The following is a 57,671-nucleotide window of genomic DNA, read 5'->3' as shown; positions in this document are numbered from 1 at the left end:
TTGACACCATGACGCTGATTAATAAATTTACCAGCGACTACAAAGTAATATTTGTCGGTGATGCCACTATGGGCCCATATGAAATAGCCTACCCTGGCGGCTCGGTAGAACACTACAACGAAGAGCCCGGCAGTGCATGGTTATCACGTGTCACAAACCACTTTGATAAAGTCGCCTGGCTCAACCCACAACCCGTTGAACACTGGCCATACTATCAATCGATTGGCTTTATAAAAGAGCTAATGAACAACCGCATGTATGCGTTGAGTTTAGATGGGATAAGTAGAGCGATAAAAGAGCTGAGTTAAAGTGAATAATAGAAATATATTAAAATTAATTTTGTTTGCATCACTTATTATAAATTTGGTTTTTATTACTATCTTTATAAGTGACTCTAAAAAGAATAAAAGCATTTATTTATTAGCAAGCAATGTTGAAGCTAAATGCTTGAATGATTGGAAATCACAAGACTCTAGGGTGCCTTTTATTACCTCTCATCAAATTTTAGGACCAGATCCTTTTACTGAGTATAACCTTTTAGAGCTGGGAGGTTATGATCAGTCAACATCTTTCACATACGAATTCTCAGCATGTTTTAAAGATAAATTTTCTACAGTAAGAACAATTGCAGAGATGAAATATGCTATTGATTTCATGGGTAAGCAATCAAAAAATGTTGGATTTTATAAATTACCAAATTCTGACGAAATTGTTGTTTACTCAAATGAGTAACAATTAGGCTAGATTGGCTAAACTCACAACTCGTCGAGCATTGGCTGCACTACCAATCAATTGGCTTTATAAAAAAGCTAATGAACAACCGCATGTATGCGCTTAGTTTAGATGGGATAAGTAGAGCGATAAAAGGGCTGAGTTAAAGTTTGACTCAGCTATATTTGTATTAGAGTAGTTTGAATCATCAATTTAAAAAGTAATAGTAGCTTTAGTTATTTACATCAAAAAGAAATACCAACATTACAATTATCTGCAACACATCCAGATAACTCTGAAGAACCTCCATCAGGAAAAGTTACTTTTAAATAATCACCATTAGCTTCAAAATAGAAGCCTGCAAAAACCATATCCAGACGCGAAACCAAAATATCACACTGCTCAGTGATAGTTAGTACAAGATGTATTTTTCGATGCCTTTCTCTAATAGTTATACAAGGGCCTTTAACTTCTACATCCCAGAGAGAAGAATTAGCTTTCCACTCATTATCTTTAATTTCTAGTGAGACTTCTCCATTAGAGTCTGTAAATAGACCAGATAGCAAAAATGGTTGACCTAAGTACTCTGGTTTTTTTAATTGAAATAATGGGTAATTTGCAACTTGAATAGGGATTTTACAGTTGCTTAACTTGACACCACCAAAAATTAAAGAAGGATTACGCTCTGGGAAATCAAAAAACTCATTAGAGTAACCTTGTTGTAAACACTTTGGCATCCGCATTGCTAATTTTACACGTGACTTTGACCACATTTTTGTAGTTACCTTTGAATGGCATTGAGGACATAGGAGGGTCATATTAGCCGGGTCATGTTTATTTGCATCTTTAAACTCAGGATCTACATGTTCATATTGAATTATTCCTAATCCACAAATAACACACCCGAACCCACATTGCTGACGAATCTCTCGCTTTATTTCTGCTGGAATTACTCTACTCAAACCAAACTTATTAACTTCCATATTATTCTGATCCAGTTAAATTATTATATTAAAGACATTTTATTTTTTCTGTAGAATTTTATTTACTTAATAAACTTACACATTCCTAATCCTAAAACATCTCCATCACGCTTTACATAACCATATTGTGTATAAAAACTTTCTTTACCGCGAGCACTTAATAAAGCTATTGTAGCGCCATTAGAGCAGGTGTTGCTTAGGTAGTCTTCAATGTGGGTCATAACTAAATGACCTATGCCTTGTTTTTGATAGCTTGGCGCAACAATTACATCTTGAATATAAAAATACATTGCGCCATCACCGATTATTCTACCAGTACCTATCAACTTATCGATGTGGTACACGGCAACCCAAAACAATGAATTTTCGATGCTTGCTTTTAATGTTTTATCGTCAGGGTTTTGCCACTTTGCTTGTGCGCGTAAATTAGTAAATTCATCCAGTGCTGGAGCTGAATATTCAACCTTATATTCCATAACATCCCCTACTCACTTTTGAAGCCCTTTACTCATAAACAAGCTGTACGAATCTAACTCATAATCAGCAAACGGTTCGCACTCTTTAAAACCAAATTGAGTGTAAAGCTTTTGTGCGGGCAAAAATGCCTTTGCCGTGCCGGTCTCTAAGCTTAACTTTTTGTAACCTCGCAAAGTTGCTTGCTCAATAATATGCGTGAGCAATTTAGCAGCGATGCCTTGGCGTAAATAGTTGCTTGAGGTGCGCATTGATTTAATTTCGCCATGAGTGGCATCGAGCGCTTTTAATGCGCCAACACCCGCTAAATTATTATCAATCCATAAGCTATAAAAGATTATATCGGGCTGAGTGAGTTTGCTCACATCAAGTGCATGTACGCTCTCAACAGGTGAGTGCTTTAGCATATCGTTATGATGCGCATGTAGTAGTTTTATAACGTGTGGGTTTGAAAGCTCACCTATTCTAATATCCATTTATACCTCGTTTAACCCTAGAATTTAATGCTTTAGGGCTTTAATGAAAACCCTAAAGTAAGTGGCTCTATTTAGGCTGCTAGTTTCCATACTACAAACGCAACAGCAAAGCCTACTAAATACACTAAACCTAACCACGTTAAACTACGTAATAGCACGCTGTGCTTTATAGCAGGCTCTGAGCGCACAAGGCTAAAGTTAAGCCATGCAAAAACGGGGGTGGTAACAAACGAAAGTGTCATTGCAAACGTAAGCATTGGACCAAGGGCTGATTTAAAAAATAAAATAACGGCCATGCCAGCTAGTGCTTGCAGTACAAGCCAAATATTTAGGCTGTGTTTTGATTGCCCAAAGCCAAGTAGTTTATGAGATTCGTTAAGCGTGCGGGCGTAGCCATCTAGCACGGTAAGTGTAGTGCCAAACATACATAAAAAGGCGATTGCTGATACAAGCGGCCTTGCCCACTCGCCTATTGTTAATGCGTACATATCAATAAGCTGCTTGGCAAACGCGACACCGCCGAGTTCTATACTACTGGTTTGCCCGTACTGCACTAATACACCTAAGCTAAAAAATACCAAGGCTAAGCCAGCTGTAAGCCAGTAACCTACGTTAAAATCGAACAAGCCTTGGCTTTTAGAAACTGTTTGCTGCGCTTGTTTTTCTTTTAGCCATAAAGAACTTAATGCAGATATTTCGATAGGGGCTGGCATCCAACCCATTAAAGCCACCATAAAGCTCAGCATAGTCAGCTCGTAAGGTGATGGGCCAACATAGTCAGCAGGCGCCATTGGGCCATTACTAAACGCGATAACTAACGCAATAACGGTAGCCAGCGTTAATAACCCCATTATGCCTTTGGCCACACTGTCGAGCGCTTTAAAGTGCCCTAACAATAATATGGCTAAGCACACTCCTAATAATATCCAACATAGCAGTGTTACTTCTATCACTACGGGCAACGCGTAATGCAGTAAGCTTGCAGTAAGTAGTAATACGCCAGCGGTATTAACTACGGCGGCTACAATGTTTAAACCGATAAAACTGTAAAAATAAAACGGGCCTTTACTTTTATAGCCCTCCACTAGGCTATTTTTAGTCGCGAGTGTGTATTCCATACCAAAGCGAAAAAACGGGTACTTTAAAACATTAACAACCAGTATTAGCCAAAATAGTTGCCAGCCAAATATTGCCCCAGCTTGCGTAGAGGCAACTAGGTGAGATCCGCCAATAGCGGCTGTTGCCATGAGTATTCCAGGTCCAAGCGCACCTAGTCGAGACTTCCATACTGCTTTTGTTGTGTGCATTAATTTCTCAAAATATGTGTGTTATACGCTGCTTTTATTAATTTCTTTGATTAATAAACTGCAAGAACGCATAACTTACCTAAATTACAGGCAATAAAAAAGAGCCATACGGCTCTTTTTTACAATACTTTGTGACTAAATTTTATTTAAGATCCATCTCTTGGATGATCTCGTGTGCGATTTCAGGTGTAGTGCTAACAGGCTTTTCGTGTAAGTTTGCTTTTATCTGCCCTTTTCGATGTTTTAGTGCCGCATCGAGTTTTTTAGCTGCGCTTGCAATGGCAGGGTACATAACTTCGTTTTCCCCTTTTACCGATATGCGCGTGCCTTCGTAATTAGTGCTAATTTCAGCTTGGATTTTATGATGCTCTTTAGACAAAATAATATCGAGTGCAATAAGCGATGGAAAGTGGCTCTCGATTTTTGAAAATTTTTCGTTGATGTGCTCTCTAATAGAGTCAGTAACTTCAACATGGTGACCAGAAAGATTAATTTTCATAGGGTATCCTTTTATTTGTTACCTCATAAATAGTATTGGGGGCTATTTAGATTAACACAAGGAAAAAAGAGAGATATTTGAGGTTTATTTGCGGTTTTTGGTGATTTAAATCATGCGTTGTACAAAGTTTATGCAAAGCCCATAGTGCATGGGCTTTCAGACGTCTAGCTGTATTGATTAATCTGTGTACGAACAACAGTAGTCAGCAAAATCAGATACTTTTACTTTAAAGCTTACATTTGCATCAACATTAAACGATTCACCTGCGTTAAATGTTTTCCACTCACTTGCCCCTGGTAATAAAATATCCCATTGGCCAGCTAAAAGCTCCATGCATTCTTTTTGGTTTGTATCAAAAACAAACTCACCAGGTTGCATAAAGCCTAAAGTTTTCGCTTCGCCATCACCTAAAATAACGGTACGGCTCGACACTTTTCCGTCAAAATATACATTGGCTTTTTTTACTACACTTACGTTATCGAACTTTGGCATTTTTAGCTCCTGCTATTAATTTAAGATTTTTATTTATAAATTTTATCGCACTACCTTGCCTGATAGCTTACTTTCTTGCAAGGAAAGCAGCATTGTTCAAGGTGAAGTTGCTTCATGTTAGGGCATAAAAAAACCCGCAACATGTGCGGGTTTTTCAATTACTTACTTTATTTAATCAAAGCGATTAAAAAAGCTCGTTTGCTTTGCTTACAATGTTTGCCACTGTAAAACCAAAGTGCTCAAACAGCTCACCAGCAGGTGCCGACTCACCAAAGGTAGTCATACCTACTACTGCGCCATTTAGACCTACGTACTTGTACCAGTAGTCGGCAATACCTGCTTCTACTGCTACGCGGCGTGTAACAGATGCCGGTAATACGCTTTCTTTGTACTCTGCGCTTTGATCTTCAAAGGCATCAGTACATGGCATAGATACAACACGTACCTTTTTACCTTGGCTGCGTAGCTCAGTTGCTGAATCTTGTGCTAGTTGCACTTCAGAGCCCGTCGCAATGAAAATAATTTCAGGATTGCCGTCACAGCTAAGGATGTAACCACCCTTTTTAACGTCTGCTAATTGCTGTACGTCACGCGCTTGTTGCTCAAGACCTTGGCGAGTAAAGATTAACGATGTAGGACCGTCTTTACGCTCAATAGCTTGTTGCCATGCAATTGCCGACTCAACTTGGTCACATGGGCGCCAGTTGTATAAGTTAGGCGTTAAACGCATGCTTGCAATTTGCTCTACTGGTTGGTGAGTTGGACCATCTTCACCTAAACCGATTGAATCGTGCGTGTATACAAAAATGCTTGGTTGCTTCATTAATGCAGCCATACGTACGGCATTTTTTGCATATTCAACAAACATTAAGAACGTAGCACCGTAAGGAATAAAGCCTTTATGAAGGGCAATACCATTCATAATTGCCGACATACCAAACTCACGTACACCGTAGTAAATGTAGTTACCGCTTGCATCGTCGTGTGTTAAACCTTTAGAGCCATCCCAAATTGTTAAGTTTGAGCCTGCTAAATCGGCTGAGCCACCCATAAATTCTGGTAATAACGGACCAAATGCGTTTAATGCATTTTGCGATGCTTTACGAGACGCTGGGTTTGCAGGGTTTGCTTGTAATTGCTCAATGTACGCTTGAGATTTTTCAGCCCAATCGCCAGGTAGTTCGTTATTAATACGACGCTTATATTCAGCTGCAAGCTCTGGGTATGCTTTTGCGTATGCTGCAAATTTTTCGTCCCAGCTTGATTCAAGCTGCTGACCTTTTTCTTTGCTATCCCATTGTGCGTAAATATCATCAGGAATTTCGAACGCATCGCCAGTCCAACCTAAGAATTCGCGAGACGCTTTAATTTCGTCATCACCTAGTGGTGCACCGTGACAATCGTGGCTACCAGATTTATTAGGTGAGCCGTAACCAATAATTGTTTTACAACAAATTAGTGATGGTTTATCGGTAACACTTTTAGCTTCTGCAATTGCAGCACTTATAGCATCGCTGTCGTGGCCATCAACACCACTAATTACATGCCAACCGTATGCTTTAAAGCGAGCTGGCGTGTCATCTGTAAACCAACCTTCTACTTCACCATCGATTGAAATGCCGTTGTCATCCCAAAATGCAACAAGTTTACCCAGACCTAATGTGCCTGCAAGTGAACCAGCTTCATGAGAAATACCTTCCATAAGGCAGCCATCGCCCATAAATGTATAGGTAAAGTGATCAACAATATCGTGACCTTCGCGGTTAAACTGTGCAGCTAGCGCTTTTTCAGCAATTGCCATACCTACGGCATTTGTGATCCCTTGACCTAATGGACCCGTAGTAGTTTCGATTCCTGGTGCATAGCCATATTCAGGGTGACCTGGTGTTTTAGAATGCATTTGACGGAAGTTTTTAATTTCGTCCAGTGGTAAGTCGTAACCACTTAGATGCAATAGAGAATAGATAAGCATTGAACCGTGGCCGTTTGAAAGAATAAATCTGTCACGGTCAGCCCACTCTGGATTTGTTGGGTTGTGTTTTAGATAATCGCGCCATAATACTTCTGCGATATCAGCCATGCCCATAGGGGCTCCAGGGTGACCAGATTTGGCCTTTTGTACTGCGTCCATTGACAAGACGCGAATAGCATTTGCAAGTTCTTTGCGAGATGGCATGAATTCTCCTACCTTTATGTGTATTTGCGCGGGTATTTATGTGTTTGTTTATGCACCCAAGTAACTTGGGTTTGTTTATATCGACCATTCTTACTTATTGTGGGGGCTGTGTGCAATTAAAAACCCTATAAAAGTGAGGCATTATGAATATTTTTTAAGACCAAAAAGTTATTAGTAATTTTATTTAGACGTCTAGGCGTAAAAACACTATGCAAGGTGTTTTGTTTTCGATAAAATACGCCCCTTAATTTTTTAGCGCTAATACCGACGTTTGTGAAGCGCAATATTTGTGAGCAGAAATACAATGGCAAAACATTTATTTACTTCTGAATCAGTTTCTGAAGGTCATCCGGATAAAATCGCCGATCAAATCTCTGATGCGGTACTTGATGCTATCCTAGAGCAAGACTCTCATGCCCGTGTTGCGTGCGAAACTTACGTAAAAACAGGTATGGTTATGGTTGGTGGTGAAATCACTACTAGCGCATGGGTTGATATTGAAGAAATTACACGTAAAACAGTACGTGAAATTGGCTACACGCATTCAGACATGGGTTTCGATGCAGATTCATGTGCAATTTTAAACACTATTGGTAAACAGTCTCCTGACATTAACCAAGGTGTTGACCGTACTAGCCCAGAAGAACAAGGTGCTGGCGACCAAGGTCTTATGTTTGGTTACGCATGTAACGAAACAGAAGTACTAATGCCTGCGCCAATTACTTACTCACACCGTTTAGTACAGCGCCAAGCGCAAGTACGTAAAAGCGGCGAGCTTAACTGGTTACGTCCAGATGCAAAATCTCAAGTTACTTTTGCATACGAAAATGGTAAGCCAGTAGGTATTGATGCAGTAGTACTATCTACTCAGCACAGCGAAGACATTTCGCAAAAAGATTTAGTAGAAGCGGTGATGGAGACTATCATCAAGCCGGTCCTTCCTGCAGAGCTTATTACAAGCGCGACTAAATTTTTCATTAACCCAACGGGTCGCTTTGTAATTGGCGGACCAATGGGCGATTGTGGTTTAACAGGTCGTAAAATCATCGTTGATACATACGGTGGTATGGCTCGTCACGGTGGTGGTGCTTTCTCTGGTAAAGATCCATCAAAAGTTGACCGCTCAGCTGCATACGCTGCACGTTACGTTGCTAAAAACGTAGTTGCGGCTGGCCTTGCTGATAAATGTGAATTACAAGTTTCTTACGCAATCGGTGTTGCAGAGCCTACATCTATCAGCGTTGAAACGTTTGGTACAAGCAAGTTAGAAGAAAGCCGTTTAATCGAGCTTATTCGTGAACACTTTGACCTGCGCCCTTACGGCTTAATTCAAATGCTTGATTTAGAGCGCCCTATCTACCTTCCTACAGCGGCTTACGGCCACTTTGGTCGTGACGAATTCCCTTGGGAACGTACAGATAAAGCTGATGCACTTCGTGCAGCTGCTGGCCTTTAAGCTAAAAGTGTTGAAGTAAATTAAAAACGGCCCTTAATAGGGCCGTTTTTGTATCTAAAACTTATCAGTTACATTGTTTGTAGTACGTCTACAAAATAACTATAAAATCAACCTCGAATTCTTTTGTACTTTAGGTATATACTCATTTCATTATAAAAGCTTTAGGGATAGTTAAATGGCCGATAACTTTCGCGTTATATTTGCAGGACTTGCCGATAACGTTGACATAAAAACAGCGTGCGCAAACTTAGCTGCAAAATTAAAAACGTCAGATGAAAAAGTAGCTCTTTTTTTTAAAGGTAAGCCGCTGTTTGCGCCAAGCGATAAAGACAAAGCGTTAAAACAGACTAAGTTATTAGCAAGCCTAGGTATTAAAAGTAAGCTGCAAGCTGTTTCAAATGCGATTCAAAATAGCTCCCCCGCAGCTGCAAATAACAACCAACGTGATGAACGTATTTTTGATGCACTTGATTACATCACTAGCAGCTTAATACGCCTTGAAGAAAAGCTAGATGAGCTAGAGCAACGCCTTCCTGAAGCTCAATTAAATACACCAGACGAAAGTGTAGACGAATGGCAAGATGACGACCTAATGCTAGATGAGGATTTAGCGACTCCTAAAAAACGCAGTAACTTACTTTTATATTCATTGATTGCAACTGCCACCATTTTGCTAGTCGTACTGGCTGTTTTTTTAATTTTTCCCGATTTATTCTCTTTTTAAAAATGGCTAATTAGTTTAATGAGCAATAAACGCGCACAAATAAGAGCTGAAATTCGTAACACCCGTAAAAACTTGTCAAATAATCAGCAAATAATTGCTGCGCAATCGCTAAAAATGAATTTTATTCAACACTTAAAAAGCGAAAATACAACGAATTCAAAGCATATTGCCATTTATTTAAGTAACGACGGAGAACTAGACACCTCATTGTTAATTAAAGAATTATGGAACTTAAACCATGCTGTTTATCTACCTATAATACACCCATTCAATGGCGCTAATTTACTATTTCAGCGCTATGAGAAAAACTCACCCATGAGGGCAAATCGCTATGGTATCTTGGAGCCTAAGCTGAACTGCTCTCAAATATGCCCATTACCAGCGCTTGATTACCTCCTTATGCCATTAGTGGCATTTGATAAACAAGGTAATCGCCTAGGAATGGGAGGTGGGTTTTACGACCGGACATTGGCACGTTTACATGAACAAAATTGGCAAAAACCGCAACTAATTGGCCTTGCACATGAATGCCAAAAAGTTGATGCTCTACCAATCGAGTCATGGGACGTACCACTTGAAACCATTATCACCCCAGATAAAACATACAGTTGGTAACATTTAATTTTGGTTACTAGCCGCATATTTCTGACATACATGAGCACAAAGCAATGACACAAGACGAATTAAAAAAAGCAGCTGCCTGGGCAGCACTCGAGTTTGTAAAAGAAAACACCATTGTAGGTGTCGGTACAGGCTCTACTGTTAATCACTTTATTGATGCCCTTGGCTCAGTAAAGGACACTATTGTAGGCGCTGTATCAAGCTCAGAAGCGTCAACTGCACGTTTGGAAGCGTTAGGTATTGAAGTGTTTGAACTTAATAACGTTGATGCTTTAGATGTATACGTTGACGGCGCTGACGAAATAAACGCTCAAAACGAAATGATTAAAGGCGGCGGCGCAGCGCTAACACGTGAAAAAATAGTAGCAGCAGTTGCAAAACAGTTTGTGTGTATTGTTGATGACACAAAGCTGGTAGATACATTGGGTGACTTCCCGCTTCCGGTAGAAGTTATTCCAATGGCGCGCAGCTACGTTGCACGAGAATTATTAAAACTTGGTGGTGACCCTGTTTATCGCCAAGGCGTAGTTACCGATAATGGTAACGTTATATTAGATGTATTTAACTTAAAAATTACCAATGCCAAACAACTTGAAACACAAATCAATTCAATTGTTGGCGTAGTTACCAACGGCCTATTTGCGATGCGAGGTGCTGATAAAGTGATTATCGGTACCAAAAATGGGCCACAAATTAAATAGGATGAGGTTATGAGTAAGGTATCGTTAGCAAAAGACAAAATTAAAATTCTCTTGCTTGAAGGTGTTCACCAAAGCGCTGTTGAAACGCTAAAACGTAACGGTTACAGCAATATCGACTACGTTAAAACATCCTTACCTGAGGACGAGCTTAAAGAGCGCATTAAAGATGTTCACTTTGTAGGACTTCGTTCTCGTACTCATATTAACCAAGCTGTATTAGACTCAGCTGAAAAGCTAGTTGCTATTGGTTGTTTTTGTATTGGTACAAACCAAGTTGATTTAGATGCAGCACGCGAACGTGGTATTGCTGTATTTAACGCTCCATTTTCTAATACTCGTTCAGTTGCTGAACTTGTACTTGGCGAAATTCTACTTTTATTACGTGGTATTCCAGAGCGTAATGCAGCGGCTCATCGTGGTGGCTGGTTAAAAACAGCAAATGGTTCGTTTGAAGCACGTGGTAAAACATTAGGTATTATTGGCTACGGTCACATTGGTACTCAGCTAGGTATTATGGCTGAAAATATCGGTATGAACGTGAAGTTTTACGATATCGAAGATAAGTTATCACTGGGTAATGCAACACAAGTTCATAACCTTACTCAGCTGTTACAACGCTCTGATATTATTAGCTTACATGTACCAGAAACACCGCAAACTAAAAACCTTATTGGTACAGCAGAACTTGCAGTTATGAAGCAGGGGTCTATTTTGATCAATGCATCACGCGGAACTGTTGTTGATATTGATGCTCTTGCAGAAGCGCTTACAGAGAAAAAACTAAGTGGTGCAGCAATCGATGTGTTCCCTACTGAGCCAAAATCTAACGATGAAGAATTTGTATCGCCACTGCGCCAATTCGACAATGTTATTTTAACGCCGCACATTGGTGGTTCTACACAAGAAGCGCAAGAAAACATTGGTATTGAAGTAGCGGGTAAATTGGCTAAATATTCAGATAATGGCTCAACTATTACTGCGGTTAACTTCCCTGAAGTATCGCTACCTGAGCTTGCTAATCGTAGCCGTTTATTACACGTACACCACAACCGCCCAGGTGTACTAACGCAAATTAACCAAGCGTTTGCACAGCACGGTATTAATATTGCTGCGCAATACCTACAAACAGACGCATCTATTGGTTATGTAGTTATTGATGTTGATACAGATCAATCTGAAGTAGCACTTAAAGAACTGAGCGCTGTTGAGGGTACAATTAGAGCACGTATTTTACATTAACCATTCTTTGATATTAAAAAAGGGTCCTTATGGACCCTTTTTTGTATTTAGATTACATATACTTTCTCAAGTATTTTTTGAATACCGGATCTGTTGCAGCCAACTCTTTTTGCTCAGCTAATATCTCTTTTAAAATAGCGCCTGAGGTAAGCGGGTTAGCAAGAACCACTCTAAATACAACCGTTGGTTGATTGTCGTATTTAGAAGGCGTTAAGCGTGTACGTGATACAAATGAGCGACCTGACTCGCGTTGACGCTTTTGCATACTGGCAGTAAAACGGTTCAGTGAAGCAAAAATATCTAACCGAGTTGCAGCATCTGCATCGGCTATTGCTTGTTTAATTTGCTTAGGTACATAACGATACGTTAATAAGCACAACTCAGGCTCCGAAATAAGCTCAAAGTCTTCATCAGCCTTAATTAAATCAGCAAAGTAATGTGCTTTTTTGATGCTTCGATCAATCAGCATTTCGTAACCTTTACGACCAATAACACGTAAGCAAGCATGTACTAACATTGCCATACCAGGTCGGCTGCCTTCAAGCGTGTGGCTACCTAAGTCTTTTGAACCTTTACGTAATATGTACTCAGCGTGATGTTCTATTGCATCAGTTGCAGCGGGGTCTTTAAATAAAACCAAACCCGCTCCCATTGGTACATACATTTGTTTATGTGCATCGATGGTAATTGAATCTGCTCGCTCAATCCCTTTTAGTAAAGGACGGTGCGTACTCGATAAAAGGGTCGCTCCCCCCCATGCTGCATCTACATGAAAATGGCAGTTAATGTCTTGTGCTAAGTCGGCCATTTCATCAAGTGGGTCAATATTACCGGTCTCGGTTGTTCCCGCGACCCCAATAATCGCCATTACTTTAATGCCTTGCGCTTCAAGCTCACGTGCTTTTTCACGCATAGCTGTTACATCGACTTTATTATTTTCACAGGTTTTAATACCAATTAAGTTATCGCGACCAATGCCGAGTAAATCAACCGATTTACCTAATGAGTAATGTCCGCGTTCTGATATTAATACTGCTAAACCTTTATAACCGTAATGCAGCATACCAGCAATTAAGCCTTGTGCGCCAATACCTCTAAAATCGCCATCAGGTTTTAATAAGCGGTTTCGCGCAATCCAAAGCGCAGTAATATTAGCAACCGTACCACCAGAGCAAAATGCACCTAATGAGGTTTTAGCACTGTGCATCCATTTAGAATAAAATGAGTCTTCTTGCCCATAAGCTAAATGATGCATCATCCCAAGCACTTGACGCTCAAGAGGCGTAAACGCTTTAGATGTTTCTATTTTTACTAGATTTTGATTTAGCCCTACCATCAATTTTGACAGCGGTAATAAAAAGTGCGGCAAGGCAGAGGTCATGTGACCAATAAAACTAGGCGCAGCTGTATGCACAGAATGTGCAACAAGCTGCTCCATTATGTCTTGGGCATAAGCAGAGACAAACGTTGGATCTTCTGGGATCACTGCCGATTGAAAATCTTTTTCTATTTCATGTAATGGTTTTTCAATTGCCGCTATATTTTCGTTTAAAAAACCTGCTAAATTACTCGAAATTTCAAGCTCGATTTTGCTTAAAGTTGAGTCTGGCGCTTCAGGTACAGTAAATATACGCTTAAGGCTTTCTTTAGAGGCGACGGCACAACGCTTTTGATCCATCTTAATACCTAGTGTGTGTGTAGCTAAAACACGCGCTTACCCATCAAAAACGCCTACTTATTAGGACATTTGGAGCAATCGTGTTTCTTTAAAAATTGCGCTAACTTTACTGCAATATAACTAAAATGTCTCGTTTAAACCTATAAAAGCAATCAAAGCGATGACAAAAAAATGATAATTTAGGGTCTATTTATCTTTCAAGGTTAAATTTGCAGCAGCCTTTTGGTATTTAGGCAAGGCAGCGCCTATGTAGTGTGGTTATTCCCCATAAATAGGCGATAACGTAGCATTAATGCCAAACAGGCGCTGCCCAAAGGGTTCTGCCTAGGGTCTATTTACTCTTTGTTGCTCGGTTTTTACTTAGACCACTAGGTTACAAATCTCGCGCCGCGATTAAATCGCCCCTAGTTTGAACAAATTATAATCCGCAAAGATAAACAGACCCTAATTAAAACTCTACCAAACCTAATTATTTATTGGGCATTTACTTATTTTGGGTATAATAAATTTGATAACAAAAAAGGGACACATATGCCAGAAGGAAGAGTCAAAGTTAGTTGGATAGTGGCAGGCTTTAGCTTGTTTTTAATAAGCTTGCTAACCTACGTTTACTACACTTACCAAACCACGCGTGCTGAAATAATGCAGTCGGTTGATAATCGCTTACTTAATGCCGCCACCAGCGTTAAACATATTTTAGGTGACGATTATTTAAGTGCGGTTAATCAAGGCGATAATATAAGTTTTTCTTACTATCAAGATAAAAGTAAACAACTCTCTGAGTTTGCTCAAGCACTTGATATTGCTTATGTCTATTCAATGATTTTAAAAGACGGTAAGGTGCTTTTTAGCTCATCAAGCTACACGCAAGACGATCAGAATAATGGCAAGGTAACTCAATTTTTAGATCTCTACCCTGAAGCTACCGATGCAAATATAAGTGCTTTTTATTCAACAGAGCCAGTATTTGAAATATCGAGCGATCAGTGGGGCCACTTTAAAACAATTTTTATTCCTTACGTTGACCCAATCAACGGCAATACCTATTTAACGGGTGCCGATATCACTATTTATGACTTAAACGAGAAACTTAAAGAAAGCGTATCAAAAGCTGCTGCAATGGCTAGCTTCTTCTTTTTTATCGCGATACTCGTTGCCGCCATATATATTTATTTACTAAAACGGTCTTTAGCAACTGACTCAAGTACTGGTTTTTCAAATCATATTGCACTTGAGTACTTTATTAAAAAAAGTAATGCACATCACATGCAATTAGCCGTTATTTGGGTTAATGAAATAGAAGATATAAACAGTTTTTATGGCACTGAAGTGGGTGACAAGGTAATGAAAAACTTACTTATTCACTTTAAACTTAGAAGCTCTACGCATTGCCATATATACAGACTAGCAACAAATAAAATAGTATTACTCGCGCCTAAGGAAATGAGTAATGACGAATTTACCGACCTCGTAAAAACATATAACTTTAATACACCGGTATTAACTGACCCTTTTATCTACATAACCCTATGTGCAGGTATTGCCAGTGGTAATAAATCGCTACTACTTGAAAACGCTCATATAGCAGCGCTGCAAGCTAAACAAGGCAGGCATAGTGTAGTTAACTACTCAAAAGCGCTACACGATGTAAAAACGCAATATCAATACAATGTAGAAATGGCTAAAGAAGTGCGAGAAGCGTTTGATAACAATCGTATAGTGCCTTACTTTCAACCCATTATTGACACAAATACCAATAAGGTCGTTCAATACGAATGTTTAGCTCGAATGGTAACAGCGCAAGGGGAAGTATTAAAACCTGATGCATTTTTAAATGTTGTTACCCGCTCAAGAATGGACGGAATACTTACCCGTACTATATTTTCACAATGTGTTAGTCGCTTTAGAAAAACCGATATTTGCTGGAGTTTAAATATAACAGCACAAGATATGCTCGACCCTAATTTAAGTGAGTTTATTGCGGACGAACTTAAGCGCTACCCGCATCCTGGTAATATCACATTAGAGCTTTTAGAAACCCAAGCTATTGCCAACTTCTCTGAAGTAAAAGCATTTATTGGCATGGTTAAAACGAAAGGCGTTAAGGTTATTATTGATGACTTTGGTAGTGGTTATTCAAATATATCAAACGTACTTAAGCTTGAAGTAGATGGTATTAAATTAGATGGCGCACTAATAAAGCAAATAGTGAATGACAAAGATATCTACTTGTTTATTGAGCATATAGCCAGCTTTGCTAATCAACTTGGTTTACAATTAATGGCAGAATCGGTAGAAAATACAACCATAGTAACCGCACTTAAAAAGGCGAATGTGACACTAATGCAAGGCAATTATTTTGCCCACCCAGTGCCACATGTTAATACGGTTACAGAAGAATTAGCACTTTAACTTACTTTAACCAGGGCGTGTTGATCTTTGTGGATTGAAATTTGTTCAATCTAGGGGCGATTAAATCGCGGCGAGAGGTTTGTAACCTAGTGGGCTAAGTAAAAACTGAGCAACAAAGAGTTAATCGTCCCTAGAAAGAACCCAAAGGGCAGCACATGTTTGGTCTTTATGCTGCGTTATCGCCTATTTATGGGGAATAACCACACTACATAGGCTCCGCCTTGCCTAAAAACCAAACATGCTGCTGCAAAATCAATCACGAAAGGTCAACACGCCCTAGGTAAGTTTATAACGAGTCGGTGGCTTTGCTGACCACTGGCCCAGTATTTACGCTCAAAAGGCGTAATTGCATCGTCTGACTCATAAAGTGTTACATCGCAAGGGTTGCCTGTTAATTCAAGCGCCCGAGCAAACTCCTTAACGTAAATATCCCAATTGCTGCGCACTTCTAATTTTCCACCTAACTTAACGATAAATGGAAAAATAGCTGCGCCATGCCAGCGCCTACGAATATGCTTAGATTTAGGCCACGGGTTTGGATACAACAAATAATGGTGCGTAGGTTGCCAATTGGCGGCTACCGCTAAACGCCAAAAGTCATTTAAATCTGCTTGCACTAAGATGTACTGACCACTGTCGGTTTGCTTATATTCAACATCATGCTTATCTAATCGGTGCGAAGATTTATCAATTCCAACTATAAGTGCATCAGGGTGGCGCTTAGCTAAGTTAGCTGAGCTTTCACCCACGCCACAACACGAGTCCAAAATAAGCGGGCCACTAAAGGCTTGTACTTTAGCATTAACCTCGTCAAATGCAGTTTGCGTATGCGCTGCTATTGGCTTTTTAAATTCAGCATCTAAGTGCTTATTTACTATTTCATCAAGCTTTTCGTGAATACCCGCTTGATTAGATACAATACTACGTGAATTTGCATCACTCATTAGTGTCTTAGCCCCACACCTTTTTTAATTAAAGTTAGCGCTAAAGTAAATAACACCGTAATAAACACCAAAATAACACCTAGCGCTACACTTAAATCAACATCCGACACACCTAAAAAGCCATAGCGAAATGCATTTACCATGTAAATAATAGGATTTATTTGCGATACGTTTTGCCAAAATTCTGGCAATAACGTTATTGAATAAAATACACCGCCTAAGTAAGTTAATGGCGTTAGTATAAAGGTGGGAATAATGCTTATATCGTCAAAGCTATTTGCGTAAATTGCATTAATTAAACCACCTAAAGCAAACACAGCTGAGGTTAAAATAACGGTCGCCATAATTACAAAAATATTATGAATTTGAATATCAACAAATAACAACGATACACAAGTAACTATAAAGCCCACCATAATACCGCGCGTCATACCGCCGCCCATATAACCCAGTACAATGATGTAATTAGGCACAGGTGCAACTAAAAGCTCTTCAATGCTTTTTTGAAATTTTGTTGAATAAAAACTAGAGGCTACGTTGGAATAGGAATTAGTAATAACCGACATCATTATAAGGCCAGGTACAATAAACTCCATATAACTAAAGCCGCCCATATCACCAATACGTGAACCAATTAAGTTACCAAAAATAACAAAATATAAGCTCATCGTAATTGCTGGCGGCACTAAGGTTTGTACCCAGATACGTAAAAAACGAATACACTCTTTAATCCATAAACTCTTTAAGGCTACGCCATATTTAAACATTTATTCGCCCCGCCCTTGCTCTAGTAATCCTACAAATAACTCTTCTAGTCTGTTTGCTTTATTTCGCATACTCAATACTGTATTTCCTTGGGTTGTTAATGCGCTAAATACCGCATTTAAGCCCTGTGATTTAGCGACTTCTACTTCAACAGTATGATCGTCCGTCATCGTGAACTTATAACCTTCAAGCGTGACAGGGTTTGCTGGCATTTTTAAATCTAAAATAAAGGTTTCTTTATCAAGTTTTGCAAGCAGTGCTTTAATGGTGGTGTTTTCAACAATTCGACCAGAATCAATAATCGCTATGTTTTTACACAGTAACTCAGCTTCTTCAAGGTAGTGTGTGGTCAAAATAATAGTAACGCCTTGCTCATTTATTTGGCGTAAAAAATCCCACATTGAACGACGAAGCTCTATGTCTACACCCGCTGTTGGCTCATCAAGTATAAGTAATTTTGGCTCGTGCATAAGGGCGCGTGCAATCATTAATCGACGTTTCATTCCGCCTGAAAGCGTACGAGCTTGCTTGTCTTTTTTCTCTAACAAACCCAGCTGCGCTAAATATTTATCAGCACGTTTATGGGCTTCACCACGTGGCACACCATAATAACCGGCTTGGTTAACCAGTATTTGGCTAAGCGTTTCAAACTGACTAAAGTTAAATTCTTGCGGCACTAGGCCTAAATGCGCTTTTGCAGCTTCTAAATCAGTATCAATATCACAGCCAAATACTTCTACTTTGCCTTTTGTTTTATTAACAAGTGACGAAATAACACCAATAGTGGTTGATTTACCGGCTCCATTTGGACCAAGCAAAGCGAAAAAATCGCCCTCTTCAACTTGTAAATCAACGCCTTTAATTGCCTCAACACCATTTTTATAAACCTTGGTAAGGCCTTCTATATTTAAAGCAATATTTTGCTTATTCATTACTTACCCTCACCATAACCCCAACGTTTTGTTAGGTTATGCTCAATGTTTAAATGATCTAAAATTCTCGCCACCATAAAATCAACTAAGTCTTCGATACTTTGTGGCTTATGATAAAAACCAGGTGCGGCTGGCATAATTGTTACCCCTAGACGAGATAACTTAAGCATGTTTTCTAAATGAATTTCGTTAAATGGTGTTTCGCGAGGCACTAAAATGAGCTGTCCGCGTTCTTTAATTACCACATCAGCGGCGCGCTCTAATAAATTATCAGACGCCCCCACTGCAATTGCAGAAACCGATCCGGCACTACATGGGCATACTACCATTTTTTTAGGAGCAGCAGAGCCCGAAGCCACAGGGCTAAACCAGTTATCTTTACCGTATACTTTTAGCTGTTCAGGCTTGGCATTAAACAGCGTACTTAACTGCTCTGTGGCTTTATCTTCATTACCAGAGAGCTTAATATTTGATTCTGTATCAAGCACCACGCGTGCTGCACTTGAAATGAGAACGTAGACCTGAAATTGCTGCTCTAGTAATACTTCAAGTAACCTAAGCCCATAAGGCGCACCCGATGCACCACTAAAAGCGAGCGTAATTCTATCTTTAAATTGCACACTATTCTCCGCTGTATTTATCAGCTAAGCCATCAACAAGGTGTTGATGAAGGCCATTAAAGCCGCCATTGCTCATAATTAAAATATGCTGATTAGGCTCAATATTTTCAAGCACCGTATCAATAATTGTTTGCGTGCTGCTAAAGCACTGCATGCCTGCTTTATCTGCTTGCTCTTTTAGCGACCAATTTAAATTCTCTGGTTCAAAAAGGAGTACCTCGTCAGCATCACGCAGTGAATCTAATAATGTATATTGGTGCACGCCCATTTTCATGGTGTTTGAGCGCGGCTCTAAAATAGCGATAATTTTTTCATCGCCTACTTTTGCGCGCAATCCTGCAAGCGTAGTTTTAATTGCTGTTGGGTGATGCGCAAAGTCGTCATACACTTTAATATTATTTATATCCGCCTTTAGCTCCATACGCCTTTTAGGGCTAATAAATTCTCCTAACGCATCAATACTATGATCAATGGCTATACCCACATGGCGCGCTGCTGCGATAGTCATAATCGCATTTTTAACGTTATGCTCGCCTATTGCTTGCCAACAGACAGTGCCCTGCTTTTCGCCATTAAGTAATACATTAAACTCACTTCCATCGGCTTTTATTAATTCATAGCTCCAATCATCGCCTAGCGTTTCGCTTTCGCTCCAAAGCCCTTGTGCTATTACATCATTAAGCGCTACGTCTTGCTTTGGCCAAATTACCTTACCGCTTTGAGGTAATGTACGCATTAAGTGATGAAATTGTTTTTTTATTGCGTTTAAATCTTCAAAAATATCAGCGTGATCGAATTCAAGATTATTTAAGATAAGTGTACGCGGGAGGTAATGTACAAACTTACTGCGCTTATCAAAAAAAGCAGTGTCGTATTCATCTGCTTCAATAACAAAAAATGGCGTTTCACCCACTTTTGCCGATACACCAAAATTTTGCACTATGCCGCCAATTAAAAACCCTGGTTTTAAACCTGCGTACTCTAACACCCACGCAAGCATACTTGCTGTGGTTGTTTTACCATGCGTACCAGCAACCGCAAGCACCCAAGAATCTTGCAGTAAGTTATGCTTAAGCCACTCAGGGCCTGAAGTATAAGGCAGGCCTTTATCAAGCACATATTCAACACATGGGTTACCCCGGCTCATTGCATTACCAATAACGACCATATCTGGCTTTGGCTCTAATTGAGATACGTCGTAGCCTTGAGTCAGTTCAATGCCAAGCTCTTCAAGTTGCGTACTCATTGGTGGGTAAACGTTTTGATCGGAACCCGTTACTTTATGACCCAACGATTTAGCAATGGCTGCAATACCGCCCATAAACGTGCCACAAATACCCAAAATATGTATATGCATATACTTTCCTTAAATCGTATGCTCACTTTACAGCTATGCAAAGTTTAATGGCGGTATAATGCCAAAATTCGTGCTTAGTTACTATGTACGTCTGCACAATTCACTCGTGCCAAAAACACGTTAATTAGTTTTTTAAACGCTAAAAATCAAAAAATAGGCACGTTCACCTACCCTGCATTGCTTTTAATCAATTATTATCAATGTTATAAACCAGCTTGCTGTATAACTTTAAAACTTAAAAAGGACTTAATATGAAAAAACTATTCTTTATAGCCTGTATTTTACTTAGTCAAAAAAGCTTTGCTTTGGAATTTGCTAAGTACCCAATAGAACTAAGTTCAGGCGAAGGCGTTAATGTTGTTATTGCCCCAACAACAGATAAAAAACAAGCTTTAGTAAAAGTAACAGGCATAAATCATGATATTGATGGCATTGTATTTTTATCCGATTTAAAGCCCCACGGTAGTAATAAAGCGTACAAATATACTTACGATGGGTCACAAAGAAGTTTAGTAAGTGTTGAGGAAGGCTATCGCTGTTGCTCTTACACCCTTTATATTCCAGACACTCGTGATGGAACTTACTTATCAAAAAAAGAAGAATCAAACCCTGCCATTGTTGAAGATTTAAAAGCGCAATACGATCAACAGTTGAATAAAGGTACTCAAGCTAAACTAGCGAAGTTTAATCGTGAAAAGCATTTAGGGTATCAACAAAAAAATATAGCTGCCGCTAATAACGAAATAGATAAGCAATGTGGATTAAAAATAAATACCAATGTAAATTGGGAAGGCATTGATGATGAAAACTTAAAAAAATATGCCGTGGGTTCATTTTGTGCACAAGTTGCAAACGAAATGGCTTACATGTGCGAAAAAGATCAAAGCTTTAAAAATGACATTGCACAATTTAACGCTATTGAATGTAAATTTACTAATGAGCTAAAGTTACGTAAAAATGGTAATACTCTGATATTTAAAACAGCGCCAAAAGCCGCTAACCAACGTCAGTTTATAGAATCTTATTTGTTAAATTTGTAAGCTGAATTTAAAAATCAAAAAAAGCACCTCAAGGTGCTTTTTTGGCTTTGTGTATAGCAGTTACATTTAATTAGTGGTTAACGACTACTTACATCATTAAAAATACTATTAAACCTACACCGAGCAATAAACGATATATCACAAATGGCAACATGCCCATTCGCTCTATTACTTTTAAAAACATAAATATACATGCATAGGCCGATAAGAACGATAGCACTACACCTAGTAATAATGTATTCCAATCAACCACATGGTCACCCAAAGCAAGCTCTGCAGTATAATAAAGCCCCATCATAGAAATAATTGGAATTGCCAGTAAGAACGAAAAACGCGCTGCGCTTTGCTTATTCATTCCAAGCATTAAACCAGCAGTCATCGTGATACCTGAGCGAGAAGTTCCCGGGATCATTGCAACAGCTTGTGCAAAACCAATAATAAGTGCTGTTTTCCAATTAAGCTGATAAATAGTTTTAATTTGCTTACCTTTTGCATCCGCGTACCAAAGCAATAAACCAAACACAATTGTGGTAGTAGCAATTACCCAAGCGCTTCGTAGGTACAACTCTATAAAGTCTTTTAAAAGTAAGCCTAAAATAGCGGCAGGCACAGTGCCTAAAATTATCCACCAACCTAGCTTACTATCATCAGTAGTACCCTGTGCTCCAAAGGATTTAAACCACGCACTGAGTATGTCGACGACCTCTTTGTGAAAATAAATAACAACAGCAATTAAAGTACCAACATGGACTGCCACGTCAAACGCAAGCCCTTGATCTTCCCAGCCTAAAATTTGCGATGGGAGAATTAAGTGCGCAGAACTAGAAATTGGTAAAAACTCAGTAAATCCCTGTATGAGGGCTAAAATAATTATTTCGATGATACTCATGGGTTAGAAAACTCCACCTTCCATAGCTTTTGTTGAGGGTTATTATATTCATTCCATAACTGCGCAATCGTTTGTTTAGCTACAGGATGATAGAAATCTGGGGCAACCTCGCTAAGAGGTTGTAATACAAATGCGTTTTTAGTTATTTCATCTCGTGGTAATTGTGCTGGGGAGTCGCAAATTACATCATCATAAAATAGTAAATCTAAATCGAGCGTTCGTGGACTAAACTTTTTATCGTTCGCTGTGCGTCCATTATCACGCTCTATTTGTTTTAATAAAACGCATACATCAACAAGCGACATATCAGTTGTAGCGCCAACGACTGAATTATAAAAATTATTGCCAGCAAACCCTACTGCTTCACTTTCAAAAACAGACGAGTGTACAATATGTTCAAAGTGCTGCTTAAGTGCAATTAATGCACATTGTATATAATGCGCTTTATTTATATTTGACCCTAGGCTGATATAAATTTGAGCCATTTAGTCAGTTGCCTTAACACGTGTAATTTCAACACCTACAGTTTGCGCTTGTGCTACTGCTGCTGGTTTACTTACTCTTATAGTAACTTGTGGAGTATTAAACTCGCTTAAAATAATATGCGCTAATTGTTCAACTAAAGTTTCTAGCAACTCTACAGGCTTTAAAGTGCAGTGCTCAATAACTCGCTCACTTACTTTTGAGTAATCCAGTGCTAAATTAATATCGTCATTTTCAGCTGCAGGCTTAATATCGCTTAGCATTTCAATATCAAAATAAAGGCTCTGTTTACTTTCTTTTTCAAAGTCGTACACTCCAATAATAGTGTCGACGTGCAATTGAGATATAAAAACCTTATCCATTGATACTCCAAATAACAACAAACTACTAAGCAACTATACTAAGCATCAATAAAATTAATACTGTATATGGTTTAGCCAGTGTTTAAATATGTAAAAATAACTTCTACAATAGCAAAATAACTAAATTAGCTATTAAATAGCCTGTTAATAATTTTTACGATAAATTTTGCTGCCAATAATAGCCTAAAAGCACTATCAATTGGTATAGCAATTAAAAAATAAGGAAGCGCGTGTTAGCCACTATAATGTTTGTTTTAGCTTATTTACTTGGGTCGATTTCGTCGGCTATTTTAGTGTCGCGGTTGTTCAAACTTCCAGACCCTCGTAATAGTGGTTCTAACAACCCAGGAGCTACAAATGTTTATAGATTAGGCGGAGCATTTCCGGCTTGCTTGGTTCTGGTGTTTGATATTTTAAAAGGCACTATTCCGGTATGGGGGGCTTATTTTTTAGAAGTTGAACCTTTAGAGCTTGGTTTAGTCGCAGTAGCTGCTTGTTTAGGCCATATGTACCCACTGTTTTTTAGCTTCAAAGGCGGTAAAGCCGTAGCAACGGCATTTGGCTCATTATTACCTATTGGCTTATCATTGGCAGGTTTACTTGTGTGTACTTGGTTAGTTATAGTGGCAATAACACGCTATTCATCACTGGCGGCGCTTGTAGCTGTATCTTTAGCGCCCTTGTATACATGGCTAATAAAGCCACTTTATACTCTTCCCGTTACTTTTATCACGCTGTTAATTATATTTCGTCACCGTACTAATATTATTCGATTATTTAGTGGGGAAGAACCAAAAGTGGGTGCTAAAAAAGCACCCACCGATGAAAACAAAAATATCTAAAATATGAGTCATTAAATCGACTCAAGGCTATCTATAGGCCAACGAGGTTTTGTTTTCATATCAAGCGTGGCAAATTGCCCTGCTTTTAAGCGTTGCATTCCGGCATAAGCAATCATTGCACCATTGTCGGTACAAAATTCAGTACGCGGATAAAACACTTCGCCTTTCATACCTTTCATTACGCGTTCAAGCTGCAGTCGAAGCTGTGTATTTGCACTCACACCACCGGCGATGACCAAACGCTTAATACCTGTTTGTTTAAGCGCACGCTTGCACTTAATAACGAGGGTATCAATAACCGCAGTTTGAAATGCATGCGCTATATCAGCTTTGGTTTGATCATCGTCGTCATTTTCACGAATCGTGATTGATGCCGCTGTTTTTAAACCACTAAAACTAAAATCAAGACCTGGCTTGTCGGTCATAGGGCGAGGAAATACAAAGCGCTTTGCTACGCCTTGTTCGGCCATTTTAGCTAAGCGTGGGCCACCGGGGTAATCAAGACCAAGTAACTTAGCCGTTTTATCAAAGGCCTCGCCTGCGGCATCATCAACTGACTCACCTAGTACTTCGTATTGTCCAATACCCGCTACTTTGACCATCATGGTATGACCGCCCGATACAAGCAATGCAATAAACGGAAACTCAGGGGTATTTTCCTCAAGCATCGGAGCAAGTAAATGCCCTTCCATGTGATGTACTGCTACCGCAGGTATATCCCAACCGTATGCTAATGAACGACCAATAGACGTACCTACCAATAATGCACCAACTAGACCTGGGCCTGCAGTATAAGCAATACCGTCTAAATCTTCAGGGCCACAACCTGCTTGTACAAAAGCTGCATCTATAAGTGGTAATGTTTTACGAACATGATCGCGCGATGCAAGTTCCGGCACTACACCGCCGTAATCAGCGTGTACTTTTACTTGGCTGTATAATTGATGAGCTAACAAGCCTTTTTCGTCATCATATATTGCAATACCCGTTTCATCACATGACGATTCAATGCCTAAAATTCGCACTGTACTTCTCCTGCCTTTTAAATTCTACTTTGCTTCTTTTATAACGTAAGACCAATATTTGTTTGGCCATCTTCAAGGGCAAACTTTTTTAGTGCCTTTACGCTATCAGAGGTAATACGCCCCATATTTTCTACAAAATCAATTAGCTCACCTAATACTTCAATTTCGTACTGCATTAATGGGTGCTCTCTCACTGCTGTGTTATCAGCAATCTCACCTTCAACCGTCATTTGGTATTCAATAAAGCGAGCCACTGTTGCTTGAGATATTTTGCTCACACTAATGAACTCTTGCTCATCTTGCGCCACTAAACCGTGCATTAAGCTAAGTAAAGACGTTGCAGCATCAATAGCAGGATAAGTACCAAACATATCAAAATCAGTAAGTTCAGGAACATTTGGCTCTATTTTTTCAACTTGTTTTTCGAGATCTATTTTACTTTTAGGCAGTAAGATTTTTTCCCAACAAACATTAAGCGAATTACGTAATAAGGTTTCATCACCAAACCCCGTTGCTTCGCTAAATAAACCGTAATTTGGCAGCATTCGCTCTATTAAAGCACTTGCTAAGACGGCCTTTTGTAAATAGTTAAGCTCTCTAATACGCTGAAAATTATTTGCTTTAGTCATTCTTTAACGTCTCACACGACCAACAAAAATCAAATGTTGATCCATTATGCTCATTACAATTAGGGCATACCCAATCTGGAGCGGATTGTTTTACTTGTTGATAGTTTACCAATATTTGCCGCGCATGGCGCTCTTTTATCGCATAAACCTGCACACTAACTTGCGCCTGATCATATGGAATTTCTCCAAGCGCCCCTTGGAGCATCTCGCCTTTAATTTTACACTCTATTCCAGCAGTTTGTATTAAGCCTTTTACGATATTCGCTTCCAAGGTATTTTCAGCTTTATAAATTGTAACCCATTGAAAAGAGCTATCTGTTGAATTGTTATTATTTTGCAATATTCACCTCATTTATTTTGTGTTAACAATATCCTGCGCTAAATTATTAGCATGCTGTACTTTTAAGGAATAAACATGACACTAACAACCCCTGGCTTACTTTTTCCGGCCATATCGCTGCTATTACTCGCCTATACAAACCGATTTTTAGTTTTAGCGCAATTAATTAGGGAGCTAAATGCGCGTGAAGGTGAATCTATTCGGCCTGTTGTAGTGGCTCAAATCACTAACTTACGTAAACGTATTAAGCTAATTAGAACGATGCAAGTGTACGGGGTAGCCTCTTTTCTACTGTGTACACTATCAATGTTTGCATTATTTATTGAGTTTAATGCCACAGGAATTATTTTATTTGGCATTAGCTTAGCTTGCTTAAGTTTATCGTTATTAACGTCTTTATTTGAAATACATATTTCCTGTGATGCAATCGAGATAGAACTACAAAGCATTGAAAATAAACCACTAAGTAGCCGAATAAATAGAAATTTTGTAAAATAGTTTATTATAAATAAAACACTCTATTATTTGTCACAATCATGTTGTATGAACGCCCCTTTTTGGGGCGTACTTTTTTATTAATTAGAACAATTTAATCCAAATATACTAACTAACTTACTGACTACAAATAAGTTTACTTAGCTAGCCCATTGCAAAAACATAGATAAAATACAATAAACAACTAGTTATGAATTTAAAAAGTAATACTATTTGGTCGCTTTTCTCTTTAATTAATACTAAAAGGGGGGTATCCTGCTGGAAACACGTATGAACTTGCAACCGTATTTCAATATAGAATTTTACTAAACTTTAGAATAAAAATTAATATATTTGATGTCCGTGGTATCTGCGACTTACTTATAAAAAGGGACTATAAAGTGAGATTTGAACAATTAGAGCAATTTGTAGCACTTGGTATATTACGTCATTTTAGACAAGCTGCTGAACAAACCCAAATTAGTACTTCAGCGCTAACGCGCAGCATTCAAACACTTGAAGATGAAATGGGATATGAGTTAGTAAAACGCTCAACACGCTCTGTTAAATTAACGCCAGAAGGCGAGCTTTTTCTAGAATATGCTAAAACGACCCTATCGGAACTTGAGCTAACGAAAAAGCGGATTTTTCAATCAGTAAACGGTAATGCCAATGAAAAGCTCGTTATTGGGTATACCAATAAGGCAAGCAGCATAGTCCCTATTTCTTGTGGACAGTTTTTAGCTCAATACCCTCATATAAAAATTGAGATGCAGCTACAAGATCAGCAAGAGCTAACACGCAAACTCCAACAAGGTGAAATAGACATTAGCGTATACTCTCAAGCTATTAATAGTATTGGCAGTGACATTCACTTACCTGATCAGCTTGTGTTATTTGTTTCAAAAAACCACCCTCTTGCCCATAAAAACGATATAAGTAAACAAAACCTTGATAGCTACCCGATGTTTGGCTGTTTCTCTGAGTCTAAACAAGTACAAAATATGCTTAATGAAGCAATTGATTCTTTAAATAAATCATCAAGTATTAAAGTGGGCAGTATTGAGCAAGTAATGGCAGGTGTAGTTAAATCAGATCATTTTGCTATTGCAAGCATTGAACATGCTAATGCAATCGCAGAGAATTCTGAATTAGTACAACTTAAAACAAATAAAGGTTTAAACCACGAACAACTCGTTGTACAAACAAGCCAACAGACGTCGATTACTGAACATGTAGAGCATTTACTATCGCTTATAAAAAAAGCGGGTGCTGCATTTAGCTAATCTGATGTTTCAAAAAGTGCGGCACAATAAACAGTAGCTTTTAACAGCTTTTCGGCTACACTGTCGCACCTTTTTTAAACAGCTGATGTGAATGAACACACTTTTTGGTCCTGATGTCTATTTAGATGATATAGAACGCCAAGGATATACCGTAATTCATAACGCGCTTATTGCCGATTTAGTTAACGATTTAGTTGCAGACTGCCACCGTATAAACCCTCACTTTAGCCTTGCTGGTATTGGTCGATTAAATGACTTACAAATAGATAAAGCCGTACGTACTGATAAAACCTATTGGTTTGACGGCAGCTCTCAAGCACAGCTTACCTATCAAGCAATAATGCAAAGTATAAAGACCACGTTAAATCGCAGTTTTTTTATGGGGTTATTTGATTACGAATGCCATTATGCAAAATATACACAGGGTGATTTTTACAAAAAGCATTTAGATGCATTTAAAGGTCGCTCTAATCGAGTATTTACAACGGTACTTTATTTAAATACGCCTAAGCAAGGTGGCGAACTTGTTATTTATAAACCTAAAAGTAAAGAGATAGAAATAACAATTAAACCAACTGCTGGCACATTAGTAATGTTTGAAAGCGAACGCTTTGCCCACGAAGTACTTCCCGCCGTTGACGATCGCTATTCTATTGCAGGCTGGTTTAGGAAAAACGCCTCTATTAGCGGCATTATTGATCCGCCCCGATAACTCCTAATAGAGCATTTTAACAGCCTTTATTGAGGCTTTTAAAATGCTATTGGGTATGAAAGTAATAACCCTATAAAGATAGCCAAACCCACGTAATGATTATTTAAAAACGCTTTAAAACAGGCATCTCTTTCACGTTTATGAATAAGCGCTTGTTGGTATGCCAATAGGCCCGCAGCAATACTTAAACCAACGCCAAATGCGACACTTAAATGATTGCTTATACCAATAAAAGCAACCAACGCTATAAATACAGCATTAAGTAAAAAGATAGTATGGCGGTCGTATTTACCAAATAAAATAGCGGTTGATTTTACCCCTATTTTTAAATCGTCGTCCCTATCAACCATCGCATACATGGTGTCGTAAGCCACTGTCCAGCAAATATTGGCTATAAATAATAACCATGCCTGCTGTGGTAGTGCATTAATTGAAGCCATATACGCCATAGGAATAGCCCAACCAAATGCAGCCCCTAAAACAACTTGAGGTAACTGTGTATAGCGCTTCATAAAGGGGTAACAAAAGGCTAAAGCCAAAGCACCAAAAGAAAGCAAAATAGTATTGACGCTAAGCATTAATACTAAAATGAACGCAATAACTATGAGTAGTAAAAATAGACTAAGTGCTTCACCACTACTCACCTGTCCTGAAGCTAGCGGCCGTTGAGCTGTGCGTTTTACCGAGCCGTCTATTTTTCTATCTGCAAAATCATTAATTACACACCCTGCGCTACGCATAACAACAACGCCCAGCGTAAATACAATAAAGTTGAGTAAGCTCGGCATCCCACTATTAGCAAGCCATAAAGCCCAGTATGTTGGCCAAAGTAATAACAAGGTACCAATGGGCTTATCTATACGCATTAACTGTATATAATAAGGAATATGTTTTGGCTTTAAAGCGGCTAATTTCATGAGTATAAATATGCTCCAGGTAAAAACACTTCACACACTAAAAACTTATATTCTTTGAGTGAGAATACACTTCGACGCCCTAGTAAGTTTTTCTCGTGTAAGTTCAATTTTGTAACTAATTGCTGAATAGGGTGCGTGTCATCAAAATAAGCAATTTCTATATCCGTTCTTTTTAATGCTGGGTCTTGAAAAATCACATCACCTAAAGGACGCTCGCCCATATTGTGCAAAGGATTAATAGAATCATTTTTAGGAAGCCAGCTTTGTGCGTACACCACAGGTTTGTTATCGCACAATAAGAGTACTTCTCTATTAATAGCTGTTTTAGCTGTGCTGTTTAGTAGTAAGTTTTGCTCTGGGCTTAAAGTAAATAACTGCTCACTTAATACCTTTACATTAAAAGTTTTTGAGTTACTTTTTAATTTAGCCGTTAATGAATTCTGTTCAAAAAGCCACTCTTGCTCTAGAGGAGATAAGTCACTTATATAAGAAGTGGACTGCCAATTAGCAGATATAGACAGAGGATAAGTAATCACAATAGCTCAACAAAATAAAAAACAACGAGATGATACCATTGCCAAAGCTTTTGAAAAAGTGATGTTTTATAACCATAAATAATTGCTTGGCGCTGTTTATTACCTACTATTAAGTATAAACTATTTGTAACAAGTTTTAAGAAACGCTTTAAATATGAAAAAAATAGTATACGCAGGTCTTTTTACGTTCTTTGTAAGCGTTATAAGCTTTACAGCTCGTGCTGAATCCACAGTTGGTTATTTTGGTTTTGAGCCTGATATAATCACCAACTACATTGGCGCATCAAGTAAAAAAATGGGCTATGTGCGTGTAACTATTGATTTAATGCTTACTGATACTTCTGATATTGCAGTGGTTGAACACCACACGCCATTACTTCGTGATGCCCTAGTAGAGATTTTATCTAAAGAACCAGAAGAAAAAATAAAATCACTCACTGGCCGTGAAGAAATACGTGCAAAGTGCGCCGAAAAACTAAAAAGCCTGCTAAAAGAAGAAACAGGACAAGAGATCATCCGTGAAGTCTTGTTCACTAAATATTTATATCATTAGTATTTAACGTTTTGCGTTAAATATTTTGGCGGTATAGGCAAAAGCCATACCGCTAACTAACCCACCTAAGTGCGCCCAATTAGCCATACCTACAAACAATACATCAGCAAACCCAAGCACTAACCAAATCAACATAAAACCAATAATAGCCGTACTAACTAGGGCAGGCTTGTTAGGATTTAAAAAGCTATGAATCCAACAAAAACCAAGTAATCCATATACTACGCCACTCAAACCGCCAAAGTTAGGACCAACCATTAGGTATTGCGCCCAATTACTAATAAGTGCAGTCACTAAAAACAAGCCTATTAAGCTTAGTTTTCCGCATTGTTTTTCGATATTGTCACCAAGCGACATCCACCAAATTAAATTAAACACTATATGCATCGCGCTAAAATGTACGAGGGCGGGCGTTAACCAACTTAAAGGCTGCGTAGGTTTAAACTGCATCATGGTGTAAATGGTCTCAAAACCACCTAGTAAAAAAGCAAAATAAATTATAACGCTTACAATACTTACGGTTTGATTAAGCCAGCTGAGCGCTTTAAAACGGGCTATTAGATTAAGTGATTGCCCTTGATATTTAAGCGGTGATTGCGTGCTGCCTACATCCCAAGATGCTTGTAGGTATTTTTCATGATTAGGGTTTTGTGTAAATTCAGCCCATAACGGCTGAACTTGATGAAAGTCCTCCTCAGTCACGCTAATAATGACATTACTGCCATCTGCCGAGTGTATCTTTGCATCTAGGCCTTGGCTTTTTAAATAATCTATAAAGCCCTGTGCGGCGCGCGGGTTATTTAAACTGCCAAGCTCTATCATCGCTCTACTTTCTCGCTGTAAGCAGCTTCCCAAGCTGTAAAGCCGCCATCCATACTGTAAACGTCTTCAAAACCTTGCTCAACTAAGTAGCTAGCTGCGCCTTGTGAGCTCATACCGTGGTAGCAGACAATAATAATTGGCTGATCGAATTCTTTTTCCATCATAAATTGTGCGATATTACCGTTAGAAAGTGCTTCTGAGCCTGGAATGCGACCGGCTTGATACGAATTAGGATCGCGAATATCTGCAATTACCACGTCTTCTTTATCTAAAAGCTCTAACGTTTGCGCTATAGAAATATGTTTAAATGCCATTGAAATCTCTTTAATTAATAGTATAAAAAAGGCGGCTAAAGCCGCCCTTCTTGTAATTTAGTTAGGAACTAGTCCCAGTTTAAAATCACTTTACCTGACTGACCTGAAATCATCATATCAAAGCCAGCTTGGAAGTCATCCACAGAATATTGATGTGTAATGATTGGGTTTAAATCTAGGCCAGATTGAATCAAACTTGCCATTTTGTACCACGTTTCGAACATTTCGCGACCGTAAATACCTTTAATCACTAAACCTTTAAAAATAACTTGGTTCCAGTCAACTGCCATATCAGATGGTGGAATACCTAGCATGGCAATTTTACCGCCGTGGTTCATATTATTAAGCATTGAATTAAACGCGCTTGGCACACCTGACATTTCAAGGCCAATATCAAAACCCTCTGTCATACCTAGCTCTTTCATTACATCTTCAAGCTTTTCATTGGCAACGTTTACAGCGCGTGAAGCTCCCATTTTACGTGCTAAATCTAGGCGGTATTCGTTTACGTCGGTAATTACAACGTGGCGAGCACCAACATGTTTTGCAACAGCTGCTGCCATAATACCAATTGGGCCTGCACCAGTGATAAGTACATCTTCGCCAACTAAGTCAAACGATAGTGCGGTATGAACTGCGTTACCAAATGGGTCGAAAATAGAAGCGAGTTCGTCAGAAATATTATCTGGAATTTTAAATGCATTAAATGCAGGAATAACTAAATATTCGGCAAATGCACCTTCACGGTTTACACCTACACCCGTTGTATTACGGCATAAATGTACACGCCCTGCACGACAATTTCGACAATGCCCACACGTAATATGCCCTTCGCCAGATACGCGGTCGCCAACCTGAAAGCCACGAACTTCTTGACCCATATCAACGACTTCACCAACATATTCATGGCCAACAACCATAGGCGTTGGAATGGTTTTACTTGCCCATTCGTCCCACTTGTAAATATGTACGTCGGTACCACAAATAGCTGTTTTGCGAATTTTAATCAGTAAGTCGTTATGACCTACTTCTGGCTTTGGTGCATCTGTCATCCAAATGCCCGGTTCTGCTTTTAATTTTGATAATGCTTTCATAATCCACACTCAATTAAAAAACCGAAGCGAGGCTTCGGTTTAAAATAAAATTAAATAACGCCCATTTCTTTACCAATACGGGTAAATGCATCGATAGCTGTATCGAGTTGCTCAATACTATGTGCCGCTGAAATTTGTGTACGAATACGCGCTTGCCCTTTTGGTACTACAGGGAATGAAAAACCGGTTACGTAAATGCCTTCAGCAAGTAATTTATCAGCCATTAACGAGGCTACTTTGGCATCTCCTAGCATTACGGGGATAATTGCATGATCTTTACCTGCACACGTAAAACCAGCAGCTTCCATTTGCTCACGGAAATATTTAGCATTTGACCAAAGTTTAGCGCGAAGCTCGCCGCCATTTTCAAGCATTTCAAGTACTTTAATTGATGCAGTAACAATTGAAGGCGCTAATGAGTTTGAGAACAAGTATGGGCGTGAACGCTGACGTAACCATTCAACAATTTCTTTTTTACCTGATGTATAACCACCTGAAGCACCGCCCAGCGCCTTACCTAATGTACCGGTGATAATATCTACACGGTCTAATACATTACAGTACTCAGGTGTACCCTTACCGTTTTCGCCAACAAAGCCAACTGCGTGAGAGTCATCTACCATTACAAGCGCATCATATTTATCGGCTAAGTCGCACACAGCTTCTAAATTACAAATAACGCCGTCCATAGAAAACACGCCATCGGTAGCAATTAGTTTAGTTTTAGCACCGGCTTCGTCTGCTGCAATAAGTTGCTTCTCAAGATCAGCCATGTCGTTATTTGCATAACGAAAACGTTTAGCTTTACATAAACGTACACCGTCAATAATTGATGCATGATTTAATGAATCAGAAATAATAGCGTCTTCTGCGCCTAAAATAGTTTCGAACAAACCTGTATTTGCGTCAAAACATGAAGAATATAAAATAGTATCTTCTGCTTCTAAGAACGCACTGATTTTTTGCTCTAGTGTTTTATGGATGTCTTGAGTGCCACAAATAAAACGCACTGAAGCCACACCAAAACCATGATTATTTAAACCATTCTGCGCCGCTTCAATTAACTCTGGGCTATTAGCTAAACCTAAATAGTTATTAGCACAAAAGTTGATTACTTTACCTGATGCAACTTCGATTTGAGCTTGCTGCTGGGACTTAATAATACGTTCGTTTTTATACAAACCTTCGGTTTTTACGTCTTCAATTTGCTGTTGTAACTGGCTAAAAAAAGCAGATGCTCTCATCTAGGTTCTCCATATATTTGAACGGGTAAACAACCGCACTTTCGCGGCTGTTTATTATGCGGGGTATTGTAAAAGTTTAATGGGTAAAATGCACGGTTTGCAGTTCGTCGCAAACGCCCTCAGTTGGAAGGAATTCCTGCCAGTTTACAGGCTGTTTATTTATGTTTTTAAAAGTGCAGGTAAACTACTTATAGAATCGATAATTAAATCAGCTTCTTGCTTAGCGCTTTGGTCAAAGCTTTGCCCTGAACGCACTAAAACGCGTGTAGTGATGCCCGCTTTTTTCGCAGCCTGCATATCACTGAGTTTATCGCCCACCATAATACTGCAAGCAGGGTCGATATTATGCTCTTGTATGCCTTGTAATAACATTCCTGGCGCAGGCTTTCTGCAACTGCACTCTTTCAAATATTCAGGGCGCGCTTTTTTAGGGTGATGCGGGCAAAAATACACATCGGTAACTTCAATGCTGTGGGCACTAAACTGGTCTTTCATCCACTCGGTCAGTGCTAAAAAATCAGCTTCGGTGTAATAACCTCGACCAATTCCAGATTGATTAGTGACGATTATGATTTTATAGCCTGCATCATAAAATGCTTTACAAGTGCTAAAAACACCGTCAATAAATTCAAATTTATCGCTTTGATACACATAACCATGATCAACATTTACCACGCCATCTCGATCTAAAAAAAGCGCTTTATTTTTTTGTTGTGCATTCATTACAAAGACTCTTTTTGTACAACATGGTCAAACATCGCTTTTACATCATCAACTGTAATTTGGCTCATTAAATCATCGCCTTTTACGCGTGTACCCCACGGTACTTGCTCAGCCGTTTTACCTGTTTGCTTAAACAAGTTTTGATGATAAACCTCTACCACGTAGTCTTGATATAAATAAGGACCTGTGCGTGCTGGATTTGAATGTGCATATAAACCAATAACCGGCGTACCAACTGTTACTGCCATATGCGCAGGACCCGTATCGGGCGCGAGCACTAAGCTGCCACGCTTTAACACGCACAACAACTCTTTGAGTTTTGTTTTACCGACTAAATTTAAAATAGGCGTGTTGCTGTGCTCAATAATGCTATTTGCTAGGTTAATCTCAAGCTCTGTTGGGCCACCCGTCAATACCACCTTAAAGCCTTGCTCGCTTGCATAATCAGCCAATGTGGCATAACGATCAGCGAGCCAATTACGCTGCGCTTTACTAGCTGCGGGCGATATTACTAATAGTTTATTAGTTAGGTATTCTGATGTTAATAACTCATCTGCAACCGCTTGGTCTTGCTCGGTATATGGCATGTCCCAACTCGGTTTATAATCAGCTACACCAATGGCTTTTGCAAAACCTTTAAAGCCTTCAAGCACATGCGCCTGGGCTTGTGGGTCTATTCGTTTATTAATAAATAAGCTGTGCAATTCTTTTGAACGAGCCCAATCGAACCCTATTTTTACTTTTGCAGGAATACAGCGCGCTACAAGCCCAGCCCTTAATGCAACTTGCATATTAAGAAGCACATCAAATTTTTGGTTGTTGAAGCGTTGCTTCAAGCTTTTAAGCGCTGCTTTGCCTTGCTTTTTATCAAATACCACCAGCTCAACACCCGGTAAGTCAGCAAGTAACATGGCTTCTATTTTGCCAATTACCCAGGTGATTTTTGCATTCGGGTGTGCCTTTTGAATGGCTTGTACAGCACTCACACCATGACATACGTCACCAATGGCAGAGAGTCTTAATATACAAATAGATGAATAATTAGGAGCTTGAGTCACACATTCCCTTAGGTATTAAATACAAAAGCCGATCTTAAATTATAATCACGCTATTGCAAGCACTTATCCTGCGCTTTAAAACGCGCTAATATAGACACATTATTTAGCAATTACACAGAGCTATGTTTAAACAACACGTGCAAGGCAACCACACTGTATTAAGCCACCCTAAATACACAAGCCAAATTACCCTCGATTGGTTTGATGCAAATTATTGGCAACAACAAAATAAAATTGTGGGCGCTAAAAAAGGTCGAGCAACTGCGTGGTTTTTTAAGCAAGACGAATTAACAGCCGTACTTAGGCATTATTGGCGCGGTGGTTTAGTGGGTAAATTGCTAAGCGATCAATATTTATACCCAGGGCTTGAACAAACCCGTGTGTATAAAGAGTTTAGTTTAATGAGTAAACTTATAGAGTTTGGTTTAAACGTACCAACCCCTGTTGCAGCTAAAGTAACCCACAGCGGGTTAATTTATCGTGGTGATATTATTACCGAGGCTGTTAAAGGCGCTAAAAGTGTACTCGATATATTAATTGAACGCTCATTGACTGAAGATGAGTTAGAGCGCATTGCTAAAACAATCGCGCTATTTCATTCAAAAGGTGTGTATCACGCCGATTTAAACATTAATAACATATTGTTTGATGATACTGGTGATGTGTATATTATCGACTTTGACAGAGGTGAAATAAGAACGCCTAACCCACAGTGGCAACAAAGTAATATAACACGCCTTGAGCGCTCATTTTTAAAAGAGCAAGGTCGAAATGATGTATTTAATTGGCAAGTGAATGACTGGCAAACTCTGCACAGCAACTACCTCAAAACACTTGCTAATATAAGTTAACCTAATATAAGTTAATTAGCCAATGCTAAATACTGCAGAGCAACCTGCTCTGCCTGTACTTGTTTTAGAATATCTGCGTTTTCTACATTTGGCTTATCTGCTAACACCTGCTTAACGGCATTGGCTAATGCCTCACTTTGTTGAACGGGTACTAAATATTTACTCAGCTCGCCTGTTAATATCTCGCTTGGTCCAAATGTACAATTAGTGCTAACTACCGGAGTACCCACCGCTAAAGCCTCAATTAATACCGTTGGCAGCCCTTCAAAATCAGAGCTCAAAACTAAAGCTTTGGCATGCTGAACCCAGTTGTACGGGTTTTGTTGAAATCCAGGCACTACTAACTGTTTATCTATGCCATATTGCTGTGCAAGCTTTAACGCTTTTGCAGGTTTATTACATAAAAGGACTAACTTGTATTTTTTATCAAGCTTTGCAAATGCTGCAAATAATATATCGTGGCGTTTTTGTTTGGCGAGCCTTCCTACATGAATTAAGTAAGGCTCATTTGGGATGTCGTTATTTTTCTCATTTGCTTGTTGGTTTATTTTTTCAAAATCGAACGGGTTATAAATAGTCGCGATTGCACTTGGGTTAATTAAATCCCCTTGTGTTATTTCTTTTTCAACACCCTTTGATACGCAAATAAGTGATTTACCATTTAAGTTTTGCTTACTTTTTTTAAGGTATAAATATGAAAATGGACCTAACTTTTTTTGACGGGCAAGTTCTGCATTGACGGAGTTATGAATAACAAAGTGAACATTTTTGATATTACTAAGCGCGAGCAAGTTATTACTTCTATCAAGGTTAGAAAGCACTAGGTCAATATTGCCAATCTCGCTTTGTTTTTTTTCAAACCACGCTTCTAATCGCAAAATACTATTTTTTCGCTGCCAGAATCTATCTACTTTAGATGCTCTATCAGGAAAAAGGCTATCAACTTTAACTATATCAGGAATGTCATACTCAGCGTTGCTCGCAAGAGATAATATAGTGACATTGTGCTGTAGTTTCGCCATTTTTTCAGCCAAAGTAAGCATTACTTTTTCAGCACCACCACCTACTAGTGAATCAATTACAATCACTATATTCATAAGCGATCTCCTACAAGCATATTTTTTATGCCAGTAGTGATCACGTCGAAGCTATGTGTGCTATCGAGTTGCTTATATTTACCAATAAATTCACTATAAAAAGGCTCGGTAATAACTTGAGCTATTTTCGTTGTAATTTCATCAATATCAAGATTTGCTTTTATTACAACACCTGCATTAACGCAATGATCCAAACGTGTATTTTGATCTTTTGAGATAGCACATGCCACAACAGGGGTTTGAACTGCAATTGCTTGCAATAAAGTATCTCCACCACTAAGTAATGCGACTTTAGCTTGGCTCATTAATGCCAAAAATTCGGTTCCTTGCAGGCTTGATAAACAAGTAACCTCATCACTTTCAGGAATGGCTTTCTTATAATTTGCACCAAACACAACAACTGCTTTTAACCCAGTATGCTTAGTAATTTTAAGCGCGGCTTTAAAGTAAACCTCAGCACAATTAAGATTATTTAATATATGCCCGCCAGAACCCGCATTAACAATAAAATAGCCATCAGATACTAAGTTATAGCGATTTAAAACATCACGTTTTTGCTCACAAGAAGCAAATGCAACAAAAGGGCCTACATTACGAGGGGGTGCCAAGGGAAATATGTCTAACTTCGCACTTTCAGCCCATGTAAGTGGCTCAATACAATAATCAGGCTGTACAACCCAATGTGTATCAATTAAATTAATCCTGTTTAGCTTCAATCCCTTAGCGCGTTTTTTTGCATGCTGAGAAATAAATATAACTTTAGCGCCTACTTTTTTAGCCGCTTTCATATGCCCTGCACGTCCTGCACAATCAAAAACAACGACGTCAGGTTTAAATTGCTCTATAAAGTCGCAAACAGAATCCAGCTCTTTCGTAGCTGAGTGTTCAAGTAATGTGGCTTCAAAAGGACAATCTTTTGCGTAACTTGTATGCTTATTTAATATGAAGTGAATATCGAGAGAATCAGTAAGTTCTGCCTTTAAACTTTGAGCCAACAACAACGAGCGCATATATTCACCAATGCCTTCTGGTGATGATACGGGAATAAATAAAAGTCGTTTGTTGCTCATTACATTCTCAATTTCCTATTTGAACTCAAGTATACCAATCAGATACTTATTTCGATAGCTAGGTTACGTTTAAATATATTAAATTAGCTCTATAAATTTGATTATTTACTGCAATAACATGCTTAGGTTGATAAACTTAGCCGCAATCTAAATCACAAGGATCTGAACTTTGCGAAACAGAATTTTTCTACTTTCTACTCTTTTTTGCGCTATGAGCGCGTCAGTTAATGCTGAGCCTTGGGTAAAACCCGATGATTACGGTCTTAGAGCTGATATTCAACAATTAGCTGATGCCGGTGTTATTTTAGCTCCTGTAACTACCTATCCGCTTATGTGGAAAAGTTTTATAAGTGATGTGCAAAGCATGCCGCTAGAGCAATTATCTCCAAGCTTGCAAGATGCTTTACTTCGCGTTAAACATCGATATAAATCAGAAAATAGCAGCTCGCATAGTCTTCAATTATCAGCTTTTGCAGCCACAGATCCGATCATAGCAACAAGCTTTGGTGCAACAAATACACAAGAAACAGAGCTTTCAGCAGCTTACGCTTATTTAGGCGATAACTTTGCAGCTAAAGTAGCTATAAATTATAGAAAAGACGGTAAAAAATGTTTAATTGATGGAAAAACGACTGACGATATAGTTACCAACGAGCAAGCTTTAACCGATTGTAACGATACCTCACTTGATGATAGTTACTTAGCTTACCGTTTAGGTAACTGGATTTTTAGAGCCGGTGCTATTGAACAATTTTGGGGACCTGGTGTTGATAACAGCTTAATTATGTCAGGTAATGCGAAACCTTTACCTGCACTAAGTGTTACCAGAGAAAAAAGTACTGCTTTCGATACACCATGGCTGAGCTGGATTGGTCAATGGAGCTTTACTGCACAAATGGCTAAACTTGAGTCTACGCGTGTTATACCTGATGCTTTACTGTGGAGTACTCGTGTTAATTTTCGCCCTATTCAACAGTTAGAAATTGCACTTAGCTGGTCTGCACAATGGGCCGGTGACGGACAACCTGGCTCAGCAGGTGACTTTATTGATGTAGTTACTGGACAAACAAGCTGTATTGATGGAAGCGAGAGTTGTGATAGCCAATTAGAGTCAAAAATAGGTAATCAATTAGCTGGTATTGACGTTCGTTGGTCAGATACACTTTTTAACCAACCTTACGCTGTATATGCCAGTACGATTGGCGAAGATGCCAGTTCACAGTTTAAGCCTGCCGATAGAGCTTACTTATTTGGTTTACAAACAACCCAGCGACTGTATGATCAAAATATATTAGTGAATATTGAATATATTGATACAGGAGTGTCTTGCGATGCAGAATCAACTTCAGAAAACTGTTATTACGAACACGGTACCTACAAATCTGGCTACCGTTACTATGGCCGTACTATAGGCTCAACTTACGATAATGATGCACAATCAGTTGTTTTCACATTGTTAGGACAACTATCAAATGGTAATGATTGGCAGGTAAAGTTACGCAGTGTTGATTACAACAATGATAATCGCGATCTATATCCAAATAATCCTGACTTAGGTAATACTATAACTAAAACAGCCTACAACAGTAAGCAATTAGAACTTCGTTACAGAATGCTTTCTATGGGAGGACGCGTCACTTTAGGTACTTTTGCGTCTAACAACGACGGCGCTGAAAACGATACTTCTGCATTTGCTAAGTACGAATATAACTTTTAATACGTTACTTTTAATAAAGTAACGTATTAAAAGTAAAAAAGGGATGAAAACAGTGTTTTCATCCCTTTTTTGTATTTTTTAGCAAACTAAATCAGTAATTACTGTTTAATTTTACTTATTACTTTTGATGTTGAGCACCCATCTAAAAATTCAAGCACTTCAACTTTTCCGCCATGGCGAAGTACATGCTCAGCACCCGCTATTTGCTCTACGGTGTAGTCGCCACCCTTAACTAAAATATCAGGGCTTATTTGCTCAATTAATTTAGCGGGAGTGTCGTTTTCATCTAGACTGCCAAACGGAATAACCCAGTCAACAGATGAAAGTGCGCTAAGTACCATCGCACGCTCATCTAGTGGGTTAATAGGGCGTTCTGCCCCTTTTAAGCGCGTAATAGATTCATCGTTATTTAATCCAACAACGAGTCTATCGCCTCGTGCTTTAGCTTGCGCTAAATAACGTACATGCCCCGCATGTAAAATATCAAAACAGCCATTAGTGAATACAATGGTTTCGCCGTTTTGTTTTGCAAATTCAATATGCTGAAGTACATCATCAAATGGTGTTTGGTAATGCTCACCCGTAGTATGTAAATACTGACCAAGCTTGCGGCTTAGCTCCTCTGGCGAGACAGTTGCAGCCCCAAACTTACTCACAACGATACCTGCGGCTAAATTAGCAATTTCGACAGCATCTTTAGGTTCCATGCCAGCACCAAGCATAACCGCGAGTGTAGCTATAACCGTATCACCAGCCCCGGTTACATCGCTTACTTCAAGCTCTTGCGCTGCAAAATCAAACTTTTCATCTGCACTAATAAGCGACATACCTTGCTCAGAACGCGTAAGTAACATGGCTTTAATGCCATTTTTGCTTATTAAATCACGCGCACTTGCTGCTAAAGCCTCTTCTGAATCGGTTTGACCACCCGCTAACTTAAACTCATGTAAGTTAGGTGTAATGTAATCAGCACCTTCATATAAATGTAAATCTGGCGATTTAGGGTCGATTAAAACCGTTTTTCCGGCGCCCTTAGCAAGGCTTATCATCTCTTTAATTAAGCTTAAAGATCCTTTGCTGTAATCAGAGAACACTATAAAGTCGTATTCATCAAGTACAAGCTCTAAGCGGTTTAATAAAAGCTGGCTGTGTTGCTCAGTAAACATTTCTTCTAAATCAAGTCGAACCAATTGTTGGTGGCGGCTAATAACACGCATTTTTGAAATAGTCGGTAAATCACATACACTGACTAATTGTGAGCTTATTTTTTCACCTTTTAGGATGGTCTCTAAAATCTGCCCGCTTTCGTCCTCACCAATTAAACCCAATAAGCCAACTTTTGCATCTAACCGCGCTATATTTTTTGCAACGTTAGCTGCACCGCCCGCTTTGTCTTCAAATTTACTTACTTTAACAACCGGTACTGGCGCTTCTGGCGAAATGCGACCTGTATCACCATACCAATAGCGGTCTAGCATTACATCGCCAACAACTAATATTCGTGCCGCTGATAAGTTTTTTAATAACGATAAATCCATTACTGCTGCTCCGCAACAACCATATCCATGGCTTCACATAACCAGTGACCTATAAACATGTGAGCTTCTTGAATACGTGCTGTTTCGTCATTTTTTATAATAATAGGTAACTTAGCAATATCTTTTACTTTGCCGCCATCACGTCCAGTTAATGCCACAGTAAAAGCGCCTAGTTTATTTGCAGCTTCCAATGCTAAATTAATATTGTTACTAGTACCTGATGTGGTTAAACCAATAACTAAATCTTCTGGCTTACATAACGCTTGAACTTGGCGCTCAAACACCGTATCAAAGTGATAATCGTTGCTGTGCGCTGTTAAAATTGAGGTATCAGTGGTCAATGCCATTGAGGCAAGCGGACCACGTTCTAATTTATAACGCACTACAAATTCTGCAGCTAAATGCTGTGCATCGGCTGCACTACCACCGTTACCAAACCAAACAATCTTGCCACCAGCTTGTAATGCACTATGGCATGCTTCTAACAATTGCATAGATTCTTGATGATAAGCCTCCATCGTTTCAAATAATGCCTGATGACGGTTTAATGTTTCAACGTAGCTAGTTGCCACTGAATCGATAATTGACATGAAAAAATTCCTCTTGGAACTGAAATGGCAGGAAAAATTAAATTCATTATTCCATAATTTTATTTAATTGTGTGTATTTTATCGGGTTATAACTGAACCCAGACCATATTTTATAACGAGTATGTTTAGAAAACGGCTATTTCACGGTAAACTAACGCCACTTCCCTTTAAGAAAGATCAGTATGGCACGCATTTTTTACTCATTCGCATTAATTATTATTAGCCCACTGATTGTATTTTATCTCTATATTTTACGAGGTAAAAAAAACCAAGGCTATCGTGCACTCTTTAAAGAGCGCTTTGGGTTTGTCGGTAAGTCTTTATTTACGGTTAAAACTAAACCTTTAGTTTTTCATTGTGCTTCTGTTGGTGAGGTACTTGCCGCAACGCCACTCATTAAAGCTTTGCAAAAAGTGCATCCAAATTTAAATATACTTATAACCTGTAATACTCCAACAGGCAGAGAGCAAATACTTAACCAGTTCAAAAACTCTGTGGCGTGTAGCTACTTACCAATCGATTTTCCGTTTGCGACAGCCCGATTTTTAAAGCGTATAAAGCCACAAGCATTATGTATCTTAGAAACCGAGCTATGGCCTAATTTAATGGCGATAAGCCACAAAAAAAACATACCAGTACTTGTTATCAATGCAAGACTCTCAGAGAAGTCGCAGCAGGGCTATCAAAAGGTCGCTAAATTAACGCATATTATTATGCGCTCAATTACGGTACTTGCGAGTCACAATAAAACAGATGCTAAACGTTTTATAGAGCTTGGTCTTGAGACTTCGAAAAGCCATGTAACAGGTTCAATAAAATTTGATATAACACCAAGTGAAGAGCAATTAGCTAAAGTACTCAACCTTAAACAGCTTTATAACAGTAATGAAGACAATAACGATGAACGCTTTGTATGGGTGGCAGGCTCAACACATCCTGTTGAGCATGAGCTGGTACTTTTAGCCCATCAAGAGTTACTAAAAAAGCAACCTAATGCATTACTTATAATTGCCCCGCGCCATCCAGAGCAATTTGACAAAGTGGCAGAGCTTTTAACGCAAAGCCCACTTAGCTTTAGCCGTCGTAGCCAAAATAACTACAACAATGAACAAGTACTTCTTGCTGATACGCTTGGTGAATTACAGTGTTTATATGGCGCTGCAAACGTGAGCTTTATTGGTGGCAGCTTAATTCGTAGAGGTGGGCATAACCCACTGGAATCAGCAGCGTTTTCAGTAGGTGTAATAACAGGTCCACACACATACAATTTTGACCATGTTTATCCAGAGCTAATAAAGCTCAAAGGTGCTGTAGTGGTTGATAGTAACGACGAACTCGCAAAGCAGCTTATAACGTTTAGCCAAAACACAAAAGCGTGCCAAACCTTAGGTATTAAAGCTGCGCAATGCGTAGCTAAAAACCAAGGTGCTATACAAAAAACACTTAACATTATTAATCAATATTTAGAGCCAAAACCGTGACCAACATAGCTATAAGCCAAACCCGTGAATGGGTGTCATCTGTTATTGTTAAATATAACTTTTGCCCATTTGCACGTAAAGAAGTAGAAAATAACTGTATTCATTACATAGTAAGCTCTGCAACGAGCATGGATGATGCTGTAATGGATATGCTTGAGCAATGTGTTGAGCTTGACCGTGAACCAGAGCGCGAAACAACCCTTATCATGTTTGACAATGGCTTTAGTGACTTTGAAGACTTTTTAGACTTGGTCGATTTAGCTAATGCACTTTTAGTCGCGCAAGGCTTTGAAGGTAAGTATCAAATCGCTAATTTTCATCCTGATTACGTATTTGCTGACAGTGATGAAACCGATGCCGCAAACTACACAAATAGAGCGCCCTTTCCTACATTGCATTTAATCCGCGAAGCAAGTATGAGCGAAGCACTTGATAGTTATAACGAGCCTGAATCTATTCCTGAGCATAATATAAATCTAGCAAGGCGTAAGGGGATTGATTTTTGGCAGCAGTTACTTGAAGGCTGTAAAAAACCGAGCGCTTAAATGCTCGGTTTTATTTTGGTTTGTGCAGAACAAGACAATAACAAACGCTTATTTTTTAACCCAGTTACCATTTACTTCAACGTAATGACCACTTTGGGTTTTTTCAATTGTTTTAGCAGCAGCAAGTGCTTCTACTTGTGAAAGCGACAAGTTATTCTTTTTAGCGAGCTTTAAGTACTGCGCTTTACGCTTTGCATTTATGTCATCAACAACGGCTTTTGCCTCTGCGTTTTGTACAACAAGTCCTAAATAACCAGAGCTATCTTCACCTACTAGACCTTGGTTTTTAGCGTCATCAAGGCTAATAGCCCAAGCAGAGAAAGACATACATACTGCACTAACTAACGTAATAATATTTAATTTTTTCTTCGTATTCATGTTCTAGCTCCTCAAAATAACTCACTGTCGTCACTAAATAAATTGTCGAGTTCTTTATCTACTTTTACGCGAATTTCGTGATCGACCTTCACATTTAAATTAATAGTAATGGGCTCTTTAGCAGACACCTCAACACGATGCGTGCAAGCACTGAGTGCACTAATAGCACTCAGCGCGAGCAGTACTTTTATCAATAACGACTGTCTCATTATTAGTTTCCTTTTTGTGAGTATTGTTGCTCAACTTTTTGTGTAATTTCGTCACTTAAACGCAGTGCGCGTAAAAGTGTAAATACGTTTTCTTCGTGGTTATAATTAAAGTTAACCTGCTGCTGCTCTGCTTTATTATAGCCTTGCAAATTAACCCCTAGTTTTAACCAACCATCATTTTTTAGTGCCACACTGCTATTAAGTTTTTGAATATCTAAATTAGTTAATAGCCCTAACACAGGTTGTAACTCTTGCTGTTGCTGCATTACTGAATCAAAAGCGGCATTATTGGTAATTTTTAAATTACCTGTTCCTTGGCTAAATAAGCTACCGTCAATTATTTCAATTTTTCCACTATCAAAGTGAACCGGTAAAGACCCCGCCAAGCGTCCCGTTAATACAATGCCCGACTTATCGTCGAGTGTAACAAGTTTGCTTGCATCAATATTTTCAAACTTAACATTAGCAACTTGATTTGGCTTCCCTACTGTGTAGCTATCTAATGAAAACTCACCACCAAACACACTTCCTTTTACATCATTTATAAGCGCGGTATTGTTATTAACTTGCCATTGACCTTTAATAGTTTTAACTACGGCACCGGCTCTAAATTCATTTAAATTAAAGGTAGTTGGTTTTACATTAAGCTTACCTGAATTATATTCCCCGCTAAATGTACTGCTTAAATCACTCGCAAGGTAATCGTTATACAATGCACTTGTATGACTAATCCCTATATTGAACAGTGCATTTTGTAAGTTTATATCGCCACTAATATAGCCATTAAATTCGCCCTCTGTTAACTGTGCAAGTGGCTCAAATTGACTAATAAACGCATTTAACGACAGCGCACTTTGTTCAGGAATAACCACTTCAAATGGATGAGCTTGCGACGACATATGATGATTTATCACTAACTCAACATTATTTATAAATGCGTGATGCGTAGCTTTTAGTGCACGGCTTTGCAAGCCCGTAGACTCTACTTTTATATTATTAAGTTTTATGTCGGGGCTATTAACAGCCTTTATATTCGTTTTTGCTGTTAGATCAGCAAATAACTCACCTACGCCTAAATTAGCATTTGCTGTTAATGTGTTACTTATATCTGTGACTTTAAATTCTTTATATGCTGCGCTTTTTAATTGCTGCGTTAACGTTACTTCTGTGTTTAACTGTTTATCCATTTTTGCTATTAAATCACCTTGGTATTGCACTGCACTTATATCAAACGCATCTACACTATTAAGCGTTAATTTAGCATTTATAAGCCCAATGGGTTTTAAGTCTATAAACTCACTTATATTAAAGTGACCACTAAGGCGAAGCCCATTCGCTGTTGCAGGTGCAAACTCAGGTAAATTTTCAAGCACAACGGCGTAATCGCCTATAATTGCAGCGCCAGATAACTGAGCATTAACGTTAATATTATTTATATCGGGTGTATTTATTTGAGCTGACAAAGTTGACTGTAAGTCTTCAAATGGAGATGTAATATTTAGTGTTGTATCTGTTATTAAAATATCAAATTGCTTATCGCCCACGCTTACCAAATTAATCGCAGGTACCCTCAACCCACTAGCCTCTAAGCTAATTGATTGAGGGAGTTTAAGTTGCCAATTTAAAGGAACTTGTTTGCTAATAAAGCCTGCATATTCACTTGGTGGAATTAACTCAGTACAGCTTGGTGTTAAATTAATTTTGTTATTAAGCAAATCGGTATTAAACATTAACGCTTGGCTATTTAAATTAAAACGCGTCGCCAATTTACCAGTGGTTAATACGTTAACTTTGCACTGCTCATACGTGTGAGCAAACTGGGAGCTAATATCGCCATTTAACTCAAGTTCTATACCATCAAAGCTAAATGCTTGCTGAGTATTAAAGTTAAAATCTGCTATTAATGTATTTTTAGTGTTTATAACGTGCTTTAAAAAAGTGTCATTAATTTCAAACTGACCCCTTACTTTATTAGCAGTCAAAATTGCACTTGCGTTTATATCACCTGAGACATTAAATTTATTTAATTCGGGTTCTAATATGCTTATTTTAAGTGGCTTATTGAGCTCATCACTTTTTACTACAAGCTGTTTAATATTGATTAATGGGCGATTTAAGGGAAGTGCTAAATCGAGATTTTTAGCAAGCTGATTAGCATTATCACTTTTAGGGAGTGGATTAACTGTTAGCACTGCATTTTCAATATCTACACGCTTTGTATTTGCAGTAATATCCGTCAGTTGTAATTGTTGATTTTGATAATTTAAACACACTTTATCAGCATGAATATTTAAGCTAGACGTGATTGAAAAATCAAGGCAGTTTAATGTGACACCCGCTTTTTCGAGCTCAGGCGCTATAGCCCACTGTAATAAAGGCAAGCGAAATACATAACCAAGCAGTAAGGTACTTAGTAATACAGCTCCAACAATTAAACCAATTCGCTTAAACATACTATCCTTAAATGCTTTGTGCTTTTAGCTATACTAATACCAACCTGCATAAATCTTTGAACAATTTAACGAATTTAATTGCACTATAACGTCGTTAAAAGTTTTTTATTTAGAACAACTAGATATAAAAACTTTTGCCTAGTTCTAGCGTAATTTTTTTAACGTTAAATAGACCCCATATATAAGCAGATTGGTATAATCAAAAAAGGCTGCACAATGCAGCCTTTTTTATTTTACAGTAAGATTATGAATCTAACTTGTATAAACGTAAATATAATTAACCTACGTTTTTACGTGCATTACGGAACATACGCATCCACGGGCTATCCTCGAGCCACTCATCTGGGTGCCAAGAGTTGGCAACGCTTCTGAATACACGTTCTGGATGCGGCATCATTACAGTGGCACGACCATCAGTTGACGTAATACCGGTAATACCTTCTGGAGAACCATTAGGATTCGCTGGGTACTGCGTTGTAGGGTTACCGTAGTTATCTACAAATTTAACCGCTACAGTGCCGCTATCAAGCGCCGCTTTAGTGGCTGCATCGTTTGCAAACTCAGCATGACCTTCACCATGAGAAACCGCTATAGGCATACGCGAGCCAGCCATTCCGTTAAAGAACACAGACGGATTCTCTTGTATTTCTACTAAACTAAAGCGTGCTTCAAAACGCTCTGATTTATTAGTTACAAAGCGCGGCCAATGTTCAGTACCAGGGATCAACTCTTTTAACGTTGATAACATTTGGCAACCGTTACATACACCTAAGCTGAAAGTATCTTCACGGTGGAAAAAGTTTTGGAACTGATCGCGTGCCATGTCGTTAAACAAAATAGACTTAGCCCAACCTTCACCTGCACCAAGTACGTCACCGTATGAGAAACCACCACAGGCCACTAAACCTTTAAATTGCTCTAGTGTTAAACGACCTTCTAAAATGTCGCTCATGTGTACATCAACGGCTGAAAAACCTGCGCGATTAAACGCTGCCGCCATTTCTAAATGAGAGTTAACACCCTGCTCACGTAAAATAGCCATTTGCGGTTTAGCACCGGTTGCAATGTATGGTGCAGCTATATCTTCGTTTAAATCAAAGTTAAGTTTTACGTTTAAGCCTGGATCTTTTGCATCAAATTTAGCATCAAACTCTTGCTTAGCACACTCAGGGTTATCACGGCGTGCTTGCATTTGATACGTTGTTTCAGCCCAAATAGTACGAAGCTCAGTACGCGTATGATTAAGTACCGTATTTTCGCCACGGTGAAACATAATCGTATCGTCACTGTTAAGCGTGCCAATATTGTGACTAATGGCTGCTATACCATGTTGTTCAAACACCGCATTTACTGCATCTAAATCAGCATTCGCAACTTGAATTACGGCACCTAGCTCTTCGTTATAAAGCGCTTCAATGTCAGAACCTGTTAAAGCTGCTAAATCAACCGTTACACCGGTATGACCCGTAAACGCCATTTCAGCTACTGTGGTAAATAAGCCACCGTCTGAGCGGTCATGATAAGCAAGTAACTTACTATCAGCCACAAGTGCTTGCATTGCGTTATAGAAGCCTTTTAATAACTCAGGGCTATCAACATCAGGGGTTACATCACCTAATTGCTTATAAACTTGTGCAAGGCTTGATGCGCCCATGCGGTTTTTACCCGCACCTAAATCAACTAATATAAGCGATGTATCGCCTTTATCTGTGCGCAGTTGTGGAGTTACTGTTTTACGTACGTCGTCAACACGACCAAATGCAGTTATAACCAATGAAAGCGGCGACGTTACTGATTTCTCTTGTGAGTCACCTTCATCTTTCCATGTCGTTTTCATCGACATAGAATCTTTACCTACAGGAATAGTTAAACCAAGCGCAGGACAAAGCTCTTCGCCTACGGCTTTAACAGCTTCATATAAACCAGCATCTTCACCTGGGTGACCCGCTGCTGCCATCCAGTTTGCCGATAACTTAATGTTTTCAAGGCTACCAATATTTGCACAAGCAATATTAGTTAACGACTCTGCCACAGCTAAACGAGCAGATGCACCGTAATTAAGTAATGCAGCCGGAGTACGCTCACCGAGTGACATAGCTTCACCGTGGTAAGTATCATACGTTGCCGCAGTTACAGCACAGTTAGCAACAGGTACTTGCCAAGGACCAACCATTTGGTCGCGCGCTACTAAACCCGTAACTGAGCGATCGCCGATTGTTATTAAGAATGTTTTTTCTGCAATGGTTGGTAAACGCATTAATCGCTGCGCTGCATCTGCTGCATTTATTGATGTGATATCAAGCGCTTTGCCAACAACTTGCTTTGACGTTACATCGCGGTGCATTTTAGGTGCTTTACCTAATAATACGTCCAGCGGCAAATCAACAGGGTTATTTTCAAAGTGGCTGTCTGACACAGTTAAGTGAGGTTCAGCTGTTGCTTCACCAATAACAGCGTACTGGGCACGTTCGCGCTTACAAATTGCTTCAAAGCGGTCAAAGTCCTCTACGCCAACAGCGAGTACATAACGCTCTTGTGATTCATTACACCAAATTTCGTGTGGTGCCATGCCTGGCTCATCGTTAGGGATGCTACGTAATTGGAACTTACCACCACGTCCGCCATCATTAACAAGCTCAGGAAACGCGTTAGATAAACCGCCGGCACCTACATCATGAATAAACGCGATTGGGTTTTCATCGCCTAGCTGCCAACATTTATCGATAACTTCTTGGCAACGACGTTCCATTTCTGGGTTTTCGCGCTGTACTGAAGCAAAGTCTAAATCTTCGTTTGACTGACCTGAGGCCATACTTGATGCAGCACCACCGCCTAAACCAATGTTCATTGCAGGCCCGCCTAGCGCAATTAATTTAGCGCCTACAGGAATATCACCTTTTTGAACATGATCAGAGCGAATATTACCTAAACCACCGGCAAGCATAATTGGTTTATGGTAACCACGTACTTCTTCACCATTATGGCTTGTTACTTTTTCTTCGTAAGTACGGAAGTAGCCTAATAAGTTAGGACGACCAAACTCATTATTAAATGCAGCGCCACCTAGTGGACCTTCTGTCATTATATCAAGTGCGTTTACAATACGACCCGGCTTACCAAAATCGCTTTCCCACGGTTGCTCATAACCTGGAATACGTAAATTTGATACAGTAAAGCCAACTAACCCTGCTTTTGGCTTAGAGCCACGACCAGTTGCGCCTTCATCGCGAATCTCACCACCAGAACCTGTAGCAGCACCTGAGAATGGCGCAATAGCTGTTGGGTGGTTATGAGTTTCAACTTTCATTAGTATTTCAATGTCTTCTTGATGATACGCATATTCACCTTGCGCATTTGGGAAGAAGCGACCCGCTTTTGAGCCTTTCATTACTGCCGCGTTATCTTTATACGCCGACAATACATTTTCAGGATTTAGCTCAAACGTATTTTTAATCATTTTAAACAGCGATTTTGGCTGCTCTTTACCATCGATTGTCCAGTCAGCATTAAATATTTTATGGCGACAATGCTCTGAGTTCGCTTGTGCAAACATAAACAATTCGATGTCGTTAGGGTTACGTCCTAACTTTGTAAAATTTTCTACTAAGTAGTCTATTTCGTCATCAGCAAGCGCAAAGCCTTGCTCAACATTGGCTGTTGCTAGTGCTTCGCGTCCACCACCTAAAATATCGACAGACGACATTTGGCGTGGGGCATCACTGCGAAACAGCTGAGCCGCATCTTCAAGTTCATTGTGTGTGGCTTCAGTCATGCGGTCGTGCAATAACGCAGTTACTTGTGCAAGTTGTTCTGCGTTTAAATCACCTTCAACATAATAAGCAATACCGCGTTCAACACGGTGAACCTGCTTTAAACCACAGTTGTGGGCGATGTCGGTAGCTTTAGATGCCCAAGGTGAAATGGTACCTGGGCGAGGTGTAACAAGTACAAGTTTGCCAGCTGGGGTATGCTCAGCAATAGTTGGACCGTAAGTTAATAGTTTTTCAAGCTTGGTTTGCTCAGAGCTACTCAACGGCGATGTTAAATCGGCAAAGTGAGCATACTCGGCGTATACGTTAGTGACTGGAAGTTGCGATTGTTGGCAACGCGCTAAAATTTTATTAACTCTGAACTCTGAAAGTGCTGGTGCACCACGAAGGATCAACATAGGTAATTTCATCCGGGGTTAGGGATTGAACGATATTTTAGGCACGCATTATAGTCCAATTAGCATTCAGATTTAACTCAAAATTACGCTTTTCATAAAATTAACTTTTTAGCTTTATTTATAGCCTCTTTTGGTTAATAAAATAAAAGGTAAAGTGACGCGATGGCTTAGTTTTGCTATAACGGTGGCTGGCGAGCTTAAGGGGCACTCAATGTTCAAAGAAAAACTAATAATAATCATTACTTTAGTTATGCTGTTATGTGCATGTGATATGCAAGAGCAGCCAACTCAACTCGCCCAAATAAAAGAACAAAACAAAATACGTGTGGGTACACTTGCAAGTGCTAGTAATTATTATCAAGCCGTTCAAGGTGAACAAGGCTTTGAATATGAGCTATCTCAAGCATTTGCTGAATATCTAGGTGTAGAGCTTGAAATAGTGCCATTTTTTAACTTATCCGATATGTTTGAACGCCTTGAAAGCGGTGATTTAGATTTAATTGCCTCAGGACTTACCTATAATAAAATCCGTGCAGAGCAATACCGTTATGGACCAACTTACAGAACAATCAGCCAAAAGTTAGTTTATAAGCAAGGACGTGTTCGTCCTCGAGAGTTTGCCGACTTAGATGGCAACTTTACTGTTATCGCTAAAAGTAGTCATTCGCTTACTCTGCAAAAAATGAAAAAAAACAATCCAGATCTTACTTGGATAGAAAGCGAAGAGTTTGATGAAGAAGAACTACTTCAAGCAGTTATTGATGGCGAGATTGATTACACACTCGCTGATACACATACGCTATCGTTATTTCGCCGTTATCATCCAAATTTAAGTATCGGTTTTTCTGTTAGTCATAACGACCCGATTGCATGGATACTTAATAAATCAAAAGATGATTCTTTATATTCCTTATTAGTGCCATTTTTTGGCGATATAAAACAGAGTAATCAGCTCTACGTACTTGAAGAAAAATACTTTGGCCACGTGCGCCAATTTAACTATGTAAATACCCTTGCTTATATCGAAGCTATCAAAGAAACCTTACCAACATACCAACCATGGTTTGAACAATATGCTGGTAGCCTTGATTGGCGTTTATTAGCGGCACTTAGCTATCAAGAATCTATGTGGAATCCTCGTGCTAAATCGCCAACAGGCGTTCGCGGTATTATGATGCTAACCCGCAGTACAGCAAAACAAGTAGGTGTTACCAACCGCTTAGAGCCAGAGCAAAATATTCGCGGTGGTGGTAAGTATTTAAGTAAACTGATTAAGCGTATACCTGATAGAATTCCTCAACCTGATAGAACATGGCTTGCACTAGCGGCTTACAATGTAGGTTGGGGGCACGTTAACGACGCGCGTATAATTACCGAGCAGCAAGGCGCAAGCCCTGATAAATGGGCTGATGTAAAAAAACGCTTACCGCTGTTAATTAAAAAGCGCTATTACCGTAAAACTCGCTATGGTTATGCGCGTGGCGATGTAGCGGTTAAATATGTTGATAATATTCGTCGCTATTACGATGCACTTGTTTGGCTAGATGAGAATAATGCTATTGCTGTAGAGTCTGAGCCAGAACCAATCACAGAGCAGAGCACTGATACCGAGCCAAACTTAAATGAAGAAAGTGACGATAAAAGTAACAAAGATGAAGCGCAAACAGAAAAACAACAGCCTATAATTGAGCCCGAACTACCAAGTGAAAACAATAACTAAGATTTATATAGGTATCAGTTTTTTGAGCAAACCAGTAAGCAAAATTTAAGTAAATTAAATATCTGTTTACTTGTCATCAAATGATCACTAATGTGTATTACTTGTATATTATTATTTTATAAGATATACCCTGCGCCTTTCTCACTCTTGCATTAGGAGAAAACATGCTAAAACGTAGACGCACACAAAAATTAAAACGCAATGTGATTTATTCAACAGCCACACGTCGTCGTGTTATGCTAAGAAAACTGCACAAAAAAATCATCTGGCGCCGCCGAATGTTTGCTATGCAGCAAATGGCTGAAACAGAAATAGAGCCAATCGCTAGTTAACTCTAGCTAGGTTTATTTATTTGTTCATCACGAGCAGCTTTCTTAGCTGCTTTAATTTGCGCTCTTCTACGCTTAAAAAAATTCGAAATAGTATCACCGCATTGCTGTGCCAAAACACCACCGCACACCTCAACTTGATGATTTAACCTCGGCTCTTGTAATAAATTCATAATTGAACCTGCAGACCCTGTTTTAGCATCGAGGGCACCAAATACTAAACGCTTTATTCTGCTATGCACCAACAGTCCTGCACACATAGAGCAAGGCTCTAACGTTACATATAGTGTGCAATCAATTAAGCGATAATTATTAAGTACTTTTCCAGCTTCTCGCACTGCAATCATTTCCGCATGGGCTGATGGGTCGTTATCCGTTATTGAGCGGTTGTACCCCACTGAAATTAGCTGGTTATCTTTTACTACAATTGCTCCAACCGGAATTTCATCAAGCAACTCTGCTTGCTTTGCATACAAAAGCGCTTGCTCCATCCAGTAGGAATCATTAAATGGCTCGTTCATTCTTTCTACTTAAATAACTTTTTATGCTGTAATTATACCTAGTTAGCACTCTAAAGTGCGTCATTCATTACTTTATTGCAAAAATAAAACGATATTTACCTGTTTGTAATGGCTCACTAGTGTGGATTTACGCTATAATCTCACGCTTTTTTTATTTAGCTCACAACACGGGTAGCAAATGAAATTTCCTGGACGCCGCAGGCATAAACATTATTTTCCAGTGGAAGCCAAAGATCCACTTACTAATCAACTTAACGCAACAGAGCGATTACAACGTAGTTATATTACGGGTATCGATCAGATCGTTGTTGATATAGAGGCAAAAGTTGATCAAGCTTTCCTTGACGAATTTCAACTACGTAGAGGTATGTCACAAGTTATTGATAGCGACATAACGAACGCCTTATACGATCGTTTAAAATTAAACGATATGGTTGATTTTGAGTTTGCCGGTGGGACCATTGGTAACACTATGCACAACTACTCTGTACTTGCAGATGATCGCTCAGTTTTATTAGGCGTAATGAGCGAAAATATAAAAATAGGTAGCTATGCTTACCGCTTTTTATGTAATACCTCAAGCCGTGTAGATTTAAACTATCTCCAACCAGTAGATGGGCCTATAGGTCGTTGTTTTACATTAATTGATGAAACCGGTGAGCGTACTTTTGCGATAAGTGCGGGCCTAATGAATCACTTACGTCCTGAATCTATCGATAAAAACCTTATTGAAAATTCATCAGCATTAGTGATCAGTGCCTACCTCATGCGTACGCAAGGTAGTGAAACGATGACTGAAGCGACTATGCAAGCGGTAAAATACGCTAATGATGCAGGTGTGCCAGTTGTTCTTACACTCGGAACTAAATTCTTAATTGAACAAGACCCGACCTGGTGGGCAAACTTTGTTGAAAAGCATGTTGATATTCTTGCTATGAACGAAGAAGAAGGGTTAGCTATTACAGGTTTTGAAGACCCTCTTCTAGCTGCCGATAAAGCACTTGATTGGGTAGATTTGGTAATTTGCACCGCTGGCGAAAAAGGCTTATTTATGGCCGGCTACGTAGACGAAAGCTTAAAGCGTGAAACCGAATATCCGTTATTACCAGGCGCCATACCTGATTTTAATCGATACGAATTTTCACGTGCTATGCGTAAAACCGAGTGTGATGAGCCTATCAGAGCATATAGCCATACAGCCCCATTTATGGGTGGACCTGATTCAATCAAAAACACCAATGGTGCAGGCGATTGTGCTTTAGCGGCTGTGCTACATGACTTATCAGCAAATGTTTATCATAAACTTAATGTGGCAAACTCTGCTAAGCATCAGCAACAAGCTATTACTTACTCGTCACTATCGCAAATTAGTAAATATGCTAACCGAGCTAGTTATGAAGTGTTAGTTCAGCACTCTCCTCGTTTATCTCGCGGTTTACCAGAACGCGAAGACTGCTTAGAACAGGTTTATTGGGAACAATAATAACGGTGGGAGCAATCATTGCTCCCTATCAACTTCCTAAAAAATAGAAATATCGAGCTTTTTAGATAGCAGTTCCAACGCTGCAATTCCTGCAACCGAATTACCAAACGAATTAAGTCCCGGAGAATAAACAGCTACCGTAAACTTATTTGGTAACACGGCTAAAATAGTCCCTGACACTCCCGATTTACCTGGCATACCTACTCTGTAACCAAAATCCCCCGCAGCATCGTATAAGCCACTGGTAAATAATAGCGAATTAAGCTGCTTATTTTGACGGCTACTTAAAACACGATCGCCCGATCGATTATCAACACCTTTATTTGCTAAAAAATTATAAGCTTTGGCTAATTCAATACAGTTGAGCTCAATAGAACAAAAGTTAAAGTAAGACCATAAAACATCATCGACTTCATTTTCAAAATTACCAAACGACTTCATTAAATGTGCCATAGCAGCATTACGATGCCTAAATTCATACTCAGAATTAGCGACTTTTTTATCAATCACTATCCCTCTATTACCAGCTAACAACCTAAAGGTCTCGAGCATAGAGTGCATTGGTGCAGATAAGCGGCTGTATAACGCATCACACGTTACAATTGCGCCTGCATTTATGAAAGGGTTACGAGGAATCCCTTTTTCAAACTCAAGCTGTGTAAGCGAATTAAAGGCAGTACCTGAAGGCTCCTTTCCAACTCGATGCCAAAGTTCATCACCATAACGTTGCAGTGCCATAGTAAGTGTCATAACTTTTGAAACAGACTGAATGGTAAAACGTTGAGAGCAATCCCCCGCACATACAGTCTTACCATCAGTTGTATAAATAGCGATAGAAAATTGCTCAGGATCGACCTCTGCAAGGGCTGGTATATAATCAGCTACTTTTCCTTGTGATAATAAAGGGCGTACTTCATGTGCTATTTCATCAAGCACCTTTTGGTAATCAGCTGTAGGCAAACTAGACCTCTATATCATCATTCATAAAAATTGGATTTTAGCACGCGCGAATAAACGCAACTAGTTTTGTTGTTGAATTTAAAGGGGGGATGTTTTTCTTAATTTAAAAAAGCAAAAAACCCGTCACATTACTGTAACGGGTTTCTCTTAATTAAATCCTGGTAATGTCCTACTTTCACATAGCAAATGCTACACTATCATCGGCGCTGATTCGTTTCACTACTGAGTTCGGCATGGGGTCAGGTGGGTCCAAAACGCTATTGTCACCAAGAAAATTCTTTTCAATTTTCTTATTTTAATTATTAAGATTAAAGTCCTTCGACTGAATTTGAAGCCTGGTAATGTCCTACTTTCACATAGCAAATGCTACACTATCATCGGCGCTGTTTCGTTTCACTACTGAGTTCGGCATGGAATCAGGTGGGTCCAAAACGCTATTGTCACCAAGCAAATTTGGGCGTTAATACGTATTTCTGCGTACTAACTGAATTTGGAAAATATCTGATAATATTTTTTAAGTCTTTTCAGTAATATCTACTTTAGTCATATTAACTTCTGTCAAACTGTCGCATAAAACGCGTTTGGCGTTGTATGGTTAAGCCTCACGGGTAATTAGTACAAGTTAGCTTAATGGCTCACACCACTTCCACA

58 protein-coding genes and 2 rRNA genes (1 of these 60 running past the window's edge) are annotated in these 57,671 nt (G+C 39.1%); 21 read left to right on the top strand and 39 right to left on the bottom strand.

Annotated features, from left to right (window positions below; translation table 11 throughout):
• Positions 1-308 carry the final stretch of a VWA domain-containing protein gene (locus H5088_RS13865; protein WP_182720480.1) on the top strand. Its footprint begins 880 nt before the window's first position, so 308 of the gene's 1,188 nt are visible here — the last part of the coding sequence; its start codon lies off the left edge, out of view; its stop codon occupies positions 306-308.
• 1 nt (position 309) lies between these two features.
• On the top strand, positions 310-732 hold the full coding sequence (locus tag H5088_RS13860; protein WP_182720481.1) for a hypothetical protein: 423 nt from the start codon (positions 310-312) through the stop codon (positions 730-732).
• Between the two features lie 224 nt (positions 733-956).
• Here H5088_RS13860 and H5088_RS13855 read toward each other — a convergent pair whose 3' ends face one another.
• The 7 genes from H5088_RS13855 to tkt all read right to left on the bottom strand — a co-directional run bounded on the left by H5088_RS13855 (position 957) and on the right by tkt (position 7,118).
• On the bottom strand, positions 957-1,694 hold the full coding sequence (locus tag H5088_RS13855; protein WP_182753322.1) for an HNH endonuclease: 738 nt from the start codon (positions 1,692-1,694) through the stop codon (positions 957-959).
• Positions 1,695-1,756: 62 nt separating this feature from the next.
• Positions 1,757-2,170, bottom strand: a complete 414-nt coding sequence (locus H5088_RS13850; RefSeq protein WP_182753320.1) for a GNAT family N-acetyltransferase — start codon at positions 2,168-2,170, stop codon at positions 1,757-1,759.
• A 12-nt stretch (positions 2,171-2,182) separates the two neighbouring features.
• Positions 2,183-2,644, bottom strand: coding sequence for a GNAT family N-acetyltransferase (locus H5088_RS13845; RefSeq protein WP_182753318.1), 462 nt, complete (start codon positions 2,642-2,644; stop codon positions 2,183-2,185).
• A gap of 71 nt (positions 2,645-2,715) precedes the next feature.
• Positions 2,716-3,891: an NRAMP family divalent metal transporter gene (locus H5088_RS13840; RefSeq protein ID WP_182753367.1), complete on the bottom strand. Its 1,176-nt coding sequence runs from the start codon at positions 3,889-3,891 to the stop codon at positions 2,716-2,718.
• A 202-nt stretch (positions 3,892-4,093) separates the two neighbouring features.
• Complete coding sequence (gene hpf / locus H5088_RS13835) at positions 4,094-4,450, bottom strand: ribosome hibernation-promoting factor, HPF/YfiA family (RefSeq protein ID WP_007376058.1); 357 nt, start codon at positions 4,448-4,450, stop codon at positions 4,094-4,096.
• 177 nt (positions 4,451-4,627) lie between these two features.
• The gene (locus H5088_RS13830) at positions 4,628-4,942 is read right to left on the bottom strand and encodes a pyrimidine/purine nucleoside phosphorylase (protein WP_002958974.1); all 315 of its coding nucleotides are present in this window, start codon (positions 4,940-4,942) and stop codon (positions 4,628-4,630) included.
• A 184-nt stretch (positions 4,943-5,126) separates the two neighbouring features.
• Entirely contained in the window at positions 5,127-7,118 is a 1,992-nt protein-coding gene (gene tkt, locus H5088_RS13825; protein WP_182753315.1) for a transketolase, read from the bottom strand.
• 304 nt (positions 7,119-7,422) lie between these two features.
• Here tkt and metK point away from each other — a divergent pair, with 304 nt between their 5' ends.
• From metK to serA, 5 genes are all read left to right on the top strand, one after another.
• Positions 7,423-8,574 carry a methionine adenosyltransferase gene (gene metK / locus H5088_RS13820; protein WP_002958976.1) on the top strand — a complete coding sequence of 384 codons (1,152 nt, stop codon included), beginning with the start codon at positions 7,423-7,425 and terminating at the stop codon, positions 8,572-8,574.
• A 175-nt stretch (positions 8,575-8,749) separates the two neighbouring features.
• Positions 8,750-9,298 (top strand): hypothetical protein, encoded by a 549-nt coding sequence (locus tag H5088_RS13815; RefSeq protein ID WP_182695082.1) that lies wholly within the window; start codon positions 8,750-8,752, stop codon positions 9,296-9,298.
• A gap of 18 nt (positions 9,299-9,316) precedes the next feature.
• Positions 9,317-9,913, top strand: a complete 597-nt coding sequence (locus H5088_RS13810) for a 5-formyltetrahydrofolate cyclo-ligase (protein ID WP_182753313.1) — start codon at positions 9,317-9,319, stop codon at positions 9,911-9,913.
• Between the two features lie 53 nt (positions 9,914-9,966).
• On the top strand, positions 9,967-10,620 hold the full coding sequence (gene rpiA / locus H5088_RS13805; protein WP_002958979.1) for a ribose-5-phosphate isomerase RpiA: 654 nt from the start codon (positions 9,967-9,969) through the stop codon (positions 10,618-10,620).
• A 9-nt stretch (positions 10,621-10,629) separates the two neighbouring features.
• Entirely contained in the window at positions 10,630-11,859 is a 1,230-nt protein-coding gene (serA, locus tag H5088_RS13800) for a phosphoglycerate dehydrogenase (protein ID WP_182753311.1), read from the top strand.
• 52 nt (positions 11,860-11,911) lie between these two features.
• Here serA and panP read toward each other — a convergent pair whose 3' ends face one another.
• The gene (gene panP, locus H5088_RS13795; RefSeq protein WP_002958981.1) at positions 11,912-13,537 is read right to left on the bottom strand and encodes a pyridoxal-dependent aspartate 1-decarboxylase PanP; all 1,626 of its coding nucleotides are present in this window, start codon (positions 13,535-13,537) and stop codon (positions 11,912-11,914) included.
• A gap of 531 nt (positions 13,538-14,068) precedes the next feature.
• Here panP and H5088_RS13790 point away from each other — a divergent pair.
• Positions 14,069-15,949, top strand: a complete 1,881-nt coding sequence (locus H5088_RS13790) for a GGDEF domain-containing protein (protein ID WP_033020723.1) — start codon at positions 14,069-14,071, stop codon at positions 15,947-15,949.
• A 266-nt stretch (positions 15,950-16,215) separates the two neighbouring features.
• Here H5088_RS13790 and H5088_RS13785 read toward each other — a convergent pair whose 3' ends face one another.
• Genes H5088_RS13785 through mpl form a run of 5 tightly spaced genes read right to left on the bottom strand, consistent with a single transcriptional unit; the run spans position 16,216 to position 20,567 of the window.
• Positions 16,216-16,893: a tRNA (guanosine(46)-N(7))-methyltransferase TrmB gene (locus H5088_RS13785; RefSeq protein WP_024603594.1), complete on the bottom strand. Its 678-nt coding sequence runs from the start codon at positions 16,891-16,893 to the stop codon at positions 16,216-16,218.
• On the bottom strand, positions 16,893-17,660 hold the full coding sequence (locus H5088_RS13780; protein ID WP_002961025.1) for an ABC transporter permease: 768 nt from the start codon (positions 17,658-17,660) through the stop codon (positions 16,893-16,895). The genes H5088_RS13785 and H5088_RS13780 overlap by 1 nt, the downstream gene beginning before the upstream one ends.
• Complete coding sequence (locus H5088_RS13775) at positions 17,661-18,590, bottom strand: ABC transporter ATP-binding protein (RefSeq protein ID WP_024595485.1); 930 nt, start codon at positions 18,588-18,590, stop codon at positions 17,661-17,663.
• Positions 18,590-19,210 (bottom strand): flavin prenyltransferase UbiX, encoded by a 621-nt coding sequence (locus H5088_RS13770; RefSeq protein WP_002961027.1) that lies wholly within the window; start codon positions 19,208-19,210, stop codon positions 18,590-18,592. Before H5088_RS13770 ends, H5088_RS13775 begins: the two co-directional genes overlap by 1 nt.
• 1 nt (position 19,211) lies before the next feature.
• Positions 19,212-20,567, bottom strand: coding sequence for a UDP-N-acetylmuramate:L-alanyl-gamma-D-glutamyl-meso-diaminopimelate ligase (gene mpl, locus H5088_RS13765; RefSeq protein WP_182753309.1), 1,356 nt, complete (start codon positions 20,565-20,567; stop codon positions 19,212-19,214).
• A 251-nt stretch (positions 20,568-20,818) separates the two neighbouring features.
• Between mpl and H5088_RS13760 the strand changes: the two genes are divergently transcribed.
• Positions 20,819-21,607, top strand: a complete 789-nt coding sequence (locus H5088_RS13760; protein WP_182753307.1) for a hypothetical protein — start codon at positions 20,819-20,821, stop codon at positions 21,605-21,607.
• Between the two features lie 88 nt (positions 21,608-21,695).
• Here the strand turns inward: H5088_RS13760 and H5088_RS13755 are convergent, their stop codons facing one another.
• Genes H5088_RS13755 through folB form a run of 3 tightly spaced genes read right to left on the bottom strand, consistent with a single transcriptional unit; the run spans position 21,696 to position 23,341 of the window.
• Positions 21,696-22,496: an undecaprenyl-diphosphate phosphatase gene (locus H5088_RS13755; RefSeq protein ID WP_182753305.1), complete on the bottom strand. Its 801-nt coding sequence runs from the start codon at positions 22,494-22,496 to the stop codon at positions 21,696-21,698.
• Positions 22,493-22,981: a 2-amino-4-hydroxy-6-hydroxymethyldihydropteridine diphosphokinase gene (folK, locus tag H5088_RS13750; protein ID WP_182753303.1), complete on the bottom strand. Its 489-nt coding sequence runs from the start codon at positions 22,979-22,981 to the stop codon at positions 22,493-22,495. Before folK ends, H5088_RS13755 begins: the two co-directional genes overlap by 4 nt.
• Positions 22,982-23,341, bottom strand: coding sequence for a dihydroneopterin aldolase (gene folB / locus H5088_RS13745; RefSeq protein WP_024604056.1), 360 nt, complete (start codon positions 23,339-23,341; stop codon positions 22,982-22,984).
• A 230-nt stretch (positions 23,342-23,571) separates the two neighbouring features.
• Here folB and plsY point away from each other — a divergent pair, with 230 nt between their 5' ends.
• Positions 23,572-24,183, top strand: coding sequence for a glycerol-3-phosphate 1-O-acyltransferase PlsY (gene plsY / locus H5088_RS13740; RefSeq protein WP_002961038.1), 612 nt, complete (start codon positions 23,572-23,574; stop codon positions 24,181-24,183).
• A gap of 11 nt (positions 24,184-24,194) precedes the next feature.
• On the opposite strand, the gene tsaD is transcribed toward plsY, so the two are convergent.
• The 3 genes from tsaD to H5088_RS13725 are packed head-to-tail and all read right to left on the bottom strand — an operon-like array spanning position 24,195 to position 26,177.
• Positions 24,195-25,208 carry a tRNA (adenosine(37)-N6)-threonylcarbamoyltransferase complex transferase subunit TsaD gene (gene tsaD, locus H5088_RS13735; protein WP_182753301.1) on the bottom strand — a complete coding sequence of 338 codons (1,014 nt, stop codon included), beginning with the start codon at positions 25,206-25,208 and terminating at the stop codon, positions 24,195-24,197.
• A gap of 38 nt (positions 25,209-25,246) precedes the next feature.
• Positions 25,247-25,837: a YjaG family protein gene (locus tag H5088_RS13730; protein ID WP_182753298.1), complete on the bottom strand. Its 591-nt coding sequence runs from the start codon at positions 25,835-25,837 to the stop codon at positions 25,247-25,249.
• Positions 25,830-26,177, bottom strand: a complete 348-nt coding sequence (locus H5088_RS13725) for a DUF2007 domain-containing protein (protein WP_182753296.1) — start codon at positions 26,175-26,177, stop codon at positions 25,830-25,832. Before H5088_RS13725 ends, H5088_RS13730 begins: the two co-directional genes overlap by 8 nt.
• Before the next feature lie 75 nt (positions 26,178-26,252).
• Here H5088_RS13725 and H5088_RS13720 point away from each other — a divergent pair, with 75 nt between their 5' ends.
• From H5088_RS13720 to H5088_RS13710, 3 genes are all read left to right on the top strand, one after another.
• On the top strand, positions 26,253-26,675 hold the full coding sequence (locus tag H5088_RS13720) for a DUF2721 domain-containing protein (RefSeq protein ID WP_002961042.1): 423 nt from the start codon (positions 26,253-26,255) through the stop codon (positions 26,673-26,675).
• A gap of 377 nt (positions 26,676-27,052) precedes the next feature.
• Positions 27,053-27,937 carry a LysR family transcriptional regulator gene (locus H5088_RS13715; RefSeq protein ID WP_182753294.1) on the top strand — a complete coding sequence of 295 codons (885 nt, stop codon included), beginning with the start codon at positions 27,053-27,055 and terminating at the stop codon, positions 27,935-27,937.
• Between the two features lie 91 nt (positions 27,938-28,028).
• The gene (locus H5088_RS13710; protein ID WP_154903688.1) at positions 28,029-28,649 is read left to right on the top strand and encodes a 2OG-Fe(II) oxygenase; all 621 of its coding nucleotides are present in this window, start codon (positions 28,029-28,031) and stop codon (positions 28,647-28,649) included.
• A gap of 38 nt (positions 28,650-28,687) precedes the next feature.
• Here H5088_RS13710 and ubiA read toward each other — a convergent pair whose 3' ends face one another.
• Positions 28,688-29,566 carry a 4-hydroxybenzoate octaprenyltransferase gene (ubiA, locus tag H5088_RS13705; RefSeq protein ID WP_182753292.1) on the bottom strand — a complete coding sequence of 293 codons (879 nt, stop codon included), beginning with the start codon at positions 29,564-29,566 and terminating at the stop codon, positions 28,688-28,690.
• Entirely contained in the window at positions 29,563-30,102 is a 540-nt protein-coding gene (locus H5088_RS13700; RefSeq protein ID WP_182753289.1) for a chorismate lyase, read from the bottom strand. The genes ubiA and H5088_RS13700 overlap by 4 nt, the downstream gene beginning before the upstream one ends.
• A gap of 154 nt (positions 30,103-30,256) precedes the next feature.
• Here H5088_RS13700 and H5088_RS13695 point away from each other — a divergent pair, with 154 nt between their 5' ends.
• Positions 30,257-30,655, top strand: coding sequence for a flagellar basal body-associated protein FliL (locus tag H5088_RS13695; protein WP_002961049.1), 399 nt, complete (start codon positions 30,257-30,259; stop codon positions 30,653-30,655).
• A 3-nt stretch (positions 30,656-30,658) separates the two neighbouring features.
• Here the strand turns inward: H5088_RS13695 and glpG are convergent, their stop codons facing one another.
• The 6 genes from glpG to H5088_RS13665 all read right to left on the bottom strand — a co-directional run bounded on the left by glpG (position 30,659) and on the right by H5088_RS13665 (position 35,910).
• Positions 30,659-31,477 (bottom strand): rhomboid family intramembrane serine protease GlpG, encoded by an 819-nt coding sequence (gene glpG, locus H5088_RS13690; RefSeq protein WP_182753287.1) that lies wholly within the window; start codon positions 31,475-31,477, stop codon positions 30,659-30,661.
• Entirely contained in the window at positions 31,474-31,791 is a 318-nt protein-coding gene (gene glpE, locus H5088_RS13685) for a thiosulfate sulfurtransferase GlpE (protein WP_010554397.1), read from the bottom strand. The genes glpG and glpE overlap by 4 nt, the downstream gene beginning before the upstream one ends.
• 68 nt (positions 31,792-31,859) lie before the next feature.
• On the bottom strand, positions 31,860-32,885 hold the full coding sequence (tdh, locus tag H5088_RS13680; RefSeq protein WP_024595694.1) for an L-threonine 3-dehydrogenase: 1,026 nt from the start codon (positions 32,883-32,885) through the stop codon (positions 31,860-31,862).
• A gap of 50 nt (positions 32,886-32,935) precedes the next feature.
• Complete coding sequence (locus H5088_RS13675; RefSeq protein WP_182753285.1) at positions 32,936-34,129, bottom strand: glycine C-acetyltransferase; 1,194 nt, start codon at positions 34,127-34,129, stop codon at positions 32,936-32,938.
• A 159-nt stretch (positions 34,130-34,288) separates the two neighbouring features.
• Complete coding sequence (gmhB, locus tag H5088_RS13670; RefSeq protein WP_182753283.1) at positions 34,289-34,852, bottom strand: D-glycero-beta-D-manno-heptose 1,7-bisphosphate 7-phosphatase; 564 nt, start codon at positions 34,850-34,852, stop codon at positions 34,289-34,291.
• On the bottom strand, positions 34,852-35,910 hold the full coding sequence (locus tag H5088_RS13665; RefSeq protein WP_182695086.1) for a glycosyltransferase family 9 protein: 1,059 nt from the start codon (positions 35,908-35,910) through the stop codon (positions 34,852-34,854). The genes gmhB and H5088_RS13665 overlap by 1 nt, the downstream gene beginning before the upstream one ends.
• Positions 35,911-36,032: 122 nt before the next feature.
• On the opposite strand from H5088_RS13665, the gene H5088_RS13660 reads away from it, so the two are divergent.
• Positions 36,033-36,761, top strand: a complete 729-nt coding sequence (locus H5088_RS13660; RefSeq protein WP_182753281.1) for a 3-deoxy-D-manno-octulosonic acid kinase — start codon at positions 36,033-36,035, stop codon at positions 36,759-36,761.
• A gap of 11 nt (positions 36,762-36,772) precedes the next feature.
• Here the strand turns inward: H5088_RS13660 and H5088_RS13655 are convergent, their stop codons facing one another.
• Both H5088_RS13655 and H5088_RS13650 read right to left on the bottom strand, forming a co-directional pair.
• Entirely contained in the window at positions 36,773-37,858 is a 1,086-nt protein-coding gene (locus tag H5088_RS13655) for a glycosyltransferase (protein ID WP_182753279.1), read from the bottom strand.
• Positions 37,855-38,928, bottom strand: coding sequence for a glycosyltransferase family 1 protein (locus tag H5088_RS13650; protein WP_182753277.1), 1,074 nt, complete (start codon positions 38,926-38,928; stop codon positions 37,855-37,857). Before H5088_RS13650 ends, H5088_RS13655 begins: the two co-directional genes overlap by 4 nt.
• A 211-nt stretch (positions 38,929-39,139) precedes the next feature.
• On the opposite strand from H5088_RS13650, the gene H5088_RS13645 reads away from it, so the two are divergent.
• A complete protein-coding gene (locus H5088_RS13645) occupies positions 39,140-40,645 on the top strand; it encodes a capsule assembly Wzi family protein (protein WP_182753365.1) in 1,506 nt (501 codons plus the stop codon).
• Positions 40,646-40,743: 98 nt separating this feature from the next.
• On the opposite strand, the gene hldE is transcribed toward H5088_RS13645, so the two are convergent.
• Positions 40,744-42,183 (bottom strand): bifunctional D-glycero-beta-D-manno-heptose-7-phosphate kinase/D-glycero-beta-D-manno-heptose 1-phosphate adenylyltransferase HldE, encoded by a 1,440-nt coding sequence (gene hldE, locus H5088_RS13640; protein WP_182712284.1) that lies wholly within the window; start codon positions 42,181-42,183, stop codon positions 40,744-40,746.
• A complete protein-coding gene (locus tag H5088_RS13635; protein WP_002961065.1) occupies positions 42,183-42,773 on the bottom strand; it encodes an SIS domain-containing protein in 591 nt (196 codons plus the stop codon). Before H5088_RS13635 ends, hldE begins: the two co-directional genes overlap by 1 nt.
• A gap of 182 nt (positions 42,774-42,955) precedes the next feature.
• On the opposite strand from H5088_RS13635, the gene waaA reads away from it, so the two are divergent.
• Both waaA and H5088_RS13625 read left to right on the top strand, forming a co-directional pair.
• A complete protein-coding gene (waaA, locus tag H5088_RS13630; protein WP_182753275.1) occupies positions 42,956-44,254 on the top strand; it encodes a lipid IV(A) 3-deoxy-D-manno-octulosonic acid transferase in 1,299 nt (432 codons plus the stop codon).
• Positions 44,251-44,799 (top strand): DUF1415 domain-containing protein, encoded by a 549-nt coding sequence (locus H5088_RS13625; protein ID WP_002961067.1) that lies wholly within the window; start codon positions 44,251-44,253, stop codon positions 44,797-44,799. The genes waaA and H5088_RS13625 overlap by 4 nt, the downstream gene beginning before the upstream one ends.
• A gap of 48 nt (positions 44,800-44,847) precedes the next feature.
• Here the strand turns inward: H5088_RS13625 and H5088_RS13620 are convergent, their stop codons facing one another.
• The 4 genes from H5088_RS13620 to purL form a co-directional block, all read right to left on the bottom strand.
• On the bottom strand, positions 44,848-45,177 hold the full coding sequence (locus H5088_RS13620; RefSeq protein WP_002961068.1) for a YdbL family protein: 330 nt from the start codon (positions 45,175-45,177) through the stop codon (positions 44,848-44,850).
• An 11-nt stretch (positions 45,178-45,188) separates the two neighbouring features.
• Positions 45,189-45,386, bottom strand: coding sequence for a YnbE family lipoprotein (locus H5088_RS13615; RefSeq protein ID WP_007378800.1), 198 nt, complete (start codon positions 45,384-45,386; stop codon positions 45,189-45,191).
• A gap of 2 nt (positions 45,387-45,388) precedes the next feature.
• On the bottom strand, positions 45,389-47,839 hold the full coding sequence (locus H5088_RS13610) for a YdbH domain-containing protein (RefSeq protein WP_182753273.1): 2,451 nt from the start codon (positions 47,837-47,839) through the stop codon (positions 45,389-45,391).
• Positions 47,840-48,116: 277 nt separating this feature from the next.
• Positions 48,117-52,007, bottom strand: a complete 3,891-nt coding sequence (gene purL, locus H5088_RS13605; RefSeq protein ID WP_182753271.1) for a phosphoribosylformylglycinamidine synthase — start codon at positions 52,005-52,007, stop codon at positions 48,117-48,119.
• 211 nt (positions 52,008-52,218) lie between these two features.
• On the opposite strand from purL, the gene mltF reads away from it, so the two are divergent.
• Positions 52,219-53,727, top strand: a complete 1,509-nt coding sequence (gene mltF, locus H5088_RS13600) for a membrane-bound lytic murein transglycosylase MltF (RefSeq protein ID WP_182753269.1) — start codon at positions 52,219-52,221, stop codon at positions 53,725-53,727.
• A gap of 164 nt (positions 53,728-53,891) precedes the next feature.
• Complete coding sequence (locus tag H5088_RS13595) at positions 53,892-54,059, top strand: hypothetical protein (RefSeq protein ID WP_002961076.1); 168 nt, start codon at positions 53,892-53,894, stop codon at positions 54,057-54,059.
• A gap of 2 nt (positions 54,060-54,061) precedes the next feature.
• Here the strand turns inward: H5088_RS13595 and tadA are convergent, their stop codons facing one another.
• On the bottom strand, positions 54,062-54,577 hold the full coding sequence (gene tadA, locus H5088_RS13590; RefSeq protein WP_002961078.1) for a tRNA adenosine(34) deaminase TadA: 516 nt from the start codon (positions 54,575-54,577) through the stop codon (positions 54,062-54,064).
• Positions 54,578-54,755: 178 nt separating this feature from the next.
• Here tadA and H5088_RS13585 point away from each other — a divergent pair, with 178 nt between their 5' ends.
• A complete protein-coding gene (locus H5088_RS13585; protein ID WP_033021433.1) occupies positions 54,756-56,060 on the top strand; it encodes an inosine/guanosine kinase in 1,305 nt (434 codons plus the stop codon).
• A gap of 36 nt (positions 56,061-56,096) precedes the next feature.
• On the opposite strand, the gene glsB is transcribed toward H5088_RS13585, so the two are convergent.
• The 3 genes from glsB to rrf (H5088_RS13570) form a co-directional block, all read right to left on the bottom strand.
• A complete protein-coding gene (gene glsB, locus H5088_RS13580; RefSeq protein ID WP_002961081.1) occupies positions 56,097-57,020 on the bottom strand; it encodes a glutaminase B in 924 nt (307 codons plus the stop codon).
• 156 nt (positions 57,021-57,176) lie between these two features.
• Positions 57,177-57,291, bottom strand: a 5S ribosomal RNA gene (rrf, locus tag H5088_RS13575).
• Positions 57,292-57,353: 62 nt separating this feature from the next.
• Positions 57,354-57,468 (bottom strand): 5S ribosomal RNA (gene rrf / locus H5088_RS13570).
• Between the last annotated feature and the right edge of the window lie 203 nt (positions 57,469-57,671).

This window comes from Pseudoalteromonas sp. SR43-3 (genome assembly GCF_014163875.1).
GTDB lineage: Bacteria > Pseudomonadota > Gammaproteobacteria > Enterobacterales > Alteromonadaceae > Pseudoalteromonas > Pseudoalteromonas distincta.
This window is presented reverse-complemented; position numbering and strand designations above follow the sequence as displayed.

What these genes read in the sequence shown, in the direction of transcription:
- H5088_RS13855 (WP_182753322.1), bottom strand. Translation starts at nt 1,694, where the DNA reads ATGGAAGTTAATAAGTTTGGTTTGAGTAGAGTAATTCCAGCAGAAATA.
- H5088_RS13850 (WP_182753320.1), bottom strand. Translation starts at nt 2,170, where the DNA reads ATGGAATATAAGGTTGAATATTCAGCTCCAGCACTGGATGAATTTACT.
- H5088_RS13845 (WP_182753318.1), bottom strand. Translation starts at nt 2,644, where the DNA reads ATGGATATTAGAATAGGTGAGCTTTCAAACCCACACGTTATAAAACTA.
- H5088_RS13840 (WP_182753367.1), bottom strand. Translation starts at nt 3,891, where the DNA reads ATGGCAACAGCCGCTATTGGCGGATCTCACCTAGTTGCCTCTACGCAA.
- hpf (WP_007376058.1), bottom strand. Translation starts at nt 4,450, where the DNA reads ATGAAAATTAATCTTTCTGGTCACCATGTTGAAGTTACTGACTCTATT.
- H5088_RS13830 (WP_002958974.1), bottom strand. Translation starts at nt 4,942, where the DNA reads ATGCCAAAGTTCGATAACGTAAGTGTAGTAAAAAAAGCCAATGTATAT.
- tkt (WP_182753315.1), bottom strand. Translation starts at nt 7,118, where the DNA reads ATGCCATCTCGCAAAGAACTTGCAAATGCTATTCGCGTCTTGTCAATG.
- metK (WP_002958976.1), top strand. Translation starts at nt 7,423, where the DNA reads ATGGCAAAACATTTATTTACTTCTGAATCAGTTTCTGAAGGTCATCCG.
- H5088_RS13815 (WP_182695082.1), top strand. Translation starts at nt 8,750, where the DNA reads ATGGCCGATAACTTTCGCGTTATATTTGCAGGACTTGCCGATAACGTT.
- H5088_RS13810 (WP_182753313.1), top strand. Translation starts at nt 9,317, where the DNA reads ATGAGCAATAAACGCGCACAAATAAGAGCTGAAATTCGTAACACCCGT.
- rpiA (WP_002958979.1), top strand. Translation starts at nt 9,967, where the DNA reads ATGACACAAGACGAATTAAAAAAAGCAGCTGCCTGGGCAGCACTCGAG.
- serA (WP_182753311.1), top strand. Translation starts at nt 10,630, where the DNA reads ATGAGTAAGGTATCGTTAGCAAAAGACAAAATTAAAATTCTCTTGCTT.
- panP (WP_002958981.1), bottom strand. Translation starts at nt 13,537, where the DNA reads ATGGATCAAAAGCGTTGTGCCGTCGCCTCTAAAGAAAGCCTTAAGCGT.
- H5088_RS13790 (WP_033020723.1), top strand. Translation starts at nt 14,069, where the DNA reads ATGCCAGAAGGAAGAGTCAAAGTTAGTTGGATAGTGGCAGGCTTTAGC.
- H5088_RS13785 (WP_024603594.1), bottom strand. Translation starts at nt 16,893, where the DNA reads ATGAGTGATGCAAATTCACGTAGTATTGTATCTAATCAAGCGGGTATT.
- H5088_RS13780 (WP_002961025.1), bottom strand. Translation starts at nt 17,660, where the DNA reads ATGTTTAAATATGGCGTAGCCTTAAAGAGTTTATGGATTAAAGAGTGT.
- H5088_RS13775 (WP_024595485.1), bottom strand. Translation starts at nt 18,590, where the DNA reads ATGAATAAGCAAAATATTGCTTTAAATATAGAAGGCCTTACCAAGGTT.
- mpl (WP_182753309.1), bottom strand. Translation starts at nt 20,567, where the DNA reads ATGCATATACATATTTTGGGTATTTGTGGCACGTTTATGGGCGGTATT.
- H5088_RS13760 (WP_182753307.1), top strand. Translation starts at nt 20,819, where the DNA reads ATGAAAAAACTATTCTTTATAGCCTGTATTTTACTTAGTCAAAAAAGC.
- H5088_RS13755 (WP_182753305.1), bottom strand. Translation starts at nt 22,496, where the DNA reads ATGAGTATCATCGAAATAATTATTTTAGCCCTCATACAGGGATTTACT.
- folK (WP_182753303.1), bottom strand. Translation starts at nt 22,981, where the DNA reads ATGGCTCAAATTTATATCAGCCTAGGGTCAAATATAAATAAAGCGCAT.
- folB (WP_024604056.1), bottom strand. Translation starts at nt 23,341, where the DNA reads ATGGATAAGGTTTTTATATCTCAATTGCACGTCGACACTATTATTGGA.
- H5088_RS13730 (WP_182753298.1), bottom strand. Translation starts at nt 25,837, where the DNA reads ATGACTAAAGCAAATAATTTTCAGCGTATTAGAGAGCTTAACTATTTA.
- H5088_RS13720 (WP_002961042.1), top strand. Translation starts at nt 26,253, where the DNA reads ATGACACTAACAACCCCTGGCTTACTTTTTCCGGCCATATCGCTGCTA.
- H5088_RS13710 (WP_154903688.1), top strand. Translation starts at nt 28,029, where the DNA reads ATGAACACACTTTTTGGTCCTGATGTCTATTTAGATGATATAGAACGC.
- ubiA (WP_182753292.1), bottom strand. Translation starts at nt 29,566, where the DNA reads ATGAAATTAGCCGCTTTAAAGCCAAAACATATTCCTTATTATATACAG.
- H5088_RS13695 (WP_002961049.1), top strand. Translation starts at nt 30,257, where the DNA reads ATGAAAAAAATAGTATACGCAGGTCTTTTTACGTTCTTTGTAAGCGTT.
- glpG (WP_182753287.1), bottom strand. Translation starts at nt 31,477, where the DNA reads ATGATAGAGCTTGGCAGTTTAAATAACCCGCGCGCCGCACAGGGCTTT.
- glpE (WP_010554397.1), bottom strand. Translation starts at nt 31,791, where the DNA reads ATGGCATTTAAACATATTTCTATAGCGCAAACGTTAGAGCTTTTAGAT.
- tdh (WP_024595694.1), bottom strand. Translation starts at nt 32,885, where the DNA reads ATGAAAGCATTATCAAAATTAAAAGCAGAACCGGGCATTTGGATGACA.
- H5088_RS13675 (WP_182753285.1), bottom strand. Translation starts at nt 34,129, where the DNA reads ATGAGAGCATCTGCTTTTTTTAGCCAGTTACAACAGCAAATTGAAGAC.
- gmhB (WP_182753283.1), bottom strand. Translation starts at nt 34,852, where the DNA reads ATGAATGCACAACAAAAAAATAAAGCGCTTTTTTTAGATCGAGATGGC.
- H5088_RS13660 (WP_182753281.1), top strand. Translation starts at nt 36,033, where the DNA reads ATGTTTAAACAACACGTGCAAGGCAACCACACTGTATTAAGCCACCCT.
- H5088_RS13655 (WP_182753279.1), bottom strand. Translation starts at nt 37,858, where the DNA reads ATGAATATAGTGATTGTAATTGATTCACTAGTAGGTGGTGGTGCTGAA.
- H5088_RS13650 (WP_182753277.1), bottom strand. Translation starts at nt 38,928, where the DNA reads ATGAGCAACAAACGACTTTTATTTATTCCCGTATCATCACCAGAAGGC.
- H5088_RS13645 (WP_182753365.1), top strand. Translation starts at nt 39,140, where the DNA reads ATGAGCGCGTCAGTTAATGCTGAGCCTTGGGTAAAACCCGATGATTAC.
- hldE (WP_182712284.1), bottom strand. Translation starts at nt 42,183, where the DNA reads ATGGATTTATCGTTATTAAAAAACTTATCAGCGGCACGAATATTAGTT.
- H5088_RS13635 (WP_002961065.1), bottom strand. Translation starts at nt 42,773, where the DNA reads ATGTCAATTATCGATTCAGTGGCAACTAGCTACGTTGAAACATTAAAC.
- waaA (WP_182753275.1), top strand. Translation starts at nt 42,956, where the DNA reads ATGGCACGCATTTTTTACTCATTCGCATTAATTATTATTAGCCCACTG.
- H5088_RS13620 (WP_002961068.1), bottom strand. Translation starts at nt 45,177, where the DNA reads ATGAATACGAAGAAAAAATTAAATATTATTACGTTAGTTAGTGCAGTA.
- H5088_RS13615 (WP_007378800.1), bottom strand. Translation starts at nt 45,386, where the DNA reads ATGAGACAGTCGTTATTGATAAAAGTACTGCTCGCGCTGAGTGCTATT.
- H5088_RS13610 (WP_182753273.1), bottom strand. Translation starts at nt 47,839, where the DNA reads ATGTTTAAGCGAATTGGTTTAATTGTTGGAGCTGTATTACTAAGTACC.
- purL (WP_182753271.1), bottom strand. Translation starts at nt 52,007, where the DNA reads ATGTTGATCCTTCGTGGTGCACCAGCACTTTCAGAGTTCAGAGTTAAT.
- mltF (WP_182753269.1), top strand. Translation starts at nt 52,219, where the DNA reads ATGTTCAAAGAAAAACTAATAATAATCATTACTTTAGTTATGCTGTTA.
- H5088_RS13595 (WP_002961076.1), top strand. Translation starts at nt 53,892, where the DNA reads ATGCTAAAACGTAGACGCACACAAAAATTAAAACGCAATGTGATTTAT.
- tadA (WP_002961078.1), bottom strand. Translation starts at nt 54,577, where the DNA reads ATGAACGAGCCATTTAATGATTCCTACTGGATGGAGCAAGCGCTTTTG.
- H5088_RS13585 (WP_033021433.1), top strand. Translation starts at nt 54,756, where the DNA reads ATGAAATTTCCTGGACGCCGCAGGCATAAACATTATTTTCCAGTGGAA.